We start from the raw sequence: 56,930 nt of genomic DNA, 5'->3' as shown, positions 1-56,930 counted from the left end.
CCTACCCGGGGCCGCGGCGGTGAAGGTGAGCCTGTACGACCTGGCGGGACGCCGGGTGACGACGGTGGTGGACCGGGTGCTGAGCGAAGGCAAGCACGTCGCGGCGCTGGAGGTGGGCGGCATGCCGGCCGGGGTGTACATACTGCGGCTCGAGGTCGGCGGCCGGGTAGCGGCCAAGAGGCTGGCGGTAGTGCACTAGTATTCGACCCAAGGCTATGCCGGGGCGGCCCGAAGGCCGCCCCTTTTTAATTTCGAATAACCGCGCGCGGGTGGCGGCCGGCGTGGGGCGGCCAAGGGCGGAGCTTCCGATTGCGAAGCACGATGCCCGGGGTGGCCGTTTGCCATACGCCGCGTTGCAAAAGCCGACTTTTAGTTTTGACACGTGTATGGCGTTGTGTTAGCATAAACGTTCGGAGCGACTTGCGAAGACTTCGTTGGAGGAAAAAATGTCTGACGATAGCGCCGCACGCGGCAAAAGGCCGACGGCGATATTAGTCGCGGGCCTTGTCGGTTTTTGGCCGGTTTTATTTATCTTGATAATGTGGGCGCTGACGCAGTGGGGCGGTGCCCCGGGCGAATTTTCGCTCGCGCCCCGAGAGACGACGCGCAACGTCGTCGTCCTCATCGTGGCGCTGGCGGCGACGCTGGTGCTGGACGTGGGGACGGTCGTCGTCGGCGTCCGCGCGCTAAAGCGACCGTTCTCCCGGGGCCGAGCCGTGGCCGGCGTCGTCCTGGCCGGCGTCGGCGCTTTGGCGATATTGTTGTTGTTGGGGGCCGGCATCGCGCTGAGCATTATTTTCGGCCGCGGCGGCGACGGTAAGCTGTCGTTGGAGGAGCGCGTAAAGAAATGTCGCTCGAACCAGGAAAAGATCGCGATCATGTTGGGGCCGGAGATGTGGGGTTTCGACCACCCGGACGCGCGGCCCGAGGATTTGAAGGAATTGGATTTATCGCCCGAGGGGGACCTGGTGAAGCCTGAAGACGGGCCGGCGTATACGACGGACCCGGCCGTTTTCGATTGCCCGGCCGACGATGACGAGGGCGACGTCGATTACGCCGTGAGCATAACGCCGGAGGGCGAGATCGAAGTGCGCTGTATCGACCCGGCCGGTATAAAAGAAGGGCACAACCCTTAAAGTAACTTTATGGAAGAGCCGAGGCTAGCGGAGGCCGAGCTGCGGGCTTTCGACGCGGGCGTGTCGCTGGGCGACTACCTCCGCGTCGTGATACGCCGCAAGTGGGCGGTCGTGATAATATTCTTGACGACGGTGGTTTTGGCGACGCTCGTCAGCCTTCGCATGCCCAAGGTGTACCAGACGTCGGTAACGGTAAAGGTGAGCCAACGGGTCGTGGGCCAGACCATACTGCCGACGTTCTATTACGACCCCTTCTTCCTGGAGACCGAGATAGAGATGATTCGCAGCCGCGCGCTCCTGACGACGGTGGCGAATCGCCTCGGGATGACGTACCGGGTTGCCGCCGCGCCGCCCCGCCTTCGCGACGCCGTAGCTCGAGCCGAGTTCGTAGAGGGAACGCCGGCCGGCGACCTCGTTGTTACCTTCACCGGGCCCGGTACGTTTAAAGTAGACTTCGACGGCCGCCCCGCGGGTACGGGACGGCCGGGGGAATTTTTCGAAGCCGAATTCGGTACGTTGCTCCTCGAGACCGACCGGGCCCGCGCCGGGGACAAGATTATAATTAAAACGCAAAAGGTCGACGCCGTCGTCTCGGGTTTGATAGCCTCGGTTCACGTCAAACCGGTGGAGAACGTCAATATGTTGCGCGTGGTCGTCAAAGGCCGCGACCCCAAGAAGGTCTCCCGCCTGGCCAACGTCGTCGCCGACGTATACGTCGAGGCGAGCCTGGAGGAGAAGAAGCTGCAAGCGACCACTACGCGTATATTTATCGAAGAGCAGATCGAGCGGACCGCGAACAACCTCCGCGAGGCCGAAATCGCGCTCGAGACCTTCAAGCGCGAGACCGGGATACTGGATATGAGCGCCGAGACCAGGCAATACGTCACGTTGCTCGGCAACCTCGAGTCGCAGCTTTTGGAGGAGAGCCTGGACCGGCGGATATCCGCGGTAGAGCTGGACATATTAAAACGGCGGCGGGCGGCGCTCTCCGGGGAAGGTGAAGCTTTCCCCACCGAGGAGGTCCTGATATCGCGTTTCGCCGCCGGCAGCGCGTTGCAACAACTCGAAAACCGGATCATCGAGTTGCAGCGCCGCCGCGCGGAGTTGGTCCAGACCCGGACGCCCGAGCACCCGTTGGTCGGGGCCGTGGACGCCGAAATCGCCGCCGCCGAAGGCGAGCTCAGACGCGGGCTGTCCGACGCGCTCGAGCACGGCGAGCTCGCCACCAACGTCGAGCTGGGGGAAGAGAAAGTGGCGATGATCGAGGAAGCCATCGCCGACTACCGGGACCTCACGGCCTCGTTGCCTCGAAAGGAAATGGAGCTCAATCGCCTCGTCCGCGCCTATCAGGTGAACGAACAAGTTTACACCACGCTGCTGGAGAAGCTCCAGGAGGCCAAGATCAACGAGGCCATGCGAACCGCCGACATCAGGGTCGTCGACTACGCCCTCGTGCCCCGGGTCCCCGTAAGCCCGAACTACGCCAAGAACATTTTGGTGGGGATATTGTTGGGGGTCTTCCTCGGCGTCGGCGTGGCGTACATGCTCGAGTTCGCCGACACCTCGCTCAATACCGTGGAGGAGGTGGAGCGCCGGCTCGGCACGCCGGTGATCGGGATAATACCGCGGATCGGGGGCGGCGGCGTAAGCCGGTTGGTGCAGAGGGCCGGCGAGTTCGATTATTATTTCGCGACCCACACCTACCCCAAGTCGCCGGTGGCCGAGGCTTTCCGTACCCTCAGGACGGCGATTCGCGCCTCGGGCGTCGACGTCGAGGTAAAAAAGGTTTTGATAACCGGCACGGGCTTGGGCGACGGGAAGACCATAACTTCCGTTAACCTGGCCATAATATTCGCCCAGGCCGGCGACGCCGTCGTACTGGTGGATTGCGACCTCCGCCGCGCGACGGTTCACCGGGCGTTCGGCGTGGAGAGGGTCCCCGGTTTGGCCGAAGTGATAATGGACCGGGCCGAGCTCGACGAGGCTCTCCAGCCTACCGGCGTGGAGAATTTGACGATATTGCCCAGCGGCGTCGTGCCCCCGAACCCGTCGGAGCTTTTAGGCTCGAAGCGATTCGAGACGGTTTTGGGCGAGTTGGCCGCCAAGTTCGGCCGCGTCGTTATGGACGCGCCCCCGGTCCTGGCCGTGACCGACGCCCTCGTCTTGGGGGGGCTCGCCGACGGCGTATGTTTCGTGGTATGCGCCGGCCGGACCGACCGAAACGCGGCCCGCCGCGCGCTGGAGATGTTGGAACGTTCCGGCTGCAGGGTTCTGGGGGTTGTCTTCAACCAGGTTGAGATGTCGCGCGTTTTCGGCGCGTACGGCTACAAATATTACAGTCAATACTACCAGGCTTACACCGAACAGGACGGGCCCTCGTGATAGGTATTCCGGCGCGGCGCCTCGTCGCGCGCGCGCTGGACGGCAACGCGGTAGACGTCGGCGCTTTGGTCGCCGCCCGGCGAGCGTGCGGCTCGTGGAGCCGGCTGGCCGATATTTTAAACGAAGAGCGGCTGGCCCCGCTTCTGGCGTACCGTCTCCGCGGCCGCGATTTTCCGGCCGACGACGACTTCAAAGAAAACCTGCGTTCGCTGGTGCCCGAAGTCCTCGCCGCCAACCTGATTCGACGGAAATTGTACGAGGAATTCCGGGATAAATTCGCCGCGGCGGGCGTACCCGCGCTTCCCATAAAGGGGGTAGACGTAGCGTTTGCCGTTTATCCCAGCCCCGCGTGCCGACCCATGACCGACGTAGACGTCCTTGTGTCGCCCGATAGTATCGAAGCGGCCGCGAATATCCTCGAGCGCGAGGGGTTCGTGCCTATAGCGCGGCGACCGCCTTGGTGGCCGGGCAGTACCTTTTTACGGAGCGGCGAGGCCGTTGATTTGCATTGGAGTCCGGCCGCGGCCGCCCCGCCGCGTCGGGCGTCGTCGTCGGACTTCGTTCGCAACCCCGAAGCCGTGACGGACGAGTTCCGTTTATTGGTATCGGTGTGTCACCACCAAAACCATTTCTTTTCGTTGCAGTTGCTCGACTATTACGAAGCGCTCTTGCTTGCGGGCCGCGTTTCGTGGCCCCGCTATTGGCTTTTGGCCCGGCGGTGGGGGGCGCTGCGAGCGACGCAGTTCGTTCTCGCGATGGCGCGGTTTTTCTTCGACGGAGCGTCTACCGCCGGGGAATTCGGTATCCTGAAGACGCTGGCCCGAACGGCCCTGTCGGGCGGTTACGCGGGCCGCGGCATACGCGCGGCCGCCGTATACGCGGCTTCCCTCGACAATCCGGCATCGGCCCTCGTCTGGGGTTTGCGGAACTCCAAGTGGACGAAGCGAATCGTGACGCGCGGCCTTTGACCGAAGTGACTTTTGAAGGATAAAGGAAGGTGAACGTTCTTTGAAGCTGCGCGAATTTTTCGACCGCGCGTTGGCCGTCGGCCGGGCCAACGACCCCCGCGGCGAGGACGGCGTCTTGGCGTACCTGGCCAAAGAACGCCGAACGTACGAAGGTTTGACCGACGACGCCAAGCCCGACTTTGACGTCGACCGCCTGACGAACCCATACCACGACACCCGCGTACTCAACGGCGCGGACGACACCGACGTGAAGGCCATAATGGTGGGGATAGACTTCGAGGTCGGCGAGCTGGTCCTGGCGGACCGGCTCCGCGAGCGCGGCGGCCGGGTCGACCTCTGCGTGGCCCACCACCCGGAAGGGTACGCGCTGGCCAACCTCTACCGCGTTATGGAGATGCAGGCCGACGTGCTGGCCCGATTGGGCGTTCCCATCACAGTAGCCGAAGGCATTCTCGACCCCCGCCTCCACGAAGTTAAAAGACGTTTATTGGTGCAGAACCATACCCGGGCGTTGGATGCGGCGAAGCTCCTGGGTTTTCCGTTCGTATGCTTGCACACGGTGGCGGATAACTGCGTCACCAAGTTCCTCCAAGGCCGCTTCGACGCCGAGCGACCGGACACCCTCGCCGACGTAGTAGGTTTGCTAAAGGCGCAACCGGAGTACGCCGAGGCCAAGCTGCACGGCGCCGGCCTGCAAATCCTGGCCCGCTCCATAAAATCGGAGCACAACCCGGCGCGTATTCGCGCGGGCGAGGTCTTCGTCGATATGACCGGCGGTACGGGCGGTTCGAAATGGATGTTCGAGAAGTTGGCTACCAACACCAAAGTCGGCACTTTCGTCGGCATGCACGTCTCCGAAGATAGCTTGGAGATAGCGAGGGAGAATCACATCAACGTCGTAATCGCGGGCCACGCTCCCTCCGACTCGCTGGGATTGAACCTCCTCCTGGGCGGCGTTATGGCGGGAGAGGAGCTGGACGTAACGGCGTGTTCTGGATACATACCCGTGAAGCGCAGCTGACGCCGGGGCATTAACTTAAGGAAGGTGCGGAATGAAGGATTTAATCGGCAACGTTTTTGATCGAGTTAAGGCGGAGGGCGCGAGCTACGGCGACATCCGCGTCTTACGCCGTCGCAGCGAGAGCCTGGAGGCGAAGAACGGTAAACCCGAAACTATCGCGGCCACGGAGACCGAGGGTTTCGGCGTACGCGTTGTCGTCGACGGCGCCTGGGGTTTCGCCGCGTCTTCCAAGTTGGGCAAGGACGAGATGTTCCGCGTGGCCTCGCAGGCCGTGGCCATCGCCCGGGCGAGCGCGCGCTTCAAGGCCGAGGACGTCGTCCTCGCTCCGCAGGAGGCGGTCGTGGCCTCGTGGGCCAACGTCGTGGGCGAGGACCCGTTCGCCGTCCCGCTCGAGGAGCGGATGGACCTGCTGGTCCGCGCGACCGAGGAAATGAAACGCGGCGAGCAAATAAAGGTGTCGGAGGGGTTCCTGCAGTTCTGGCGCACGGAGAAAATTTTCGCCTCCACCGAGGGCGCCTTTATCGAACAGAAGATCGTAGAGTCCGGCGGCGGCATCGTCGCCACCGCGGTATCGGACGAGGATATCCAAACCCGTTCGTACCCCAACTCCTTCCGCGGCAACTTCGGCACCGTCGGCTACGAGGCCATCCGCGACCTCGACCTCGTGGGGCACGCGCCGCGCATCGCCGACGAGGCGGCCCAGCTCCTGGCGGCGCAGGTCTGCCCCACGACCGAGACCACGCTCATCATCGGCCCGTCGCAGCTCGCGCTTCAAGTGCACGAGTCGTGCGGCCACCCCATCGAGCTCGACCGCGTACTGGGCCAGGAGGCCGCGTACGCCGGGACTTCCTTCCTGACGCTCGACAAGCGCGGCCATTTCAAGTACGGCTCGCCCATCGTGAACATCGTCGCCGACGCCACCGTGCCCGGCGGCCTGGGCACCTTCGGTTACGACGACGAGGGCGTCCCGGCGCAGCGCACCGATATCGTGAAGGAGGGCATCTTCGTCGACTACCTCACCAACCGCGAGACGGCGCCGGTGCTGGGGCCGGAGGCGCGGTCCAACGGGACGGCGCGCGCCGAGTCCTGGAACAACATCCCCATCATCCGCATGACCAACATCAACCTCCTACCGGGCGATTCGTCGCTGGAGGAGATGATCGCGACCACCGACGACGGCCTCTACGTCGAAACCAACCGTGCCTGGTCCATCGACGACAAGCGCACCAACTTCCAGTTCACGACGGAGTGGGGCCGCCTCGTCAAGGACGGCAAGCTCGGCGCCGTCGTCAAGAACCCCACCTACACCGGCAAGACGCCCGTCTTCTGGGGCAACTGCGACGCGATAGGTGGCGAAAGCGAGTGGTATATGTGGGGGACGCCCAACTGCGGCAAGGGCCAACCGGGCCAGGCGATGCACGTAGGCCACGGCACCGCCGCGGCCCGCTTCCGCAACGTCAACGTCCAGGGGACGTAACCATGTTATGTAGGGGCCGGCCTTGAGGCCGGCCCGCCGTGGTGGACAAGGGGCTTAAGCGTGGGTGAGACAGTGGGCTTAAGCCCACTGTCTAATGCGACACCGCGGCTTCCGTTAAATTAGCGTCCAGGGGGCTATTGATATTTAGTAAATAAGCAAGGCCGGGCGCGAACCCGGCCTTTTTTACGTTTATCGGGAATTGGGCGTCGGTCGTCGCGAGGCGGCCGTTTCGTTTAGGGCCGGGCCGCCGCGTCGTGATATTACGGATTTGACCACGACGGATAATTTTGCTATAATGTAAAAGTCAACAGGGAGGTTCGCTATGCTTACGAGTAAGGGAATCACCGCAATCGCGGGGGTTTTGGCGTGCGTGGCCGCGTGTTCCTGGGCCGGGCCCGGGTCCGTGATAAGCTCTTTCAAGGTGACCGAAACGGGGGATAGTCCCTTCGGCGCATACCGGGACGCGGACTACGTTTACGTTATCCACATGATGGGGCCGCTTTTTCACTACGCCATGAAATATACGCCGACGGGGAGCTATGTCGGGATTTCGAATTTCCAGAATTGCCGTTTCGTTCCCGAAGACCCCGACCACAGTTACCTCGGGTCCTCGTACATAACCCTCGCCGTAGAAGCCGGAGTGGTCACTTACCCGAAATCCGGCGGGTCGTGGGCGCGTTGGGACCACGTCGAGCTTACCGAGACCGTCGGCTACGCCCATCGCCCGGGTAGCCCGTATTATTTCGTCACCGTTTGGCCCGAAGACAGCGACATTATCGTCTACCGGTTCAACACCGGCGGCAGCCTCATTAGCTCCTTCGTACCCGATTACGGTTTGAAATTGGCCGCTACCGACGGCTTCGCGCGCGCTCCCGGCGAATATTTGATAACCTTCGGCGGGTCGATCTGCGCCGTCTACGAACCGGCCGGGTCCCTGGTCGCGACGTTCAACCAGGAGGCCGGTTATTCGCTTTACGGCGGCGCGGCCGGGCCGGGGTACCCCGCTGCCTACGGCACGACGCTCTGGGCGTTAGCGATGCGCGGTTACCAAAATAACGTCGTCTATCAAATCGACCTGGGTAACGAAGTAATCCCCGCCGTAGCGCCCGCGTCCCTGGGTAGGGTAAAGGCTCTGTTCCGCTAAGGTACCCCGTACGCGATAAGGCCGGCGTTTGACGCCGGCCTTTTTTATTGGTTATTACCGCACCCGTCGCCTCGTTTCGGGCGGCGGGGGTCGATCGCGCCGTTATGTAAAAAAGGGGAGCCGCTACCGGTTCCCCTTTTAAGTGGGTGTAAACTGGAATCTAGAACGCGACGTCGATCGCGGCGCCGGTTATATTCTCCTTGACCGCGTCGGCCTTACCGGTTTTCCGGTAGGCGTATTCGGCGTGGAGCGCGACGTTCACCGCTTTCCAGTCGCCCAGGTAGTAGCGGGCGAGGCCGGCGTACGAGACCACGGTCGAGCTCTCATCGGAGGAGGGAGGCGCAACCCAGTTGTACAGCACGCCGGCGACGAGCTTATTGTTCGCCAACGTCGCCCAATCCAGTTCCGCGAAGCCGCCGGAATATTTGTAGTCTTCGGTCGGCGCGGCGGCGTTGAAGGCCATGTCGTCGAAGCCCTGCAAGTAGAGGGCGCGCAGGTTGAGCGTTTGCCAGTTCAGGCTGACGTCGCCGCCCAGGCGATACACCGGCTTGTTTGCGCCGCCGTCCAGCTCGCCCCACGGCGATACGATGGGCGAGTCGAAAGCCGTCGGCTGCCAGCCGTAGTACCCGAAGAGGCCTACCGCCTGGCCGGAGCTTTGGCCGTCGCCCGGGCCGAATACCTTGAGTACGTTAAGGTATACGTCCTTGTTGACGTTGTTGTCCGCGAAACCGCCGGTGCCGTTGACTACGCCCAGGCCGTACTTGAAGCCGTTGCGGAAGTGGCCCGTGGCCTCCAGGCCTAATTGGTTTTCGCCGTAGGGAAGGGCCGAGGCGCCGCCGAAGTCGTATATCTCGTAGGGTTGGAAAATGAAGTAGGAACGGCGGGGAGATATCGGCCAATACGCCGGTTCGAACCTTCCGGCGCGGACGTTTAGCGCCCGGCGTACGATATTCGAGAAGACGACGTTGGCTGACTCCAACGAGCCCAACTGCGACGGCTCGGGTACGCTGCCGACGGCGCCGTACACGGCGGGGAAGTCCAGCCGGGGCGTATAGACGAAGAAGGCGGATATGTTTTTGTGGAGAAGGCCGCCGGCGAGGAGGTCGAGGCCGGCTACGTTGAAGCCGGAAGTCGTGCCCTTAACTTCCCCTTGGCCCTGGTCCGGTTGGGTGGCGTTGTATACCGTTACGACCGGGGTGGTGCGGAGGGCGATGGGCGGCGCGGCCGTGTCGAAGACCGTTTTCTCGGTACCCTCTTGCCCGAGGAGTTGGTAACCCGAGTCGCGGTAGCGCTGGCCGAAGTCGTTCAGCTTCGGGAACGCCGTATGGCACATGGCGCAGTTGAACGCGGTTTTCCGGGCGAACGCCGGGATGGCCAGCGCCGCCGGGGCCGACAGCAGCAATACCCCGACGAGGACGGCGCTCCTTATATTCATTTTTCCCATATCGTCCTCCTTTACCGGGGAAGTTGGTCGGCGGGAATGCCGGGTTCGTTTGCCACTTCGGCGTTGAGGCTGGCCAGGCCGTGTTCGATGAAGGCCACGAGCGCTTCGACTTCGCGTTCCGAGAGGCCCAACGGGACCATCAACGGGTCGAGGTTCGGGTTTGCGCCGCCGCCCTGGTTGTAGAACCGGATTACGTCCTCGATGGTTTTCTCGCCGCCGGTATGCAGGTAGGGCGGCCGGGCGCCCGCGTCCCGCGCCGTGGGGGTTTTGAACGCGCCCTTGTCTTTCGGGTTCTTCGTCACCTCGTAGCGGCCGTCGTCGCTCGCGAGCGGCCCCGTCTGCGGGACGCCCAGATTATGGAAGCGGCCGTCCGAGAAATTCGGGCCCCAGTGGCAGGAGGTGCAGTGCCCCTTGCCGTTGAAGACCTCGAGGCCTTGGCGCTCCAGGGGCGTAAGCGCCGAGTTTTCTCCCCTGGCGTAGCGGTCGAAAGGCGAATCCGTGGTGACGACGGTGCGCTCGTAGGCCGCGATCGCCTGGCCCACCTGTTCGATGGTGATATACGGCGTCCCGAAGACGTCGCGGAAGGCGCCGACATACGCCGGTATCCCCTCGAGGCAGGCGACGCAAGCGTCGTGGGTAAAGCCCATCTCGACCGGGTTCGCTATCGGGCCGATGGCCTGTTCCTCCAGGCTCGCGGCGCGGCCGTCCCAGAATTGGAGAGGATGGTATGCCGCGTTCGATACCGGCGGCGCGCGCCGGCCGCCCATTTGGCCCGCGATGCCTTCGCTGGTGGGCCCCGCGTCCGACCAGCCGTGGGCCGGGTCGTGGCACGTGGCGCAACTTACGGTGCCGTCCGCCGAGAGCCGCGGGTCGAAGTAAAGCTGTTTGCCGAGGAATATCTTGGCGTTATCTTGCGGGTTAGTCGCGGGAGCCGTTACCGCCGGGAGCGGCCCCAGCGGCAGGGGCCCGACGCCGAGCGCGTCCGCCGCGGTTACGGGCGAGGCCGGATTATTTCCGGGTACGGCGCCCGCCGTACAAAGCACGAGCATCAAGCCCGCCAGTAAAAAGTATTTGTTCATGACACCTCCTCGGAGAGAAAGAAACGTCCCTATGCGGCCAGATTATAAACTCTAAATCGTTTTGTTGTCAAGCATTTATTTATGTGTAATAACCTTATATATATTCGCCTGAGTTAAAGGCATTTCGGAAGAAATCGGCCCGCGGTTTTGTGGCCTCTGACGTGAAATTCAGACCGGTATGACGAAAAAAACGCCGGCCCCAAGAGCCGGCGTTTCGTTTCGCAGCGTTACAATTATGGTTTCAATAGATTTTTTAACACCTCGCCCGCCTTGCCGCGCCGGCTCTCGTCGGCCAGCGCCGTGAGCGGCGTCTCGGTGGGATTGACTTCGACGACGTACGCGCCGGCGCGCTTGGCGAGTTGCGGCAGGTACGCCACCGGGTAGACGACGGCCGACGTACCGACGACCAACATCAAGTCGCACGAGTTGGCCGCGGCGAAGGCCCGGCCTATCGCCTCCTCCGGCAGCGCCTCGCCGAACCAGACGACCCCCGGCCGCAACAGGCCGCCGCATTCGTCGCACTTGGGCGGCAACTCCGGGAAGGGTAGCGTGCGGTCCTCGCGGCTCGAGCCGCAGGAGGTGCAGCGCACCCGCCAGATGTCGCCGTGGACCTCGAGCAACTTGCTCGAGCCGGCGAGACGGTGCAGGCCGTCGACGTTCTGCGTCACCAGGAGGAAGTCGCCGCGGTGCTCGCGCTCCAGCCGTGCGATGAACTCGTGGGCCGGGTTGGGCTTGCAGGCCGCGACCAGCTCCCGGCGCCACTGGTACCACTCCCACACCAGCTTGGGGTCGCGGGCGAACGCGCCCGGCGTCGCGAGCTCTTCGGCGCGGAAGTTGCGCCACAGGCCGTCCTCGCCGCGGAAGGTGGGGACGCCCGACTCCGCCGACACGCCGGCGCCCGTAAGAACGACGACGCTGCCGGCGTCGTCTACGGTCTCTTTTATTTTATCGGTAAACAAGGCCGTGCTCGCTAACGCTCCCACGTCGTACGGTATACCGAGTTTACGCGCAGGTACGCCGACAGCGACGGCGATATATCGGTGAGGAATTCGTTGAGGTTAGTGATGAACGTTTTGGGGACGACGACGACGTCGCCTTTCTCTAGGGGGATGTTGAGCGTGATGGCGCCGTCGTCTATGACCTGTTCCATATCTATCCGCATGACTTTGGGTTCGGCGTAGAACGCGCGCACCACCATCGTGCTCGCCCGGGCGGCGCTGCGCTCGTACCCGCCGGCCTCGGCCACCGTCTCCAACAGCGTCGTGCGGCCTTCGAACCTGTACACCCCCGGCTTCTTGACCTCTCCCAGGACGTAGATGACGCAGGAGTTGTACTCGCCGACCTCGACCGTTACCTGCGGGTCTTTGTAGTACGCCGACAGCTCGTCGCGCAGCGCGCGGTTGAACGTCGGGAGAGGGACTCCCGCGGCTCGAATCTCGCCCACGTACGGGAAGACGATTTTGCCGTCGAGGCGGACGGCGTAGTTGCCGGTGAGGTCGGTTTCGCCGGCGACGCGGATGTTCAGTACGTCCGTTTCGCCGATTACGTACCCTTCCGGCGCGAGCGCTTCTTCGGCCACAGCCGCGGGGGGTTCCTCGGCCGCGACCGCCGCCGCGCATAGCGCCGCGCCCAGCATTACCGAAAATTTTTTCCGCATACCGTTACCGACTCGAGGCGCGTGCTTTCTTCGGGCCTTTGCGCGTCGGTTTCTTCTTCGCGGGCCGGCCTCGCGCGCCGCCGCTTTTGCGCGAAAATTTCTCGAGCTCTTTGAACAAGCCGTCGACCTCGCGCTCGAGGGCCGCGATTTTCTTGACGTGCTTTTTCACGGCCGCGTCCGCGCCGACGTCGGCCTTCGCCAGCGATAGCTTGTAAGTTTTTTCGCCGAGCTCGGCGCATAACCGTTCTATGCGGCGGCGACGTGCGAAGATGCGAAGGCGGAGGGCCGCGGCCAACGACAGGTCCTCGGCTCGAGCCGCGGCGTACGTTACGCCCTCCTTCGCGATGCTGACGCCCTTCTCGATGGTTTTCTTGATATCGTCCATTTGCACCATATCGCCACCTTCCGCCTAATTCTACAATAACCGGGCGGGTCTCGTCAAGCGGGAGAATAGCCTTTTGCTTGACACCCGCGGGGCGGTGCCTTAATATACCTTTCAATGGCGAGGCCGGCTCGGCGGATAAAGTTGAGCGGCGCGGGAGCGGCGCTGGTATTAGTTCTCGCTGCGGGCACGGCGACGAGCTTTTACCGCCTCGGCGTCCACAGCCTTTGGTATGACGAAATTACCGGCGCCCGCGTCGCCGACTTGCGTAGCGCGGCCGATATCTTGGCCGCTCGCAAGATGGACTCCCACCCGCCGGCAACCGCGCTCGCGGAGCACTGGAGCAGGAGAGCGTTCGGCCTGTCGGAGTGGTCGTTAAGGTTGCCGGCGGCGCTGGCGTCGGCGTCGTCGCTGGTATTCATCTTCGCGGCGGCGGCCGCGTGGGGGGACGCGCGCGTCGGGGCGCTGGCCGGCGCGCTGGCGGCGTTTTCACCTTCTTTCGTATATTTCGCCCACGACGCACGGCCGTACGCGCCGGCGATGTTTTTCGCGGCGGCGGCATCCGCCTGCTTCCTCTTCGCCTTTCGGGGCGGCCGGAAGTACGTCTGGTTTCCGTTGTATGCCGTCTTCGCCGCGCTCGCCCTCTATAGTCACTACTTCGCGGCCATCGTGATAGCGACCCTTGTCGCCGTAGCGGCGCTCGGGTGGTTGCCGGCGCTCCGGCCGCGCCGCGTCAGCGCGACGGGCCGTTACGCGGTAATCTTCGCGCTGTTGGTTGTCGCGACGTGCGCCGCCGTCGCCGCGGCCTGGCCCGCCTTTGGGAAGGCGTTGTACGACCGCGACCGCTTCCCGGGCGGCGAGATGGCGGTGACGCCGTCGTTGTTGTGGGGCGCTTTCGCGGTCGCGGGTTGGGGCCGGGCGGCGGCCAACGTCCTTTTCCTGGGCGCCTGGGCCGTGGGGGCGGCATCCATATGGCGCCGCGCGGGCGCCTTCGCCGGGACCGCGGCGCTGGCCTTGGTCGTATTGCCGGTGCTCTTGCCGGTGGTAGTAATAAGATTTACGACCCAATATTGGAACCCGCGGTTCTCGTACTTCGCGTTCCCGGCGGCGATGGCGGTGGCGGCGTTCGGCTTCGTAGCTTGGGCGAAATGGATAGCGGCCGCGTCGCGACGGAGTTTCGGCGCCGCGGCGCTGGCGGTCGTATTGGCGGCGGGGGTTGCCCGGGCCGTCGCCGACGACGTCGTAGCTTTGCGCGTGCTGTACGGGACGCCGGTTCAGGATTTCAGGGGGGCGGTAGCGTTAGTGAACCGGAATCGGAACTGGCAGACCAAGGTGCTGGTGTGGCCTTACCGCAACCTCGACTGTTACAATTTCTATACCAAAACGCAAGGCGGCCCCGGCGCGATGGCGAAGCCGCGCCCGCGCATCTATAAGACGCTCGAGCGGTGGCCGCGCGTCTTCGTCGTGTGTACCGACGGCGAGTTCACGGGCGAGCTCCTGGAGCGTTTCCCGGCTACGGTCTCGTTCCGCCTTAGAGGGGTGGACGTTTTGTACCACGACTCGTCGCACGGCAGCGCCGCGGAATTGTACGAGAAGCTTCCCGGGGATTTGGTCGGCGTACCGCCCGAGGTAATGGCGAACGCCCTCGGCAAGCACGCGTTGCGCGCCGGCCGCGGTAAAGTCGCGTCGGGATATTTCGAGAACGCGCTGGCCGTCGAAAAGCGTAACGAAGCCGCGACTTTCGAGCTCGCTAACTTGTACGCCGGGCGCGGCGAATACGAAAGGGCTTTGCGGCTCGCCGGGGATTACGTCCGCCGGTACCCGCACGAGTCTTGGCCCTACACCAGGGTGGCCGAAATTTATTACCGGCGCGGCGACAGGAATTCGGCGATAGCCCACTACCGCCGCGCGCTTTGGCTCGAGCCGTCGAAGGACCGGTGGCGGGAGCGTTTTACGGACTTGGTAATGCACCGGCCTTTTTTCCGCGGGTTCTTCGGCTACTCCGACCCCCGTTGGATGTGAAGAGGTTCGACTATGGATAAGTTCGTTATCGAGGGCGGCCGTCCTTTGCGGGGCACGGTGACGGCCCAGGGGTCGAAAAACGCCTGCTTGCCGATGATGGCCGCGGCGCTTTTGGCCGACGGCGAGACGACGCTGCGCAACGTCCCGCGCCTGTCCGACATCGAGACCATGGCGGGGGTTTTGCGTGCCTTGGGCGCGACGGTCGAGTGGGACGGACGGCACGTTTTGGCCGTCGACACCCGGGGCGTGAATAAATACGTCGCCCCGTACGACCTGGTCCGGCGCATGCGGGCGTCGATCGCGGTGTTGGGGCCGTTGGTGGGACGTTTCCGCCGGGCGGAGGTATCGCTGCCCGGCGGGTGCGCGTTCGGCCCGCGGCCGGTAGACCTCCATATCAAAGCCATCCGGGAGTTGGGCGCCGCGGTGGAATTGAAGGGCGGTTACATCGTGGCCCGTGCCGCGGTGCTTAAAGGTAAGCGCGTGAACTTGAGCGGCCCGGCGGGCCCGAGCCGGGGCGCGACCGCGAATTTAATGATGGCGGCGGCGTTGGCCGACGGCGTTACCGTTATCGAAGACGCCGCCCGCGAACCGGAGACCGTCGACCTCGTGAACATGTTAAACGCGATGGGCGCGCGGATCGAGGGCGCCGGTTCCGCCGAAATTACGGTGACGGGGGTGGGCGGCCTCGAGCCCTGTGAGTACGACGTGATGGCGGACCAGATCGAGGCCGCGACGTACCTGCTCGCCGGCGCCATAACCGGCGGCGACGTAACGGTGGAGGGGGCCGACGCCGAATACTTGGGCCTGTTTAGCGAGAAAATGCGGGAAGCGGGCGTGGCGTTGGAGGTTTCGGACGGCGGCCTTACCGCTAGAAGTGCGCTCCCGGTAGCTCCGTTGGAGATAAGGACCGGCCCTTACCCGGACTTCCCTACGGACCTGCAGCCGCAAATGACGGCGCTGCTGAGCCTGGCGTCGGGCCGGAGCGTCGTCGTAGAGGGGATTTACCCCGACCGGTTCAACCACGCGCCCGAGCTCATACGCTTGGGTGCCCACCTGGAGGTTACGCCGCCGACGGCCGTCATCAACGGCGTCCACCGGTTATACGGGGCGTTCGTTATGGCGGCGGACCTGCGGGCGGGGGCGGCTTTGGTCTTAGCCGGTCTGGCCGCGGAGGGGGAGACGAACGTACGCCGCGTGTACCACGTCGACCGCGGCTACGAGGGCTTGGAAGATAAGCTCACGTCGCTGGGCGCCTCCATTCGCCGGGTGGAAGAAGAATAGGGCCCCGATGACGGCGGGTTTTCGGATAATGTCGGGTTTTTTGGCTTGACACTTGGCGGTTTAACGACTATAATGTTAAAGGTGGTTTGTAAAGGAATCTTTTAATTCCAAAGCGAAAGACTAACGTTATGGGCTGTTTAACGGGAATACGTATCGCGCCGGCGATTTGTATCGTCGGCGTAGCGGCGGTACCGGCGCTGGCGGGCGTGGATGTTCAGAACGGCGTGCTCGATACCCCCAACGCGTACGTTATGGAGAACACGCAATTCAACATCGGCGTCTCCAGTTATGCCGTTACGGCCGGCGAGATCACGTCCTACAGACGCGACCCTCTGAAGAACGATCAGGGCAAGTGGTATTATCCGGAAATAAATAAGAACCTGAGGGAGCTGGACGCCTTCTTCCAGATCGGGCTATTCGGGCGGCTTGAGCTCGGCGTCAGAGAGTATACCCCCGACAAGTACGTCGGGAACGCCAAGGTGTTGATTAAGAAGGAAAGCTCCCGGTGGCCCGCGGTAGCGGCCGGCATTTTCAACGTCGGAGGCGACCACGACATAGGCCCGTACGGCGAGAACTCGGCCTGGTATTCCGACCGGGACCGCCAGGACAATGCTTATTACATCGTCGCCAGCAAAAACATGCGCAACATCATACGCGTGCCCATAACGATCAACGCCGGCGTCGGCGCCGCGCGCTTCCAGGGGACGGACCCCCGCTGGCCGCATTCGAAACCGTGGCAGGGGATGTTCGGGTCCGTGGAATACCACTTCCTCGACGAGAGGATCTCCATAATCGGAGAAGTCGACGGCCGCGACCTGAATCTGGGCGCCAGGTTCAAGTTGCCGTGGGGCTTCGTAGTCACGCCCTACGTCTCGGAGTTGGAGGAGGCGTGGTGGGGCGCGCCTACTACCTCCACCAAACCTTCCCCCGCGTACCCGCACGGGATTACGTACGACGACGAGTACGACTCGCCCAAAGGCGGCATCGCGGTCCAATTTTACGTAGGGCCGCTCTACCGCAAGGCCGAGACCGAGCGGCTGCGCGCGCTGCGCTCGCGGCTCAAGCGCGCCGAGGAGAGGCTCAAACAAGCGCGTCAACGCCGTGAGATCTTGGAGCAGCGCGTCGAAGAGATCCGCGAAGAATTGATGGGGCCGTAGATTTTCGCCGGCCGGCCGCGCTACGCGTAAACGCGGCGGTTCGATATTATCGGATACATGATTATGCCAAGCAAGGTAGGTATAGCCGCTGTCGCGCTAGTCGTGGTGACTTTCGCTTTCGTAGGCCGCGTGGGGGCTGCGGACGAAATCACCGGCGAATACGCCGAAGAACTCCGCAAGGGTAAGAAGTTCAAGGAGTTCGAGGCGCTGGCTTCCACGGCCTACGAACGCGCGTACCGCCTTTTCAAGGGCGAGAAATACTACGACGCCGCGGTGAAATTCAAGGAAGTCGTCCTCCTCTACCCCTCTTTCTCCAAAGTCGACCGCGCGACCTTCATGATGGGGGAGGCTTATTACCAGGCCGGCATGTATACCGACGCCGCTTCGGCCTTCAACCGCATCCTAAAAAATTTCCCCCAAACGGAATACGTACCGCGCTCGCTATACCGCCTCGAGCTCTCGAGTTTGAAGATGGAGCGCTACAACGCCGCGGTGGGTTACTACGAACAGCTCATCCGGAATTACCCCAACTCGCCCGACGTCGACGGCGCCCGGTATTTCGCGGGCCTAGCGTTCTACAGTATAAACGATTTCGAAAACGCTAAGAGGACGTTTACGGACATCCCCAACGAGAGCGAATACTACGGCTTCGGCCAATATTCGCTCGCGCTCTGTTACCTCCGCGAGGGGATGCGCGACAACGACCTCGAGAAAGGCGTCGAAAGGGCTATAGGCCAGCTCGAGAATATTTTCCGCATTAAACACAAGTCCCCGCTCGGCCGCACGCTGGCGGGTAAAGCCCACGTTACCCTCGGCCAGCTCCATTACCAGGCCGGGCGGTACGACGAGGCCGAGGACGAATTCAACAACGTCTCGAGCCGGGACTCGGCCAATTACGACAACGCCGTATTCGGCCTGGGTTGGGTCGAAGTCAAACGCGCCGAGCAGGAGGAGGACGAGGGCAAGGCCGACGGCCATTTCCGGCGCGCCGGGGGCCTGATGAAACGCATCACCGACCATATGGAGGGGTCGGAAGTCTACGCCGAAGCGTGGCTGACGCTGGCGCATTGTTATCTGGGGCAAGGTAAATACGACCAGGCCATAAATACGTACGAGTACGTCGTCAATAACTTCTCGCTCGCCGCGGAATTCGCCGGCGACCCCCAGGTGGCCAAGATCCTGGAAGGCATCATCGCCGAAGTCGAGAACGTCAAACGCGTAAGTACCGCCCTCCAGGAGCTCAATAAAATCGCCAAGGAGAAAAGCCGCTCCGACGTTCAGGCGCAGGTCCGGCTCGAGCAGCAGGAGGTCAACCGCCTGGTCGAAGACCTCAACGACCTCGAGCTCTGGTTCACCGGCCGCTCCATCACCGGCGGCAACGTTATGCTGGGTGCTGATTACGGCCTCGCGACTATCTCCTTCCGCGGAGCCCAGGAGGTGGAGAAGGAGCTCTTATCGTACGACGAGGTAATGGTCGAGAAACTGGGAGCCATACGCGAAGAGAAGACGCGCTTCGAGAAAGAGGTCCACATCCACGAGCTCCGCAAGGAACAGATCATAATAGGCCAGAAGGACGAACAGCTCGAGACGCCCGAGCAAATATACCGGCGCGAGATCCAGAAGTACAACGTCATATCCGAACAGACTTCCGCCGAACCCGGCGAGACCGGCGTCTACCGGCCCACGTACGTGTCGCCCGCGCCGACCGTAACGCCCGGGGCGGGCGAGGGCGAACCGGGGCTCGCGCCGGAGGAAGCTCCCGCCGAAACGCCGCCCGAGGAAATAACGCCCGAGAAGGCTCCCGCCGAAACGCCGCCCGAGGAAATAACGCCCGAGGAGGCTCCCGCTGAAACGCCGCCTGAAGAGGCGTCCGGCGAAGAGGGCGGAGCGGCCGAGGGCGCTGAAGAAAGCGGCGCCGGCGAAGCCGTCGAGGAGGAGCTGCCGGAGCCGGGGGCCGAGAGCGGCGAGGAATTCGAGGAATAAAAACCCTTGCAAGCCGCCCCGCCGGTTAAAAGATATCGGCGCGCGGCCGGTCTAAACCAGGGTGATATATATGAATGCTAATAAGTACAGCGGCGCGTTGGCGGCGGCCGCGATTTGTATTTTTGCCGCGGTCGGCTGCAAGCCCAAAGAAATAGTCATCACCCGCGAGGACTCCATAGCCAAGGAAGACGTGGCTATCGAGGAACTCCAGGAGAAGATCGCCGAGCGCCAGCAGGAGCTCGACGAGCTGGAGTCCGAGCGGATGGGCAAAACCGGTAAGCTCGCCACCGAGGAGCGCCAGCGGCGCAACGAGGCCGTCCGGAAGTACGAGGAGTTCGTGGGCAAGTATCCCATAAGCCCGTATACGCCGGACGTCCTTATTGCGCTGGGCGAGCTCTACCTCGAGCGCTCCGAGGAGGAACACGTCACGGCGCTCGACGACTACCAGTTGCGCCTCGAGACCGCGGGCGAAGGGGGAGAGATATTCACCGAGCCCGAGCCCGAACCTCACTACGAGAAGACCATCGCCGCCTACCAGCAGATCGCGCTCAAGTACAAGGATTTCCCGTACGCCGACGTGGCCTATTACGGCCTGGGTTACTGCCTCAAAGCCCAATTCGAAGATGAAGAGGCCGCGCGGACCCTCTACAAGCTCACCCAGCTTTACCCCGAATCCAAGTTCGTGCCCGAGGCGTACTTCCGCATCGGCGAATACTTCTTCGACCAGTACGAGTTCGACAAGGCCGTGAAGTATTACGCGCTGGTCCCCGATACCAACCCCGACTTCTACGATAAGGCCCTCTACAAGATGGGGTGGGCGTTCTACAACCAGGGCGACATCGGCATCTCCTCTATCGAGTACCAGAAGGCCATCGACGCCTTCACCGAACTTATCGAGAGTTCCGGGAGGCAGTCGGTGTTGACCGAAGAGGCGATGGAGTTTGCCGCCATCTCGCTGACCGAGTGGTCGAGCGACCCCAACGACGAGACCGCCATCGCGAAGGCCGTAGGCCACTACGGCGAAGAGTTCCGCGGCGGCAAGGAACGCGACTATTCGCCCGAAGTTCTGCAAGAATTGGGCGACGTCTACCTCTACAGGCAGGATAAGCTGAAGGCCGCGGCTACGGCCTACGAGGCGGTACTGGAGTACTACCCCGACTATGACCGCGCGCCCGAGGTGCTGGACTCGCTGGTGGAGTGCTACCTCCGCGAGGAGGATTACGATAATGCCCACACGACCCGTGTCCGCATCGTCGACGGCTACGGCCCGGGCTCGGCGTGGTACGAGAACCAGGAAGACCTCGACGTCCGCCACAAGGCGCTGCAGCGTTGGGAGAACGCGCTTTACGGGGTCGCGGTTTACTTCAACATGCAGGCAGAGAGCAAGATCGGGACCCATCCCGAGGAAGCGAAAGAGCTTTACCGGGAGGCTATCAACCGCTACAACCAGTACCTGGCCTCTTTCCCCACCAACGAGAAGGCGTACCACGTTAATTTCTATCTGGCCGAATCCTATTTCAACGCTGGCGATTTCGCGAACGCGGGCGACCAGTACCAGAAGACGGCGCTGGGCTACACCGACCGCGAACGGTACAAGATAGAAAAGTGGGACGAGAAGTTCACCCAGAAACTATCTCTCTACAGCGCCATAGTCTCGTACGACGAGATCTTCCAGGGAGACGTCGAGAGCTCCAAGGAGGAGAAAACCGCGCCCGAGCCCCCGGCGGCGGCCGGCGCCGAGGCTACCAACGGCCTCGTAACCTACGGCCCCATCGAGATGCCGGTGCAATCGCTGACCTTGAACGAGGCCAACCTCGTCCGCGCCTGCAACGCCTTCGTCGACAAGTACCCCGAAAGCTCCGAGGTGCCGACGGTTCTCTCGAAGGTGGGCGAGGTGTATTTCTACGTCTACGACTACGATCGCGCGCGCGAGGCGTACGGCAAGCTGGTCGACAGGTACCCCACCGCCCTCGACGCCGAAAAGCAAAAGGACCACAACCAGCTTTACGTGAACGCCGCCGAGGGCATCGCGAAGTCGTACTTCAACGAGGCGGAGTTTTACGAGAAGGCCGGCGCGTACGAAACGGCCGAGGACAACTACGCCCTGGCTAAACAGTGGTACGCCCGGACCGAGCGCGAGGCCAAGGACCGGGGCGTCAGCGAAACGAGCGAGCGCGCCAAGAGCCTGTCCGGCTTGACGGGCCTCAAGGCCGCGGAGATGAAGGGCGCCGGCATCGCCATCGAAGCCATCGAGGAGCCCACCATCGAGCCGGATCTTCTCGAGGAAGCCGAATACGAAGACTTCGTCGTCATATATCCGGCCCTACCGCCCATTGAAGCCTCGGCGTTCGCGGCCAAGCAGGCCGAAGCCCAGGCGTACGAGGCCAACGCCGCCGACCACAAGGGGGCCGACGTCGGCCGGCTGAGCCTCGGTAAAGCCGCCGATACCTACTATAAGATCCGCGACTGGGACAACGCGGCCCGCGTGTACACGGAGTATATAAAGGAGTACCCCAAGGCCGACGACCTCAAGATGGCGTACGAGAAAGCCGCGGAGTGTTACGAGCGGAAAGAGGATTGGGGCGCCGCCGCCGCGGCTTACATGCAAATCGCCGAATACCCCGAATACAAGACCACCGCCCTGGGTCGGGATTCGCTGTTCCGCGCCGGCCTGATGTACGAGCAGCAGGGAGATTGGACGCGCGCCGCCAATACCTTCGCCCGGTTCGTGGAGGAATACCCCGAAGAGGCCCAACCGCGCCTCGAGGCGACCTTCCGCCAGGCCCGCGCCGAGGAGAAGCTCGGCCGCGAGGCCGAAGCCCTCGAGCGTCATAAGGAAGTCGTCGCCATATATAAAGTTTCGTCCGAGCAGGGCTTCGATATCGGCGGGACCGAGAAGTACGTCGCAGAGGCGGAGTTTAAAGTCACCGACGCCAAGTTCGACGACTACGCGGAGATCCAGTTCGTAATGCCGCAGAAGGTGATGGAGGCCAACCTCCAGAAGAAGGTCAAGCAGTCTCAGGACCTCATCGCCGGCTACACCGACGTCGCCGGCCTGGGCGTCCCGAAGTGGGCGGTGGCCGCCCACTGCCGCATGGCCGACGTCTACCTCTCCTTCCGCGATACGCTGCGCAACGCCGAGATACCCCAAGAGCTCCAGCCCGAATACTGGGAGGCGCTACCCGACGACGACCCGCGTAAGCCCCTCCTCGAGAACGCCTATTACGATTATACCGCCGGCCTCGAGGAGCAGGCGATACCGTTGGAAGAGAAGGCCGTAATGGAGTACGGCGAGGCGGTCAACGTGGCCGAGGCGGCCCGGGTTGACTCCGAGTGGTCGCGCAAGGCCTACAACCAGCTCCTGCTCATCCGGCCGTACGAAGTCGTCAAGTACGAGGACGTAGGCATGCAGGGCTTCACCAGCGACACGGGTTGGGTCGTGTCCAACGTCTACGAGGACGGTTGGCTCGACGCCAATTACGACGCCGCTATGTGGGCCCCCGCCGGCACGAGCGGCTGGCGCGAGAAGGACGAGGAGAAGGTGGTCGCCCGCGTCCCGGGCGAACCGACGACCATTTGGGGCGGCCCCGCGGACGAAACCGTTTACTTCCGCAAGAGTTTCTCCTTCACCTACGACCCGGCGAATTACGAGGCCGTCATCCAGAGCCGCGGCCCCTACAAACTCTACGTCAACGGGACGCTGATAGGCCAAACCGACGTTTACGCCGAAAACCCGTGGGTCAAGCCGGATACGTACGACGTCTCGAGCGCCCTCCACCTCGGCGACAACGTCGTGTGCGTCGAGGTCACGCGCGAGCGCGACGACTCGTACGGCCTCAACTTCGCCCTCGTGCCGGAGGGCGGCTTCCCCTCGCCCGAGCCGGCGTTCGAGGAGACGGGCCTGCCCGAGGAATTCGGCGGCGCTCAGCCCGAAGAGGGCGAGATGCCGATGGAGGAGTGGGCGGCGCCCGAGGGCGAAGGCGAACTGCCGGTGGTGCCGGGTGAGGAGGCCGAGTTCGGCGAGACCGGCGGCGAGTTCGGCGCGCCGACGACGGAGGAGGAGTTCGGCGAACCGACGCCTACGCCGGTAGAGGAAGCGCCGTCGCTCGAGGAAGCCGGACCTACGCCGGAAGAACCTACTCCCGAGGCCGGCACGCCTACGGAAGGCGAACTCGAAGCCCCCGGCGAAAGTGAAGCAGAAACGCTGCCGGCCCCCGGCGAAGGCGAGGAAGAGGCGCTGCCGGTGCCCGGCGAAGGTGAGGGCGCAGGTTATGAAGTTGAGACCAGCGGCGAGATAGACTTCGAGGCCGTCGGGACGCCGGAGGAATTCGACGCCGAGACGGAGGCCGAAGAGGAGCCGCTGGGCGAGGAGTTCTAGCTTAGAAGCGGCAGGTTGCCCGTAACCGAGTTCCCCTGACGGGGGTCTAAAAAAATGCTGAAAAACTTGCCAACAAAGGGTTTTGCGGTTATAATTATAGCGGCGTTGGCTTTCGGTTGGGCGCCCGCTTTAGCCCAGGAGGAGGCGGGCGGGGAAGGCAAGGCCGAGATCAAGGAAGAGGCAGGCGTCGAGGCCGAGCGCACCGCAGAGGGGGAGTACGTGTTCAAAGAGGTCGTCATCGAGGGGCGGCTCGAGAGGCCGGTCGCGCTTTTCATCAAGCGCCAGCAGCCCGACTTCAAGACGGTTCGCTTCGCCCGCGACTTCTGGGACGACATCCTGCGGCCTATCGACAAGGAAGAGTTCGAGCGCGCGATCAAGGAATCCAAGTTCGACTACGTCAAGAACCCGCTCCTTTGGATGGCGGTCGCTACCGCGGCCACTACCGGTGCCGCGGCCGGATATCAGGCATATAACGAGGAGTGGGCCCAGGTTAAGGTTTACGGCGTAAGCGCGGGCGCCGCCGCCACCGCGGCCTTGATATTGGTTTTAATCGACCGTGGCCGCGCCCGGGCCGCGAAGTGAGAAAACCGCTTCGCTCGCGGGCGCAAGACGAGGTCGAGTCGACGGGTGAAGGTTAACGAAAGGAGTACGTAAGGTATGGAAGCTTTCAATTTCTTAGCGGAGCACTATCGCGCCGGCGGCTGGGGGATGCATCCCATCCTCGTCACGGGCATATTCGCGATTTCGATTATTATCGAGCGCGTATGGTTCGTCTTCATAAAGTCGAACGTCAACGCCGAGCGGTTCACGCGCGAAGTACTCAACATGATTAAACAGGGGAAGGTCGAACAGGCCAAGGCGCTGTCGAACCGTTCCGACGCGGCGCTCTACCGCATCACGCGGGCGGCGTTGTCCGCGGCCGGCGGCAGCATGCGCGACGTGCAGGACGCGGTGGACGAGGCCAGCCTTTCGGAGCTGCCCCGTCTCGACAAGAGGACGCCCTACCTGGCCATGCTGGGCAACGTCGCCGTTCTATTGGGCCTGCTGGGGACCATTACGGGCCTGATCAAGACCTTCGCCGCGCTGGGTGGCGCTTCCGCGGCCGAGAAGGCGACGATGCTTTCCGAGGGTATTTCGGAAGCCATGAACTGCACCGCCTTCGGCCTGATCGTCGCCATCCCGTCGCTGGTCGTATACGGCATGCTCCAGGGCCGGGTGACGCGCATCAACAACGACATCGACGCCAGCATGGTCCCCATCATCAACGCGCTGGCGGAATACGAAGGCAAGCTGTAATTTCGGCCGAGCGTAACGTAAGGAGTTGATGGCCTTTGGCATTCGCTCCCAAGAAGAGGATAAAGCGCCGCGAAGTTTGGGAAGACCCGGAGCTCGTGCCGTTCATCGACATGTTGGTGGTGTGCTGCTGCTTTTTGTTGATGTCGGCGTCGCTTCTCCAAACCGCGGTAATCGAGATCTCGCTACCGACCACAACGGGACCCACGGGAGAGAGCGCGATGACGCCCCAGGCCGGCGAACTCAACCTCTCGCTGATAATAACGGACGAGGGATTGCGCGTCGGCGGCGCGGGCGCAATATTGCCGCTCATCCCCAAGAAGAGAGACAAGTTCGACTGGGATAAGTTGACCGAAACACTCAAGGACGTCAAGAAGGAGTACGGCGACCAACAGTCGATAATCATTATCTCGGAACCGGAGATAGTTTACGACAACATCATCCATGCGATGGACGTATGCGTTGTGGAAGGTTTCCCGGACATCGCGTTATCGGGCCAAATCACGCAGTAAACGTTTACCCGCGCGGAAAGTAGGTGAGACATGGCCAAACAGGCGAGCAAAATACAAGAGAAAGGAACGCTGGGCCGCCTGAACGTGCGGATGAAGGAGCGGGCCGAGGAAGGGCGCAAGAGGGAAGCCCGCCTTATGCTCGTTTCGCTCATTGATACTTTCGTCATCCTGGTCGTTTTCCTTTTCCAGAACTTCTCGGCCGAAGGCGACATTATGTCGATCGCGCCGGACCTGACGCTCCCCGAAGCGCGGGTGGAGAATAAGCCCACGCAATCGGTCATCGTCGCCGTAACGAACAAGTCCATCGTCGTCGAGGGCAGGAAGGTCGCCGGCGCGGACGAAGCGCTGAAGGACCCCGACCTCGTCATCGACGGCCTTTACGAAGAGATGGTGCGCATAGCCGACTTGAAGCGGGCCATCGCCGAGCTGGACGAAAGTAAGGAGTTCCGCGGCGAGGTCATCATCCAAGGCGACAAGCTGATAACCTTCGAATTGCTCAAACGGGTGATGTACACCTGCGGCCGGGCGGAGTACGGCGAAATTTCGCTGGCCGTTCTCAAAAACCGTTAGGTCGAATCCGGACGAAAGGAGGTGATTGCGAAGGTGGTTGCAGTTAAAGCAAAGAAGCAAGTCTTGGGGCTCCGCGTTATCTGCGACGGTAGAGTCCTGAAGGATTTCGACGTCGAGGATAGGCTGACGATTGGTGGGGCCCGCACCGACCACGTAATTACGGCCGGTGGTAAAAAATCCGCGGTTTTATTCCGCATCGGCAAAAGCGGCGACGCGGAATTGTTGTTGGCCGAAAATTACCGCGGCGAAATCGGCGGCGACGGCGAGATGCTCTCGTTCGGGCATCTTAAGACGTTGGGCCTTTTAAAACGCGAGGCCGGACGGTACGTCGTCCCGATACAACGCGGCCGTTCCGGGCACGTCGAGGCCGACGGCCTTACGTTCGAGTTCACGTACCGGCCCCCGCTTTCGGCGAAGGAAGTCGTCGTTCCCAAACGCGGCCCCGGTTACGAGGCTACCGGGACTTGGTTCGACTCTGATAATGTGCGTTACTACCGGGTCTTAGCCGTGGTAGGGGCCATATTGGTGGCCTTCATGGTCGGCTCGCAGTACGCTCAGATCGAGGAAAGGGGCTTCAAGGTCGAGGACCTCGTTAGCCGCGTGACGAAACTCGAGATCCCGGAGGCTACGGGCGTCGGTATAGTTACCGAGGCCGAAGGCGAAGGCGTAGGGACCGGCGGCGGTGGCCGCGGTGGCGGCGGCAGCGTCGGCGAGGGTATCCCTACGACCGGCGTCGTCGCGGCGATTACGACGCTCGGTACCGGCTCGGGTAGGTCCATCGCGGACCTCTTGGGCGCCGGCGGTTCTTCCGGCGACCTGGACAGCATAGCCAACCGCCTGGGCGGCTTACGCGGCTCGGCCGGCGGCGGCGCGTTGGGCGGCGGCCTGGGCGCCGGCGGCGCCGGCGGCACCGGCCTGGGCGGCGGCATGGATGGTATCGCGGGCCTGGGCGGCGGTTACGCCGGCCGCGGCCCCGGCGGCAAGCTGACGAAGAAGATGGTCTCCGTTTCGGGGACGATATCGTCGGTGGGCGGCGAAGCCGCGGGCGAGGCCAACCGGTCGCCCCAGGTCATCGCGAGCGTAATCCGTCGCCACCTGGTGGGCATCCAGAACGCGTACAACTCCGCTCTTAAGAAGAACCCGACGTTGGGCAGCGGCAAGATAACGGTCCGCTTCAACATAACGGCGGACGGTTCGGTGGGTAGCGCCAGCATTATCACCAATACCCTGAATTCCCCGGCGCTTTCGGGTTCCATCCTCTCCCGGATACGTAGTTGGCGGTTCCCGCCCGTTAAAACGGGGAGCGTGACGGTAGTTTATCCGTTCGTCTTCGTGGCCTCGGAAGTGTAAATTACGCGTCGGGCGGCGGCCCCCGCGGGCCGCCGCCCGGCGGCCCGGGAAAAGGTAAAAGAGGTGGCATAAACGGGCCCTGTAACGGGCCGGGCCAATCAAAGATATGGCCGGAAAATTGTTCATACACGTTGACGGGAAGAATTACGGGCCGCTCGCGCCGGAGGAAGTTACCCGGTGGGTACGAGACGGTCGGCTGACCGGCGACGATTACGTTTGGGAGCCGGAGCGGAGCGGGTGGGTTCGGGCCGCCGAGCTTGGCTTCTTGAACGCGGCGTTGGGGAAGAAGGACGTGAGCTACCACGTCCGCATAGGTTCCGATACCATCGGCCCCATGGACCTGGACGAGGTCGTTCGGCTTATAAGCGAGGGCCGGTTTAACGCCATGGATTTCATTTGGCTCGAGGACGAAAGGCGTTGGGCCCGGGCGGGAGAAGTTTCGTTTTTAAGCCCCTACTTCCTCAAACAGATCCGCGAGCAAGTCGAAGAGGCCCGTCTGGAGAAGGAGAGCGAGGAGCTGGAGGATGTCGGCAAGGGGGCCGAAAAGCGCGAGCGCGCCGTTATGCCCGCGTGGCGTAAGGAAGCGCGCCGCGACCTGTCTCGCGTCGACGACCGCAATTACCTGAAGACGCTGGTGACGATGTTCCTCGTCAATATCCTGGTAATTACCACGGCGAGCTTCGTGGAAGTCCCCGAGCCGGAGGAAGTGCGGCCCGCGGAGGTACTGAGTCGCGTTGCCAAACTGGTGGTGGATAAGCCGATAGAGGTCCCGCTCGAGCCGCTCGTCGAATCGGAAGAAATCATATCCGCTCCCGGTACCGGTACCACCGGCGGCGGAGGCGGCGGCGGGGGCGGCGGCCAGGGCGGCGAGGACTACGCCTCGGTCGGCGTCGTCGGCCTTATTACCAGCATGGGCTCCGACGGTTCGGTGGCGGACCTCATGGGCTCCGGCGGCGACCTCGACATTATAGCGGGCAACATTGCGGGCCTTAAGACCGGCGGTTCCGGGACGGTGGGTCGCGGGACGGGCGGAGGTTTCGGCCCCGGAGGGCCGGGGCTGGGCCTGGGCGGCGGCGGTACCGGCCTCGGTTTGCTCGCCGGCACGGCGAAGAGGGTCGGCCGCACCGAGATCAAGAAGGGCCGGGTGCGGGTTGCGCCGCCGGGCATTACCGGCGCCGCAGCCACCAACAGCCTGCGCTCCAGTGCCGTCATAGCTCGCATCGTGAACCAGCGCAAGGCGGGCATCGAGTACATCTACAAGAAGTACCTCAAGACTAACCCGACGATGGAGGGGAAGATCGTCGTCCGGTTTACCATCGCCGCTTCCGGCGCCGTAACGGCGTGTTCGGTCGTCTCGTCTACGATGGGTAATCCCGCCATGGAGCAAGAGGTGTGCGGCCGCATAATGACGTGGCGCTTCCCGCCCATAGACGCGGGGGACGTCACGGTCGTGTACCCGTTCGTATTCTTCTCGGCGGGCGCGTAAACGCGCCTGGGTAGTTGGCGAAAGGCCGCCTGCGGGCGGCCTTTTTATTAAAATATTATTGACACCGTTGCGGCTATATGGTAGTTTCGGCTTAAAATTATAGGTCTTTTACACCCGGCGCTCGGCGCCTTCCGCATCGGGTAAGAATATGACAAACGGCAGCCAGGAATTCACGATTTCGGACATCATTCAGACGTTGAGACGGCAGTACAAGGTCGTTATCGGCGTCCCCTTAGTCGTTACGGTGGCCGCGGTCGTTTTCGCCGTTACGTTAAAGAATACCTATAGAGTCGAGGCGACGCTCGAGGTAGGCCGCGTGATGGAGTACCCGATCGAGGCCCCGCCCACGGTGATCGACCGCATCTGGAGTAAACCTTTCTTGGCCAAAGTGGGTCGCGAACTGGGCATGAAGGAGCCGCCCGCCCAGCTTCAGAATATGGTGGAAATCGAATCCATCTTCGCCGAGAGCAGGGACCGGCCGTTGACGCGAGGGATAAAAATAACCGTTCAATCGGACGACCCCGAGAAGAGCGCCAAGTTCGCCAAGGGCATTTTAAACGAGGCGGTTGCCGAGCACGAAGAGGTATACGAAGAATCGGTTGCGGTCAGCGCCGGTTACCTGAAAGAGCTCGACGAGAGGATGGCCGAGATCCGCGCGCAGATTAACCGCGGCCACGAGGGTATTACGCGGCTGATGGCCACCGGCCGCGTTAACCAGGTGGAGTTATCGTACCTCGCCAGTTACATCGAGGAGAAGGAGAGTTACGTCCTTCACCTGGAAGAGATAGCGTACGATTTGCGGAATAAACTCCGCAAGGAGATATACACTTCCCCGACGCGGATTAAGGTGGAGCCGATACCCCCCGGAACGCCTTCAGGCCCGAACCGCCGCCGTATAATCTTGCTGGCCTTTGCCATATCTTTCGCGTTGGGCGTAATAATCGCGTTTTTCTTCGACCGGCCCTCAGGTAAGGAACGCGACGCGCGTGCCCCGGCCGAGGACGAAAAAAAAAAGTGGCCCCCGGCGGTAGAACCGGAGCCGGCGCCGACTCCCGAGCCGACGCCGAATACCGCGGCGCCTGAGCCGGCCGGCCGGGAGCCGCCGCCGGTACGACGCCCAGAGGTAAATCGCTTGCCCGAACAACGGAACTTAACGCTCCCCGATTACTGGCGGATATTCCGGAGCCAGGCGTGGATAGTAGGCGTCACGTTGGTTTTGGGTTTAATTTTAGGTTTAATTTACGGCCTTGCCAAACCTCGCGAATATCAGACCGACTTCGTCATATCGACCGGTATCGTCGGCGACCATTGGCTCCATAGCCCGATGATAATAGAAGAACAGTGTACGTCGCATTGGTTCTTGAACGAGCTCTCCAACCGGTTAAGTAGAAAATACGACGTCTTCGAACTCCAGGATATGGTCGAGGCCGAGCTCGTTATGACGCCCACCAAGGGCCTTACCCGCGAGCTGAGGATCGCCGTCAAAGCGGAGTCGCCCGAAGATTGCTACGCGTTGGCGACCAACTTGGCCCAGCTCCTGGAGGAGGCCGACCGCGAGGATTACGAGAAGACGCATCGGATGTTCGAGGGTTACCTCGGCGACCTCGAGAAGGTCATGGACCGGCTGGCCGGGGCGCCGATAGGGCTGGAGCCGTCGGCTTTGGCGCCGGGCCTGACGGTTTATCCCCCGGACGAGGAGACCGAGTATTCGGGCGGGGCGCAGGCGTATTCCCTCTTTTCGCGGTCGATACCGTACGAGGAGAACCCGTACGCCATCTCGAGCCTGGCCCTCTTCCAGCAGGTTTACGTCGACACTTATATCAAGACGCGAAGTCCGGTCTTCTCCCAGCCGACCACCGTTATAGTACCCCCGTTAAGGCCGACTAAGCCCGAGGGCCCGGGCCCCGTGAGTATCGTCTTAATAGTGCTTTTCGTCTCGCTGGTCCTCGGCATTACGTTGGCCGCGGTAAGCTACCGACTACGACAAGCCGGGGCCGGGACGTAAGGCTCTCTCCGCTTGCGCGCGGCCCGGGAAGTGAAGTCGAGGTGGGGCGTGTTCAAGCGGCCGCTCGCGATACCATTCGCTCTACTTTTCTCTGTATGCGTTTTAATATTGGACTTCACGGCCGCCGGGCCCGTCTCGGTGCTGGGCCTCTACGGATGGGCCGCGGTGGCGTTCGCCGCGGTGTTGGTGTTCGTAGCGGTCCAGAATTGGTTAAACACTAAAGGCTTCGTTCCCCCCGGTATTTTAAAGCCGCGCGAGGCGGCTTTTTTTATCTCGGGCCTGGTCGCTTCGGCGTCCATCGTCGGCCGGGCCATGGCGTCGCTTCCCGTGGCGAACACGTACGCCGCCCTCCCCAACTGGCCGCCGTTATACCTGGTGATTTTTCTACTGGTCGTCGCCGTCGGCGCTTTCTATTGGCTCAGCGGCCGCGACCTCCTACCGTGGAGCCTCTTCGCCCTTCTGGTCCTCGCCGCGGTAAACGGCCAATTGTTCAAGCTCGCCGCCGGCGGATGGGGCGTATTTTTCGGTTTTTCCGCGGCGGTGTTTTTCTTCCAAAGCGAATCCTCGACCGGCGGCAGGTCTCGCCTCTCGTACGTGGGCGGGGCTTTAATTATTTTTATCGTCGCCGCCCTCGCCAGCCTGTTGTGGTCGCAGGATTGGGGAGGCAGCTTCCGGACCGTATATTTCCTCGCCAACGGTTTCCTGATATTCGTAATACTCGCCCGCGAGCTCGAGGCCCCGGACGTTCTCGTTATACCGGCCGCTCTGGTGTGGGCGATATTACTGACCGAGGTCGTCCTCGAGGTAGCGCTGGCGGCCAAGTTCGCGGTGGTTTGGCGGTGGATACCGCCCAACATCCCGCAGGAGAACCTGTTCTGGACGATGGGGGTTTCGCGCAACGCCATCAGCACGTACTTCGTCGCCGCGCTGCCGCTGTTAATCCTTAGCGCCAAGTCGGCCCGGCCCGCGGCGCCCCGTTGGTTGTTGTGGGCCCAGGTCGCCCTCTCGATCGCCGTGCCGGCGCTGACGCTGTCGAAATCGGGGGTCCTGGGGCTGCTGGTGGTCGTGTGGTTTGCGTTCGCGTTTTGGGGGCCGGAGCGCCGAATGAATTTGAAGCTGTTGGCCTCGGCCGCGGCGGTCGTTCTCGTAATTTTAGTTCTACTGGTCGTGCTGGTACTCCCGGGAGGCGCGGCTCGCTTCTTGAACCCGCGGGCGTACACCACGCACCTCGTGACGTTCAAAGTGGCGTTCGACGCTTTGCGCGACCACCTTCTAACGGGCGTCGGCCTGGGCTCCGATTTAGCGTGGGTCGGGCAAGCGCGCGCGTTGTCGCCAAACGAGCTGGTGGCCGTGCCCGAATACCTCGTGGGCCGGAGCCACAGCGTAATCGCGGAAGTGGCCGGGACGATGGGCCTTTTGGGGTTGGTGGCGTTTTTCATCGTGGTCCAGACGGCGGTGTGGGCGGGCGCCAACCTGGTGAGGTTGGAAGGGGACCGGTTTTTCTTCGGAATGGTGAGCGCGAGCCTGGTGGGGGCCGGCGCGATATTGACGGTGGCCTTCGGCCTGGGCGGACTCTCGCCGGTTCCTATTATCGTTTTCGTGGGCTTGGCGATTTACGAGGGAGGCATACGACGGCGCGGTTTGGGGGCCGCGGCGCCGACGTGGCTCGCCGCCGCCTTTTCGTTATTATTGGTAATCGGCACCGTGTTGGGTTTATCGGCGACGGCGTCGGAACAGGACCTGGCGCGGGGCTCCGAGCGGCGTAGGGCGGGCGATTTCGACGGCGCCGTCGGGTGTTTCAAGCGCGCGGCCGTGTTCGCGCCCTGGGCCGCGACGCCGTACGAACGCCTTGCCGAGTGCCATCTCGCCGACCGCCGGGGAGACCTCGGGCAAGCTCTCGACGCCTACCGGGCCGCGGCGGGCCGTTCCCGCGGTAACGCGGCGTACCCCGAGCGGTGCGGGTTATTATCTTGGGTTCTGGGCGACGACGAGCGCGCGTTGGCCTACCTCGCCCGGGCGGTGGAAGCGGACCCCGCCGGCTTGGTCGGCGGCGCGCACCAGACGCCGTACGCCCTCGTACTGGCTAGCCGCGGCGAAACGGCCGCAGCCCGCCGGGCGCTCACGGAGGCGGTTCTGGTCGACCCCCGGCTGGCGGCCGGTCCGGCGTTCGCGTCGTCGGATGCCGGCGGCGCGCGACGCACCTATTTACGCGTCGTTCCCCGCGACGCCGACCGCGGCCTCCGGGAAAAGATAGCCTTTTCGCTCTGCGGCGTCAGGGGTTACGAGGCGCGGTCGTTCCCCCGGTTCGTCGCCGGCGTGCCCGCGGCGTACCGGCGCGACCTCTGCCTGGAGGACGTCTACGCCGCAGGATTCCGCGAGCGGTTCGCCCTCGACGGTGCCGGCGGCAGGATAGCCGGCGCCGCGGCGTACCGGCTGGGCGAAGGTTACGCCGAGACGCGGCTGCAATCCAACGCCGTTTTCCGCGACCTGGAGGCGTTGGCCGTTATACCCGCGGACGACCCCGGCGTCGGCCTCGCGTTCTTCCCGGCGCAGCGCCCCGACGTCGAAGAGCGGAGGTGGGAGCTGCGGTCCCTCTTGGGGATGGCGCTGTTGGCCGAAGACGCCGGCCAAACGTCGGCGTTGCCCGAGATAGCGGCCGCGTTCGAAGCCCTGACGGAAACGCTGCGCGTACAGCTCCCGCGACCGGGTGTGCCCCGTACGGCGGGGACCGAACGGCTGCGTTATTACGCGCTGGCCGAGGAAAAGGCCGTGTGGGACCTCGAGCTGGCGGACGCCTTGCTTGCAGGCGGCGACGGCCGCGGCGCGTGTCGCTACTACGCGCGGGCTTTGGCGTTGCTCGTCGAGGGGGCGGCGGGCGTTCGCGAGGGGCTCCTCCGGCGAGCCGTGACGGGAACGTTGAAGTGCGACGCGCTGGCAAAGCTGGCCGGGGGCGGCGCGAGGGGGCCGCGGTTGCCGTACGTTCGGCAGCCGTCGCCGGCCGCTTTCGCCGCGTACGCGTACGCCGAAGAATTTTATGGGGACTACAAAAGGGCGCTTACCAGGTATCGCGAGGGGTTGACGCGTTACCCGGGCGACGTCGGCCTGTTGGCGGCGTCGGCCGAGTTCTACCAGCGGCGCGGTTTACAGAACGAAGCTCTTAAGCTTCTGGAAGGGGACGGCGTGCCGAGGGACCTACCGCTATGGCGGCGGCGGGCGGAGATAGCGGAGCGGGGCGGCGACCTCGCCGGGAGTATGACGCGGCTTCGGACGCTCGAGCAGGAATACCCGGGCGACCTCGTAACGTACCTTGCGGAGGCGAGGCTTTACGGCGGGGAGGGCCGTTTCGACGAAATGACGGCTTCCCTCGAGCGCGCCCGGCGGCGAATTCCGACCGGGTCGCTGTGGGCGTCGCGGTACGCGGCGGCGCTTTTGGCGCAAGGCGACCTAGAGGGGGCCGCGGCGTACTACGCGCAAGCCCGCCGGTTAAATCCCTTCGACCTCGAGCCGTACGTCGTGTGGGGGGAGGAGCTTTGCCGGCTAGGCCGCGCCGAAGAAGGTTTGCGGTTGTTGCGGGATGCCGTGCGGGTCGACCCGGATTCGACGTGGGCCCGGCGGGCGTTGGCGGCCGCCTGCGAAGAACTCGGGCGCTTCGACGAGGCGGAGCGGACGTACCGAGAGGGCGTCATCCGCGAAGGCCTGGGCTCGCCCATCACGCTGGCCTACGACGACTACTTTAAGCGGCGGGGCGAAGGCCGCGGACGGCGCCGCGTGTTGGAGGCGGCGTTGAAGAAGGACCCGGCGGACGCCGCGTTGTATGAAAGGTTAGGCGAGCTGGCGCTGGCCGCGGGGGAAACCGAAAAGGGCCTGAACCTCTTGAGTGCGGCCGTGACGCTCGAGCCGGCGTCGCCGGGAGCCAACGCCGCCCTCGGTTTCTATTATCGCACGCACGGCCGGGCGGCGGCGGCCGTGCCCTATCTCGAGCGGGCGCGGGCCGCGGCACCCACCGCCGCCCCTTATCGCATCCTCCTCGCCGACGTCTATATCGAAGCCGGTCGTTACCGCGACGCCCTCGCCGAGCTCGACGCCGTCGACGACCCGGCACATTCGGCTAAAGTTCTCGCGTTGCGCGCGAAGGCGTATTATAATCTGGGCGACCGGAAAGCAGCGTCCGCGGCGGCGCGGCGGGCGATGGAGCTCGAGCCCGCGCTCGCCGAAGCGAAAGAGTTCATCACGGAATAAACGCGGTTCTCTGTTATTCGAAGGAGGCATCCGCTTTGAACATCAAGCCCCGCGAAATTATAAACCAGATCTTACCGTACAAACCCGGGAAGCCGGTGGCCGAGGTGCAGCGCGAGCTCGGCCTGGAGAAAGTCATCAAGCTCGCTTCCAACGAGAACAACCTCGGCCCGTCCCCCAAAGCCATAGCCGCGATGACGGAGGCGCTCGCCGGCGTCCACGAATATCCCGAGGGCTCGGGTTACTATCTCGTGAACGCCATCGCCGAAAAATACGACCTGGCGTTCGACCAGATCGTGCTGGGCAACGGCGGCAACGACCTCATCGAGCTCGTCGTCAAGACCTTCGCCGGCCCGGACCACAACGTCGTCTCCGGGCACCCGTCGTTCATTATGTATAAGATCGGGACTTTAATAATGGGCGCCGAATTCCGCGGGATACCCCTCAAGGATTACAGGTTCGACTTGCCGGCGATGGCCGACGCCGTGGACGAGCAAACCAGGGTGGTGTTAATCGCCAACCCCAATAATCCTACCGGGACCATAGTGACTCGAGCCGAGGTCGACGATTTCCTCGAGCGCGTGCCCGATACCGTGCTCGTCGTTCTGGACGAGGCGTACTTCGACTTCGTAACGGCGAAGGACTACCCCGACGCGCTCGACTACGTGAGGGCCGGGCGGCCGGTGATGGCGTTGCGCAGCTTCTCGAAGAACTACGGCCTCGCCGGCCTGCGGTTGGGCTGGGGCGCCGCGGACGCCGAACTTGTGGGCGCGATGCACCGCATCCGCCAGCCTTTCAACGCCAACCGGCTGGCGCAAGTCGCCGGCGTCGCGGCGCTGGAAGACGACGAACACCTCGCGCGCAGCTGCGAGATGGTCGCCGCCGGCCGCGAGCAAATTTACCGCGGCCTGGAAGAATTGGGCGCGAAATACGTGCCGTCGGAGGCTAACTTCGTCCTGGTCGACTTGGAACGGGAGGCCGCGCCGGTATTCGAGGGATTGTTGAAGCTGGGGGTCGTCGTCCGCCCTATGGCCGGCTGGGGCCTTCCGAACGCGCTGCGGGTCTCGGTCGGGCGGCCCGAGGAGAACGACGCCTTCCTCCGCGCGCTGGCGACCGTATTAGGGAAGTGAGCGGGAAAACGCGCTAAATAAAAACCCGGCCTCCGCGGCCGGGTAAATTTTTTACGGTTAATATTAAAAAATCCCGAGGCCTGCGTAGAACAGGAACATGTCCACGTCCTTGCTTTTGGACGCTTTAAACCCCGGTATGTTTTCCGCCATAAATTCGTCTATACGAGTACGGCCGATGCCGAAGGCGTGGATGTAGCGTACGCCCACCTGGGGCGCGACCGGCGATATGGGGAAGAGTTCCAGGCCGAAGTCGGCGTGGAGGCCGGCGCCCTTTTCAGGTTTCACCGCTTCCTCGAATTCCTCGAATTCCGGGATGGCGGCGGCGATGAGCGACAGTGGGACGCCCTGGGCTTCCATATCGCGGTAGTAATAACCGGCGCCGCCCTCGACGTGTACTTTGACCGCTAAGTTTTTTATGGCGTAGAAACGCAGGCCGCCGCCGAAATAAAACATGCTGGAGTTTATCTTGCCCAATTCGCGCAGCTGTTCCGGGATGGGAAGCGGGCGCGGCCAATATTCATTAATGTATTCGTTTAGCAGGTCCGTAAATTCCTTATCCTGCCCGAGCTGAGTGTAGCCGCCCATCGGCACGACGGCCAGCGGGCCGGGCAGGCCGATCTCCAGCTCCATCATGACGCCCAGGCCGCCGGTATACCGTTCACCCAGCTCGCCCAGGGTGGACGTATAGCCGCCTTTGAAATTGACCAGCGCTAACGCGGGGACCGCCGCTATGCATAACGTAACGAAAGCTTTAAGCTTCATCTTCCACTCCTTTGTGTGGATTAATTATAACCGATGGCCGCGACCGCGTCAAGCGTCAGTAACTCCAACCGATGAAGAATCTTATGGGCACGAACGGGCCCAGCGATTCAAAGTCGGTAAGTACGGTATGGTCCGTCCGCAGCGCCAGGAATCCCCACAGGATAACCCGCAGCCCCAGGCCGAAGCCGCCCCGTACGCGTCCCAATTTTTCGTCCCACGCCTCACCGACGTCGAAGAATAGCGCCCCCCGCACCGGCGGCATGGGCGCCGTTCCGATGGCGGTGTGGAGGCCGAAGGGTTCCAGTATGGGGAAGCGGTATTCGGCGTTGAACATCGCGAAGCGGTGGCCGCGGAAGTCAAACCATTTGTACCCCCGCATGGAGAGGCTGCCGCCGCCGTACACCGGCCTCGCGTCCGGCCCGAACGTCCCCACGAAGATGCCGCGGAACGCGAAGGCCTGCGTGCGCGTCGTGCGTAAGTAATGGCGCAGGTCTCCCAACAGGTATAAGTAGTCGCGGCGGCGCCGCCTGATGTCTTCCGTCAAGCCTACCGTTAGGTGGAGCCGTTGGCCGTCGACGGGACCGTCGCCATACCAGAGCGAGGTATCCCGCGCCCCCGAGAGGTACGGCGAGACCTTGGTGCCCACCTCGGGCGGCGCGGATATCTCCCACGTCCGCTCCAACTCGTAGAGGTACAGGCTGCCGCCGACGCGGTGGAACCGGTCCAGCGGGTATACGAGCGTAGCGCCGCCGCCGGCGCGCGTCTCGGTATAATAGCGGCCCGCCGTACCGTGTAAATAGTCGAATCGGTCTTGGACGTAGCGGAAGGCGCCTACGCCGTAGCCCACGCGACGGCTGAGGTCGTAGTAGTCGACGCCCACGCTGGTGCGCTCCAGAAACTCGTCCGCGGTGTTGGCGTCGTTGCCGAATTGGACCAGGATGTTCTTGTCGTTCAGGACGTCGGTGAACGATATCACGATGCCGGTCTCGGTTCCGAATTCGGGCCCGTACGCTACGGCGCCCGCGAAGTAATCGAGGGCGAACGTGGTTCTATAACCTCGGACGGGGAAGCTATTTACCGGCAGCGCTATGGGGGGTTCGGGCGCGGCGGGTTCCGCTACTTCCCCTTCGCCCGGGCCTTGCGGCTCGAGGGTCCCCAGGTAAATGTTGTAGCTCTGGTCGGCGAGGCCGATGAAAGATACCTCGCCCGGCGCGCCGCCGGGCCGCGGCGCGACTTCCGTCACCCCCGTCAGCGAATTCGACAACGACCTCGTTCCGTTACTCCCCTCCCAAAGGTACACGTCGTACCGGCCGCCGCGGTCGGAGACGAAATAGATGTTGCCGTCGTCGTCGGCGCTCGGGTAGAGGTCTCGCCACGGGCCGGCGGTGAGCCTTTCGACCTCGTTCGTAGTCGGCTCGAGGCGATAAAGGTTGTAATAGTCTTTACGCGAGGCGACGCTTCTCTCGGAGGCGAAAATTATTCCCTTCTCGGTCCAACAGGGGTAGGCGTCGTCGGCCGGGTCGTCGGTCAGCGCGCGCCGCTCGCCCGTGGCGCGCGTTACGACGTACAAGTCCGCCTGTCCCCGGCGCGCCAGGCCGCGGAAGACGATCTCTTCGCCGTCGGGGGAGAAGGCCGGCGAGCCCAGGACGATGAGGTCCTCGAACTCGTAGTTTTCCACGACTTTGCCGCGCGTGACGTCGTATATGTATAGGCGGTCCTGGTCGTGGGCGCGCGCGGCGAACGCTATGAAGCGGCCGCCGTAGGTGCCGAGCCGTTCGCGGTAAACGTGCACGACGGTGTAAGACGGCGATTCCTCGCCGGCGACGAGCTTGCGGACCTCGGCGCTCCGGCCGTCCTCTTCGACCGTCATCACGTACAGGCTTGAGTGACCTTCTTCCCCGGAGAGGAAGGCCAGGCGCCGTTCGTCCAGCCAGGCGATGCCGCTTCTCATCCCCGGGCCTTCGGACAACTCCTCGCCCATGGCGCGTAGCTCGGTGCGTTCGGCGTAGCGCGGCCAGTAACGCTTGCGGAGCCAACGCTGCCAGTCCTCGTCGAACTCGCGGAATGGGACCGGCAGAACGAGGTCCATTACTTCGTCGTAATCGCGGTCGAGCCAACCCTCGTCGGTTATTTTCATGATTTTATCTTCGCCGTACGTTTCGGCGAGGTAGCGCAGCGCGGCCTCGCCTTCCCTGTACGCCAGGTACGTTCCGGCGATGCTACGCCATTCCTCGAGCGGTACGAGCGCATCGCTATAGAGGGCGTCGGCCAGGAACGACTCCGAGAAGCTATCCCAATCCGTCGACATGTATTCCGCTAACCCCTCGACGTACCAGAACGGCGGCTGGCCGTAGTCGTACCTGTTGTGCCTTTTGTAGACGTCGCGGAGTTTCTGGTACATAAAGAAGTGCGCCATCTCGTGGCGTATGACCCGCCGGAGGCGGAGATACGAACCGTCGAACGGTATCACGACGCGGTGCCTCATCAGCTCTATGAAGCCGGCTACCCCTTCGGGCAGGATGTACGGCAGGATGTTGGTCTCTTGAAACTCGCTGTGGGAGCTGTAGATTATTAGCGGGACGCGTTCGCGCGGGGTGTACGCCATGCGTACCGAGAGGTACTCCCACGTCTCCTCCGCCATTCCGACGGCGCGCTCCGCCAACTCGCGCTCGGCGCTGTAGAAGTAGAGGTCGACGTGGTCCCCTTTGATGATTTGCCAATCGTGTCCGTAGTATTGTACTTTATTCTTGCCGAAGTAGGTGTACGCCCCTGCCGTCGCGGTTATTAGCGAAAGCGCCGTCGCTGTTAGGAATAATTTACGCATTATATTGACGAGAGGCAACCGCGGCCAGCCCCGCCCTTTACGGCTTAACCGATTTCCGGGCGAGCGCCGCGGCGCCGATCGCGCCGGCCCACGTACCGAACAACGCTTCGCGCGTCGCCAGCGAGGCGAGCGCGGGCGGCAGCGCCGACTCTTTCATCCTGTCGAGTGCTCGCGGTACCAGCGGCGGCCACGCCCGGGCGACGCCGCCGCCCACGACCAGCGTACCCGGGTTCAGGAGGTTTACGGCGGCGGCTAGCGCTACGCCCAGATAGTCGGCCGCCTCTTCCAAAATCGCCCGGCTTCCGGCGTCCCCCGCGGCGGCCGCCGCCGCGACGCCGTCGACGTCGGCGAAGGCCGGGGCTTCGGGCGGGCGCCGGGTATTGGCGCGTCGCACGATGGCCGAGCCGCCGGCGTACGCCTCCACGCATCCCCGCCGGCCGCATCCGCACGGTTCGCCTCCCGCCGGCACGACCGGTACGTGGCCTATTTCCGCGGCGAAGCCGTCCGCGCCCCGGAATACCTCGCCGCCGGCGACGAGGCCGCCGCCTATACCGGTGCCGACGAATACCGCGAGTAGCGGCTCGCGGGCTTCGGCCTCCGCCAGGTATTCGCCGTACGCCGCGGCGTTGACGTCGTTTTCCAAAATAACCGGTAGTCCCAAGGCGTCTCGAAGCCGGGCCGCCAACGGTTCGTTCGCGAATCGCAAATTAGGCGAGGCGACCAGCGTGCCGGCTTCGGCGTCGACCTGGGCCGCCGCGGCTACTCCTACCGCGACGCACGGATATCGCTCTAAAGCCGCCGCCGCGGCCTCGCACATCCTACGCAAGACGTCGTCGAACCCGGCCTCGGCCCGAGTGGGAAAGCTCTGTTCTTCGACGACATAGTTTCGGGCATCGACTACCGCCAGCGACGTAGTAGTGCCGCCGAGGTCGATGCCCAACGTGTAGCGCGCCGACGTACGCAAAGCCTTTATGTGCGGCGCCGCATTAGGTACGCGATTCGTCGATTAATTTAATGATGCTCGACGTCTTACGTTCGACCCGCTCCGTTTCGCGCTTTCGTTGCTCGAGGGTTCGGAGGTAGTCTTCGGCGATGTTCAGGGCGGTGAGTATGGCGACTTTCTCGGTCGAGATGAGGTTGTTGTTCTCCGAGATCTCCCACATCTTGTCGTCCACGAACTTCGCGATCCGGCGTACTTCGTCGGGATTGCGGTCGCTCGTAATCGAGTATTCGACGCCGAAGATGGTAACCTTTGTCGTTTGTTTGCCTTGCGCCATATCGACCCCCGTCGGTTCCGGCCGGCGGCTAGGGCGCTATTCGCCTTCTTCTCCGGGCATTAGTTCCGCTTGGCCGCTTTCGCCTCGTTCCAACTCTTCTTCGAACTTTTCCAGTTTGCTTAACATCTGTTCGATACGCGTGCGGGCTTCCTGTTGCTGGGTGCGCAGCTGTTCGTTCTCGACGGCGAATTTTTTATACTCGTCTATCTTGCGGGCGAATTCCTCTTTCTCGCGAGCGGCGGCCTCCAACGCTTCCTCTTTGCGTTCGATGTCGCCCCGCAAGCGCGCGTTCCCTTCCTGGTGTTTCCGCACCGTTTGTACCAGGAGCATGACTTTCTCTTCGAGACTTTCGAGGTTGTCCATAAACCTCGCTCCTCGATGGGCTACTAGCTGCGTAGCGTTGCGTCGAACCGTTCGGTTAGTATTTTAATCGCGTCTTCGCGAGCGGCGTTGGCCTCCTCGTCGGTCAACGTCCGGTCGTCGGCCTGATAGCGAATTCGTATCCCCAGGCTTTTTCGCCCCGGCGGCAAGCCCTCGCCGGCGAAGACGTCGAATACCGATACGTCGCGTGCCAGCTCGCTCGAGTCGCGCAGCGCGGCGACGACGTCCGCTGCGGCCGTGCCGTCGTCGACTACTACCGCCAGGTCACGCACTACCGACGGAAAGCGTGAAACCGGGTGGTAGCGGCGGCCCGGCGCCGCGGCGTGGTCGTACAGCGGCGCGACGTCCATCTCGACGACGTGGCCCTCGCCGAACGGCTCCAGCGGCAAGCGAAGGTACTTCCCCTCGCCTTCGCCGAGCCGGAAGCTCTCGCCTTGCCAGGTCAACGGTACGTCGAGGGGGCGCGCCAGGGCTTCCACCACGCCCTTGACGAAGAAGAAATCGGCGCGGGGGGGCGGCCGCGACCAGTGCCGGGGTGCGGCTTCGCCCGCCGCCAACGCCGCGAGGCGGTGTCGCTCGACGACGCGGCCCTCTTCGCCCGGTTCGAATACGGTACCCAGCTCGAAGACGAGTACCGACGGCGCGCCCAGGCGGCCGTTGCGGGTGGCGACTTCCGCCAGCGCGGGCCAGAGCGCGGGACGCAGGTGCGAAAACTGGCTCACCGTCGGGTTGGCGACCCGGACGGCGGCCGCGGCGTCCAGGCCGTACGCCGCGAGCTTTTCGGGGTCGGTAAAGCTCGGCGTGTAGACTTCAGCGAACCCGGCCGCCGTCAGGACTTCGCGCGCGGCGCGTTCCAACTCCTCGCGCGGGACGCGCGCCGGCGCCGGCAACCTTCCCCCGGGTAGCGTGGCCTCGACGTCGTCATAGCCGTAGGCCCGACCCACTTCTTCGACTACGTCTATTTCGGCGTTCACGTCGCGCCGGTACGACGGCGCCGAGATAACGAGGTTCTCCATCCGGTCCAACCCCACGTCGAAGTAAAGGCGCCGGAGGAGCACCGCCATGTCCTCGCCGGTGAGGCTCGTTCCCAGCAGCATGTTGGCCCGGGCGGGCCGGAGGACGATAGCCGGCCGCGACCACTCGGTCTGACCTTCGTCGACCGGCGGCCCGAGTACGGTACCGCCCGCCAACTCCGCCGTGAGCCCCGCGGCGCGGTCCGCCGCCGTCAGCGTCGCGGTGGGGTCGGCGCCGCGTTCGAACCGGTACGACGACTCGGTCGACAAGCCGTAGCGCCGCGCGGTGCGGCGGGTGTTCACCGGGTCGAAGTGCGCGCTCTCTATAACGACCGCCTCGGTGGAAGACGATACCTCGCTGTCCAGGCCGCCCATAACGCCCGCCAGCGCCACCGGCCCCTCGGCGTCGGCGATTACGAGGTCTTCGGGCGACAGCGCGAGTTCCCGGCCGTCGATGAGGACGAGTTTTTCGCCGGCGGCCGCCCGCCGGATGACGAGTTTGCGTCCCCGGAGATGGGCGACGTCGAAGGCGTGCAGCGGCTGCCCCGTCTCCAAGTTCACGAAGTTGGTGATGTCTACGACGTTGTTGAGCGAACGGACGCCGACCGCCTCCAGCCGCTCGGCGAGCCACGGCGGCGACGGGCCCACGCGCAAATCGGTTACGACGCGGGCGGAGTAGCGGGGACACAAGTCCCGGTCGACGAGGTCCACGTCGACGGAGAAGTCCTTAGGGATGTTTACTTCTTTAATGAATACCGGCGGTAGCGTGAGCGGCGCGCCGGTGAGGAAGGATATCTCCCGCGCCAGGCCCACCATCGAGAGGCAGTCGCTGCGCACCGGGACGACGTCCACGTCGAAGACGACGTCGTCGCCGACGCGGCCGAGCGACTCGACTTCCAGGCCGGCCATCGTGAGCTGCCGGGCAAGCTTGTCGGCCGGCACGTTGGCCGGGCAGTAGTCGCGGAGCCATTTCAGGCTGTACTTCATCGTTTTAAAATTGTTTCAGGAACGCGAAATCGTTTTCGTAGAAGAGCCGGATGTCGTCGATGCCGTACTTGAGCATAGCGATGCGTTCCACGCCCATGCCGAACGCGTAACCCGCCCATTGTTCGGGGTCGTAGCCGACGTTGCGGAAGACGTTGGGGTGGACCATACCGGCGCCCGCTATTTCGAGCCAACCCGTGCCGCCGCAGGTCCCGCAACCCTCGCCTTCGCATACCGCGCACGAGACGTCGATTTCCGCGGAAGGCTCGGTGAAGGGAAAGAAGTGCGGCCGGAAACGCATCCCGGTGTCCGGGCCGAAGATGTACGCGGCGAAGGCGGCCAGCGTCCCCTTGAGGTCGCCCAGCGATACGTTTTCGTCCACCAATAGGCCCTCCACCTGGTGGAAGACGGGGTAGTGGGACGCGTCCACCGCGTCGGCGCGGAAGCAGCGGCCCGGGACGATTACGCGCAGCGGCGGCTGCTGCTCGAGCATTACCCGTATCTGCACCGGCGACGTGTGGGTTCGCAGCAGCCAGTCGTCGTTTACGTACAACGTGTCCTGGGCGTCGCGGCTCGGGTGGTCGGGCGGGAAGTTGAGCGCGCCGAAGTTGTGGAACTCGTCCTCCACCTCCGGGCCGTGCGCGATGGAGAACCCCAGGGAGGCGAAGAACGCCGTTATCTCGTAGTAGGTTTTGGTTAACGGATGAAGCGTGCCGATGGGCGGTGTTACGCCGGGCAGCGTGTAGTCGATGCGCGCCTCGCCGGCGTCCGCTTTTCGCGGGCCGAGCCGTTTTTGAAGCGATTCGTACTCGGCCTCGAGGCCCGCCCGGAGCTCGTTGAGCGCTTGGCCCGCCGCGGGTCTGTCGCCCTCAGCCAGCGAGGAAAGGTTTTTACTCAGCCGGCTTAGCGGCGATTTCCGGCCGAGGAATTCTATGCGCCAGTGCTCGAGCGCTTTTCGGTCGGAAACGGCGGCCGCCGCTTTCTCGGCCGCGGTTTTTAACGCCGTTGCTTCGGCTAAGAATTTTTTCGCGTCCTCGGTCATTCCAATGCGCCGGTCCGTTCTTCGGCCATGACGTCGTACAGCGTACGAGCCGCTTCTTTAGAAACGGATTTCGCCGCCGGTACCGTCGCAACTCGTACGACCAGGCGCCGGCGCGGGAACGTAAGCTCGACCGTTTCGCCCTCGTTGACGTCCCGGCCCGCTTTGGCGCTCTTGCCGCCGATTTTAACGTGGCCCGCGTCGCACATTTCTTTCGCCCGTGCGCGCTGCTTCACCAACCGCGCGACCGTAAGGAATTTGTCGAGCCGCATCGCCGACCGTTGCGAATATAACATTATATATTAATGCCTGTCAAAAGAAAACCTACGCCTTATTGCGAAATTACTTTAGGCCGGCGCGCCGCCGCGCGGCAATTCCCCCTTATTTTTATTGCGGCGTCGTTCGTGATAATCTTATAATTGGCGCCGTTGCGTCGTCGCGGCGGCCCCGCGTTGTCGATTTTATCACGTGGATAAATCGTAACTATGGCCCGTTTATACGAATACCAGGGTAAAGAGCTCCTGCGGCGGGCGGGCGTGGATGTCCCGCCGGGACGTGCCGTTCGTTCCGGCGCCGAGGCCGCGGTCATCGCCCGGGAGATCGGCGCGCCGGTCGTTCTGAAGGCCCAGGTCTTCATAACCGGCCGGGCGGCCGTGGGCGGCATCCAGTTCGCCGAAAACGCCATGGCCGCGGAACGCGTCGCCGGCCGCGACTTATTGGGCCGCAAGTTCAAGGGCCAGCGCTGCGACGTCGTCCTGGTCGAGCGGAAGTTGGACGTCGCCCGGGAGATGTACGCCGCGGTCGTCGTCGACAACGACGCCCGCAAACCCCTCCTCATATTTTCGTCCGTCGGCGGCAGCGGCGTCGAGGAGATAGCCGCCGCCCACCCGGAGGCGCTGGTAAGAATGTACGTCGAGCCGGCGCGCGGCCTTTACGGTTACGACGCGCGGGAGTTGGCGCGGCGCGCGGGCCTGCGGGGCCGCGAGCTCGTGGCCGTAGCGGACGTCTTGGTGAAGCTGTGGCGCGTCGCCCGCGACGCCGAGGCCCGGGCGGCGGAGATAAACCCGCTGGTCGTGACCGACGCCGGCGAGGTCGTGGCCGCGGACTGCCGCGTTACGGTGGACGACTACGCCGTATACCGGCACCCGGAGCTCGGCGTGGAGGTCGCCCGCGAGTTCGACCGGCCGCCCACCGAGCTGGACCTCATCGCCTACAACGTCGAGAAGGACGACTACCGCGGCACGTTTTATTTCGTCCAGCTCGCGGAGGGCTTCGAGCGGGAAGAACGCTACGTCGCGTTCCACGGCGCCGGCGGCGGCGGCTCGATGATGTCGATGGACGCCGCGCTGGCCGAGGGTTTTAAGATAGCCGACTTTTGCGACACCTCCGGCAACCCGCCGGCGAGTAAAGTCTACCGCGCGGCACGCATATTGCTGGCCCAGAGGAACCTCGTCGGTTACTTCGGCTCCGGCTCCGGCGTCGCGAGCCAGGAACAATTCCACTCCGCCCGGGGCCTGGTCAAGGCCTTCCGCGAGGTTTGGCTCGACGTCCCCTGCGTCGAGCGGCTGGGCGGCAACCAGGAAGAGCGCGCCATCCGGATACTGACCGAATATACGGAGGACTTGCCCGCGCCGGTGGAGTGCTACGGCAAGGATACGCCGGCGCGGTACTGCGCGGCGCGACTGCGCGAGCTCGTGGACGGCTACGACTACGGCGCTCGCCGCGAGAAGCCGCCCCGGGTGCAACATAAGTCTTCTTATTCTTTTAAGACGGTTACGGGCGGGACCGTCTCCTACGATTACGCGCGATGCGAAGGATGCGATTCCAAAGTATGCGTGGCGGAATGCGTCCCGCGAATCCTTACGCTGGAGGACGGCAGGCCGGTCTTGAATATCGGCGCCGACGAGGCGGCGCGCGGGCGCTGTAGCGAGTGCCTGGCGTGCGAGGTGGAGTGCCGGGCGCGCGGCAACGGCGGCGGCCTGATAACGCTGCCTATCCCCGGGTTGGACGATTATTTGAAGAAGACGCGTTGATATGTCAATCTTAGTAAGTAAAGAGGATAAAGTCCTCGTCGCCGGCATTACCGGCCGCGAGGGGCGGGCGCGCACCCGCCTCATGAAGGGCTACGGGACCAACGTTGTCGCCGGCGTCTCGCCGGGCCACGGCGGCGAGGAGGTGGAGGGCGTCCCGGTCTTCGATACGGTGGCCGCGGCGGCCGAGGCGGTAGGGGAGATCTACGCGGCGGTCGTCTTCGTGCCCGGGCCCGCGGTGAAGGAGGCCGCGTTGGAGGCCTTCGCCGGCGGCGTCAAGCTGGCCGTGCTGGTCCCCGACCGGGTACCGATATGGGACGTGATGGCCATAGACGCGGCGGCGCGCGAAGCCGGCGCGCGCTACGTGGGCCCCAACACGTTGGGCGTGCTCTCGGTGGACAAGGCCGTGCTGGGTATGGTCGGCGGCCGGCCCGAGTCGGCGCGGGAGTGGTTCAAACCCGGGCCGGTCGGCATCTCGTCGCGCTCGGGCGGAATAACGTCGTCGCTGGCGTACTACCTCGGCCGGGCGGGCGTCGGCGCGACCACTCTCGTGCACGTCGGCGGCGACCCCATCGTCGGCACGCCTCACCAGGACGTCGTTCGGTTGTTCCAGGAGGATGCCGACACCAAGGCCGTCGTGATGTTCGGCGAAATAGGCGGCAGCCAGGAAGAGAAGGTCGCCGAGCTTATTTCCGAAGGCGTGGTTACGAAGCCGGTGGTGGCGTTCATAGGCGGCAAGGCCGCGACGGCGGGGACGCGCTTCTCGCACGCCGGCGCCATCGTCGAGGGCGGCCGCGGCACGTACGAGGGCAAGGTGAAGGCGCTGCGCGAGGCGGGGGCCATAGTCGTGGAGGACTACGATAAGGTAGCCGAGTACGCGTTGGGAGTCTTGAAGGACCTGGGCGAGGTATGAGCGACGAAAAGCGAAGAGATGGTTTGACTTGTACGCCGGCGTCGCCGGCGTTAGCCAAACTACGGCCCCGACCGGACATGCGGGCCTCGGTATGCGAGGGCCTCTTCGGCCAGATGTTCTTAAACCTCGCCGGCGCCTGGTCGGCGTTCATCACGGCGCTGGCGTTAAGCCTGGGCGCCGGGAGCCGGGCGTTCGGCTTGATCTTCGCCGCGGGCCCGGTCATTGCGTTTTCGCAGGTATTGGGGCCGGTGCTACTGCCGCTCTTCGGCGGCTCGCGCCGTCGGCTGGTCGTCGCGGCCAGCGCGGCCGCGCGCGGCGTAATCTTCTTCATTCCGGCGGTGGTGCTTTGGCTCGAGCCGGAGGCGGCGCTCGTCGTCTTTATCGTCTGTTTCCTGGCCTCGCAAGTTCTCACCGGCGTCATGACCAGCGTGTGGACGAGCTGGATCGGCGCCGTCGTCCCGGAGCGCATCCGCGGCCGTTTCCTCGGCAAGCGGACGCAGCTGATGATGGCGCTGGGGTTGGTCGTCGCCTTCGCCGCCAGCATTTTTAAAGACCTTTCCGTGCCGGGGGGCGAAACGGGCCTGACGGGGTTCTTTCGCCGCCTGTTCGGCGTTGCCGGCGGCCTGTGGGGCCCGGGGGGAGAACGGTACGCCTACTTTATAATATTCGCCTTTGCCGGCGTCGCGGGCCTCGCCTCTACGCTGCTGCTGTTGCGGCAGCGCGACCGCCCGGCGCCGGTCGTACGCTTTTCGTTCCGCTCGTTGGCCGAGCCCCTCCGCGACCGCCGCTTCCGCCGCCTGGTATATTTCTTCGGATGGTGGTGGTTCGCCGTATCTTTCGGGGCGCCGTTCTGGCAGCCGTTCTACCTCGAAGTGTTGCGCATGTCGCTAACCGCCGTTCAGATATACAACTCGCTTTTGATAATCGCGATGGCGGCGACGGCGGCGCTGTGGGGTCGTCTGATAGACCGCTTTGGCAACAAGCCCGTTTTCCGGGGCCTTATCCTGATGGCGACGGTTAACTCGTTCGTGTACGTTTTCATGCGGCCGGACCTTTACTGGTGGGTTTGGCTGGAGGCCGTCACGTCGGGCGCGATGTGGGGCGGGGCTATGGTCGCGACGACGAACCTCATCATCCGCCTGAGCCCGGAGGCCAAGCGGGATAACTACGTCGCGGTCTACGCCGTCGTCGCCGGCGCGGGGGGCCTGGTCGCGACCATCGGCTCGGGCCAGTTCGTCGCGATGCTGCCGCGTTACGTCTCGCTCGGCGGGTGGCGAATACTCGACATGAAGGTCGCCTTCCTGATAACGACGGTGTTACGCGCGGTCTCGCACTTCCCGATGTATTGGGTGAAGGAACCGCGGGCGGTGCCCTTCCACCACATGATGCGCGCCGTGGCCGCGGACGCGCGGCTGTGGCTTCTGCGGTTTCGGCCCGGCCCCGGGAAATAACGGAACAGCTCGTCGGATGAAGAAGATAAAAATACTTTTCGTTTGCACCGGGAACTCGTGCCGCTCGCAGATGGCGGAGGGGTGGGCGAACCGCCTGGGCGCGGGCCGCCTCGAGGCCCACTCCGCCGGCGTGAACCCCTTCGACGTCGTGCGGCTGACGGTGGAGGTCATGGCGGAGGCCGGCGTGGACATATCGCACCAGCGCTCCAAGGGCGTCGACGAATTCCTCGGCGAAGAGTTTGACTACGTTATTACGCTATGCGATAATGCGCGGGAGTTGTGCCCGTACTTCCCGGGCGAGGGCAAACGTCTCCACTGGCCTATAGACGACCCGTACCGCCTGGCCTTGGATGATTACCGCCGCGCGCGCGACGAAATCCGCGCCCGGGTGGAAGCCTTTTTAAACGAACTCGACGGCCCGTAGGTAACCGCCGGGCAAGAGGTGAACGACGGCCGAGAAGCCCAAGATAACGCGGCAGCGCGAGATGGAGGCCGAGATTAATTTCCTCGTCCCGCGCCTCGTGATGTCGGGGGCGACGTTCGTCGTCGTCCACGGCGCCGTCGCCCGCGGCGAAGCCCGGGCCGACTCGAAGATATGTCTCATCGTCGTCGCCCCGAGCGAGTTGCCGTTCAAGGAGCGCCAGATATATTTCGAAGAAAAACTCAAGAGCCGTGAAAGGGTGAATATGATCGTGTACACGCCCGCGGAGTTCAACCGCGCTAAAAGAGAGAGCCCCCTCGTGCAGCACGCGATGCGCGAAGGCCGCGTCGTCTACTCGCCCGAGCGGGGGTAGCAGGTCATAGCGTTGTTAACGGGAGATTTTTATGGTTGATAAATGGCACACGGCAATCACCGACGTCGGCCCGAATAAAATCCGCCTCCGCGGATACCCCATCGAGGAGCTGATGGGCCGCAAGAGCTTCGCCGAGGTCGTATGGCTCGCGCTGCGGGGCGAGCTGCCCGGCGAGGCTGAGGGGAAGCTGCTCGACGCCATACTGGTGTCGTCGGTGGACCACGGCGTAACGCCGCCGTCCACGCTGGCGGCGCGCACGGCGGCCTCTACCGGCGCGCCGGTCAACGCCGCGTTGGCCTCCGGGGTCCTGGCCGTCAACCGCTTCCACGGCGGCGCGGTCGAGGGATGTATGAACGCGCTGGCCGAGGCGCTAGCCGAGATGAAGGAGGCGGGCGTCTTACGGGAGGAGGCCGCGGCGGCGATAGTGGAACGCTACCGCGAGGCGGGCCGGCGGGTGGAGGGTTTCGGCCACCGCCTCCACGACGACGACCCGCGGGCGGCGCGGCTCTTCGCGCTGGCGGAGGAGCTGGGCCTGGCGCGCGAGGGTATTCCGATGGTCCGCGCGCTCGAGGCGCCGCTGGCGAGCGTTACCGGCAAGGCGCTGCCGCTGAACGTCGACGGCGCCATCGCGGCGTGCCTCTTCGACCTGGGTTTCGAGCCGTACGCCGCCAACGCCTTCTTCATCCTGGCGCGCATGCCCGGGTGGCTGGCGCACGTTCTCGAGGAGCGGGCGCGCGAGCGGCCTATGCGGCGCCTCGAGCCGTCGGCGTGGGCGTACGACGGCCCGGACGAAAGGCATTTAACTTAGCTCGAGGTGCATTATGGAAGAAAAAATAAGCGAGCTCCTGCCGGAGTTGGCGGAGATAGAAGACGACGCGCTGCGCGGTAAGGTCGTCGCGGCCTACGAGGCCGCGCTCGAGCGCGGCGGCTGGCAACCCGAGGATATGGCGCGGATGCCGTTCACGCTGCTGCTCGAGCCGTGCCCGGCGACGTACCTCGAGCACACCCGCGCCGTAACGCGATGCGCGGCCGCCGTCGCGGCCGTGGTGGCCGAGACGTACGGTTCCCGGCTGGATATAAACCGCGACCACTTGCTCGCCGGGGCGCTGCTGCACGACGTCGGCAAGCTGCTGGAGTATCGCGAGGAGGGCGGCGCGTTCGTCAAGTCGGAGCTGGGCCGGATGCTCCGGCACCCGTTCTCGGGGGCGGCGCTGGCCTACGAGTTCGGCCTGCCGCCGGCGGTGGTACACGTCGTCGCGACGCACGCCCGCGAGGGCGAGGGCGCCCGGGCGACGCCGGAGGCCATAATAATACACCACGCGGACTTTATAAATTTCGAGCCGTTTAAATTGAAGTGAGCTCCGGTCAGGTGGTAACACCTGACCGCATGGGAAAGCCGTTTAAGTTGTAAAGGCCGATATGCCTCAAAGCTTCGCCGAAAAGATATTTTCTCGTAAGGCCGGCCGGCCCGTGGCCGCCGGCGAAATCGTCACGCTCGAGCCGGACCGCCTCCTTTCCCACGACAATACCGCGGCCATCGCGAAGACCTTCGCCTCGTTCGGCCTGAAGCGCGTCGCCGACCCGGGTAAGGCCGTCGTCGTCCTGGACCACTGCGTCCCCGCGGCGTCGGAGAAGTACGCCCGGAACCACCTCGAGATCCGGGAATTCGTCGCGGCGAACGACATCGAACACTTCTTCGACATAAGCGAGGGGATATGCCACCAGGTCTTCGCGGAGCAGGGCTTCGCGCTGCCGGGCGAACTGATTCTGGGGGCGGACAGCCATACGACGTCGTACGGCGCATTGGGCGCGTTCGCCGCGGGCATCGGGCGGACCGAGATGGCGGCGCTCTACGCCACCGGCAAGCTGTGGCTCCGGTGCCCCGAATCGCTGCGGGTGGAAGTAGCGGGGGAGTTCGGCGCCGACGTTTACCCCAAGGATTTAATCCTTTATATAATCGGCGACCAGGGCGCGGACGGCGCGCTTTACCGGTCGGTGGAGTTCGCCGGGGCGACGGCGGCGGCGACGTCGGTGTCCGGGCGGATGACGCTGTGCAACATGGCCGCGGAGATGGGGGCCAAGAACGCGTACGTCGCGCCGGACGAGAAGACGCGCGCCTTCCTCGACGGACGGGCGCGCCGTGAATACGACGAAGTCTTGCCGGACGACGGCGCCGCGTACGAACGCGTACTGAGCTACGACGTCGCCGGCCTCGGGCCCCGGGTGGCGTGTCCGCATACGGTCGATAACGTCGTGCCGGTTGCGGAGGTCGCCGGGACGCGCGTGGACCAGGTCGTGGTCGGGACGTGCACCAACGGCCGCGTCGACGACCTGGTGGCGGCGGCGGATATCTTGCGGAACCGGCGCGTGGCGCGCGGCGTGCGGATCCTCGTCTTCCCGGCCAGCCGGGCGACGTACCTGGAGGCGTTGGGCATCGGCGCGCTGGCGACGCTGGCGGCGGCGGGCTGCGTAATTATGAACCCGGGTTGCGGGCCGTGCCTTGGCGCCCACGAGGGGATATTGGCCGCGGGCGAAGTCTGCCTCTCGACCGCCAATCGCAACTTCCGCGGCCGCATGGGCTCGAGCGAGGCCGAGGTATATCTGTGCTCGCCGGCGACCGCCGCGGCCTCGGCTTTGTATGGGAAGATTACGGACCCGCGGACGGTAAGGGCGTGATGGCATGGAGTCGTTGGTGTTTTTAATCGTAATTATCTTGGTAGTCCTGGCCTTTTTGCTCTTCGTCGGCCTCGGCGCCGTGATGCTGACGACGTGGTTGTCGCTGCGGGGGAAGCGGGATGATAAAAGGTAAGGTCTGGAAGTACGGCGACGACGTCAACACCGACGTCATCTTCCCCGGGCGGTACACCTATACCGTTACGGATCCGGGCGAAATAGCTTCGCACGCCCTCGAGGACCTCGACGCCGGTTTCGCGAAGAACGTGAAGCCGGGGGATATCGTCGTCGCCGGGAAGAACTTCGGCTGCGGCTCGAGCCGCGAGCAGGCGGCGTTGTGCCTGAAGTACGCCGGCGTGGCCGCGGTGGTAGCGGCGTCGTTCGCGCGGATATTTTTCCGCAACGCCATCAACGCCGGCCTACCGACGGTCGCGGCCCCCGAAGCGATACCATATATAAATGGCGGCGACGAGATAACTATTGATTTCGAGACGGGCGAGCTGACCGCCGCGGACGGCTCGAAGTACGAATTCGCGCCGCTGCCGCCCGAGGTGCTCGGCATACTCGAGGCGGGCGGCCTGGTGCCCTACGTTAAAAAGGAGTTGGCGCATAAATGAGGGACTTCGCAGTCATAACCGTAACGTGCGTTTTAATCGCGGCGGCCTGCGGCAAGGGCGACGGCCGCCAGGCCGGCGGGGACGAGGCCGCCGTCGCGGAGACGGCCCGGCCCGCGCAGCTCATCTTCCCGGAGGCGGCGCGCGCGGAGACGCTGCTCAAGTCGGCCGGTATTCCCATCGAAAACCGCGGCGACCTCACGCGCGAATTCCCGGAGGGGTGCGTGTGGCACGCCGTCTACAGCAGCGCGGGGCCCGAAGTGATCCTCGAGGCGTTCGCTTTCACGGACGACGGCCTCGCCCGGGAGTACGGCGCCGAGCGCAACGCCGAGCTGCTGGCGATGGACGTCCTACGCGAATTCGCCGTCGCGACCAACGGCGCGCTCGTCCTCGTGGCGTACTACGACCCCACGGAGGACGCCGACGCCAAGAGGGACGCGCTGGCGAAGTTCGTTGACGCCTTTGCCGGCGAGGAGTAGCGGTTTTCAGGGACGATTTAAAAAGCCCGCCGTCGCGGCGGGCTTTTCGTTACCCTCGGCCGGGGTTAAACGCCAGCGGCGGACGTTGCCTCGCCCCGTATCGTCGCCGTCACGTCCTCGAAGGGTATATCCTTGCCCGAGGCCGCGACCGCCTCCTTCGCCACCTGGACCAGGCCGAAGCAGCAGGGCACTTCCATGTGCAGGATCGTGACTTTGCGGACGTCGTTTTCTCGCAGTATGGCCGTCAGCTTGTCGCGGTAGAGCGCGACGTCGTCGAACTTGGGGCAACCGATGACGACGGCCTTCCCCCGGAGGAAGTCGGGGTGGAAGGCGGCGTAGGCCAAGGGGGCGCAATCGGCGGAGACCAGCAGCTCGGCGTCCCGGAAATACGGCGCGTTGGGGTCGACGAGGTAGAGCTTGACGGGCCACTGGCCGAGTTCCGATTTCAACTTCTCCTCTACGGTCGCCTCGACCTCGGTGCCCTCTTCGTCTTCGCGCGGCTTCAAGACCATCGTACGCGCGCCCGGGCAGCTGAAGGTGTGGTCGGCGGTGTGGCTCCCGGTGGCCGCGTCCGCGGCCTCGTGTTCGTGCCGGTCCGTGCCTCCTTCGCGGCCGAGCCCTTGTAGGTGTTCTTCCACCGCGGCGGCGTCGAACTCCTCGGCGGGCCGTTCCTCCAGGGTAATGGCGCCTTGCGGACACTCGCCCAGGCAGGCGCCCAGGCCGTCGCAATAAATTTCGCTCGCCAGCCGGGCCTTGCCGTCGACGATCCGGATGGCGCCCTCGGCGCAGGACGGAACGCACAGGCCGCAGCCGTCGCAAAGTCCTTCGTCTATTTCGACGATTTTTCTGGTTGCTTTGGTCATTACGGACCTCCTGTTTCGGATTCGATTATTCCCTTAACGTCGTATCCAGTATAATAGGCCGGGGATAAAAAAGCCTTGACCTGGGTCAAGGCTCGTAGTTTTTCCGGGCCGGCCGCTAGCCGTTCGGACTGCCGGCGACGAGCTCGAGCGAGGCTTTATCTAAAATGATTATACGCCTGCCCTTGGACGCTACCAGGCCCGCTTCGGCGAACCGCCTTAGCGCCCGGCTCAGCGTCTCCGGGACCGTTCCCAATTCCGCCGCGAGCGACGTCTTAGTCACGTCCAGCTCGACGGACTCCCGGCCGTCGGCGCCGGCCCGCGCCCGTTCCAGAAGGTACGACGCCAGCCGCGCCGGCACGTCTTTAAGGGTGAGCTTCTCGAGTACCGCGCTTATCTGGTTCAGACGGACCGAGAGGGCGGCGATGATGTTGAGCGCTAAGTCCGGCTCGTTTTCGATCAACGCCACGAACTCGCGGCGCGGGATTTCTACCGCGGCCGCGTCGTCGAGGGCCTGGGCCGTCGCCGGGTAGGGGACGCCCGCCAGCGCGGCGGCCTCGCCTACCAGGTCCCCCGCGCGCATAATTTTTATGATAAGCTCACGGCCGTCGACCGATTCCTTGAAAACCTTGACCCGGCCCGAGGCGACGACGTAGAAGGCCGCTGCGTCGTCCCCCTCGCGGAAGACGACTTCTCCCTTCTCCAGCTCGCGGAAGACGGAGAATCCGACGACGCGGCCCACGTCCGCCGGGGCGAGGTTTTTGAAGAGCGGCGAAGCGGCCAGAGCCGCTTTTTTAACGTCGTCCGTCATAGGGGCACCCCTGCCGGCTCGGAAAGTAATTGAGAACCGGCCTATTTTAATTTAATATATACGCCAAAGCAAGTTCCCCCGAGAGGTTTTATGGCCAAATACAGAATTGCGTGGCTGCCGGGCGACGGCATAGGCCGCGACGTTATGGAGGCGGCGCGGCTCGTGCTGGAGCGCCTCGCGCTCGACGCCGAGTACGTCGGCGGCGACATCGGCTGGGAGTTCTGGCGCACGGAGGGCAACCCGCTGCCCGAACGCACCAAGGACCTTATGCGCGGAACCGATTGCGCGCTATTCGGCGCCATCACCTCCAAGCCCAAGGACGAGGCCGCGCGCGAGCTCGCGCCCGAGCTGCAGGATAAGGGCTACGTCTACTATTCGCCCATCGTCCGCCTGCGCCAGGAGTTCGACCTTTACGTCAACATGCGGCCGTGCAAGGCGTACGCCGGCAACCCGCTCAACTACCGCGACGACGTCGACCTCGTCATCTTCCGCGAGAATACCGAGGGCCTGTACGCCGGCGTGGAGTGGTCTCCGGTCCCGCCGGCGGTCTACGATTGCCTTATGGCCAACCACAAGAAGATGGCGGCGTTCGCGGGCGTGCCGCTGGACGAGCTCGCCATCTCGACGCGGATAATGACGAAGAAGGCGTGCGCGCGCATCGTGCGCGCCGGGTTCGAGTTCGCGGAGAAGAAAGGCCGCCGCTCGGTAACGATTGTGGAGAAGCCCAACGTCCTGCGGGAGACCGGCGGCCTGATGGTCCGGACCGCGCGCGAGGTGGCGAAGGACTACCCGAACGTCGAACTGTGGGAGGCCAACGTCGACGCTATGGCGATGTGGCTCGTCAAGAACCCGCAGGACTACGACGTGTTGGTGGCCGAGAACATGTTCGGCGACATCATCTCGGACGAGGCCGCGCAGCTCGTCGGCGGCCTGGGCTTCGCCTGCGCCGGCAACATAGGCGACGACTACGCCGTCTTCGAGCCCACGCACGGCTCGGCGCCCAAGTACGCGGGCCAGTCCAAGGTCAACCCGACGGCGACGCTGCTCGCGACGCGGATGATGCTGGAGTACCTGGGCGAGGAGGACAAGGCCGCGGCCTTGGAGAACGCCGTCGCCGCGGTCATCGCGGAGGGCCGCGTCCGCACGTACGATATGGGCGGCTCAAGCTCCACGCTGGAGATGGCGGAAGCTGTGGCGGCGCGGGTTTGATAAATCCGAGGAGTCGGAAATGGCGGAAGTATTAATAAAACTGCATCTCGAGCCCCTCGGCGACGGGGGTTACGTCGCCACCAGCGACGACGTCCCGGGGCTGGTGGTCGAAGGGCGGACCATCGCCGAAACGGTGGAGTTCGCCCAGGACGCGGTGCGTAAGCTGTACGAGTCGTACCTGGAGCACGGCGACCCGGTGCCGCCCAAGTTGAAAGAGGCGGCCGAAGGCGAGTTTGAGCTGCTGGTGCCGGTGGCGGTTTAGTGGGGCGACTGGCGGGTTGTAAGTACGCCGACGTAGCGGCGAAATTACGGCGAGCCGGCTTCAAGTTCGACCGAAGCGCCAAAGGTAGTCGCAAAATTTGGCGGAACCCGGCTAGCCGTCGGCGTACGATGGTACTCCACCGCGGGGGCGACATAACGGAGGGGACGTTGCGAGCGATTATTAAACAGGCCGGTTTGACGGTACGGGAATTTTTAGAGTTATAGAATCGGCTAACGCCGGAGGTTAACTCTTCCTTATTAAAACCGTTCCGAAGAGAACTTACGGGACTTACGTTACGCAGGGATATGACTGATAAAAGCCAGCCGGCGCTCGAGCCGCCGGCCATAAACGTCGACGAAGTAAAATGCAACGCCTGCGGCGTCTGCGTCGAGGCGTGCCCCCAGGACGTCTACGAGCTGGAGGAGTTCGCCGTAGCGTCGTACCCGGAGCGTTGCATCAGC

General features: G+C 63.9%; 51 protein-coding genes (1 of these 51 only partly in view). 36 read left to right on the top strand and 15 right to left on the bottom strand.

All coding sequences use genetic code 11. From position 1 onward, the window contains the following. The 7 genes from VMX79_05205 to VMX79_05175 form a co-directional block, all read left to right on the top strand. Positions 1-199 (top strand): T9SS type A sorting domain-containing protein (locus tag VMX79_05205; protein HUV86491.1); only part of this gene is annotated, 199 nt, incomplete at its 5' end. A gap of 247 nt (positions 200-446) precedes the next feature. Beyond that, entirely contained in the window at positions 447-1,136 is a 690-nt protein-coding gene (locus tag VMX79_05200) for a hypothetical protein (GenBank protein HUV86490.1), read from the top strand. Between the two features lie 9 nt (positions 1,137-1,145). After that, a complete protein-coding gene (locus VMX79_05195; GenBank protein ID HUV86489.1) occupies positions 1,146-3,518 on the top strand; it encodes a polysaccharide biosynthesis tyrosine autokinase in 2,373 nt (790 codons plus the stop codon). Further along, entirely contained in the window at positions 3,515-4,486 is a 972-nt protein-coding gene (locus VMX79_05190; protein ID HUV86488.1) for a nucleotidyltransferase family protein, read from the top strand. Before VMX79_05195 ends, VMX79_05190 begins: the two co-directional genes overlap by 4 nt. 40 nt (positions 4,487-4,526) lie before the next feature. After that, positions 4,527-5,507 (top strand): NGG1p interacting factor NIF3, encoded by a 981-nt coding sequence (locus tag VMX79_05185; protein HUV86487.1) that lies wholly within the window; start codon positions 4,527-4,529, stop codon positions 5,505-5,507. Positions 5,508-5,538: 31 nt separating this feature from the next. Then, positions 5,539-6,984, top strand: a complete 1,446-nt coding sequence (locus tag VMX79_05180) for a TldD/PmbA family protein (GenBank protein HUV86486.1) — start codon at positions 5,539-5,541, stop codon at positions 6,982-6,984. 322 nt (positions 6,985-7,306) lie between these two features. Continuing rightward, positions 7,307-8,128, top strand: coding sequence for a hypothetical protein (locus tag VMX79_05175; GenBank protein HUV86485.1), 822 nt, complete (start codon positions 7,307-7,309; stop codon positions 8,126-8,128). A 160-nt stretch (positions 8,129-8,288) separates the two neighbouring features. On the opposite strand, the gene VMX79_05170 is transcribed toward VMX79_05175, so the two are convergent. The 5 genes from VMX79_05170 to VMX79_05150 form a co-directional block, all read right to left on the bottom strand. Continuing rightward, on the bottom strand, positions 8,289-9,572 hold the full coding sequence (locus VMX79_05170; protein HUV86484.1) for a hypothetical protein: 1,284 nt from the start codon (positions 9,570-9,572) through the stop codon (positions 8,289-8,291). A gap of 11 nt (positions 9,573-9,583) precedes the next feature. Beyond that, positions 9,584-10,651, bottom strand: a complete 1,068-nt coding sequence (locus VMX79_05165) for a cytochrome c peroxidase (protein HUV86483.1) — start codon at positions 10,649-10,651, stop codon at positions 9,584-9,586. A gap of 233 nt (positions 10,652-10,884) precedes the next feature. After that, complete coding sequence (locus tag VMX79_05160; GenBank protein HUV86482.1) at positions 10,885-11,610, bottom strand: NAD-dependent deacylase; 726 nt, start codon at positions 11,608-11,610, stop codon at positions 10,885-10,887. An 11-nt stretch (positions 11,611-11,621) separates the two neighbouring features. Beyond that, positions 11,622-12,308 (bottom strand): polysaccharide biosynthesis/export family protein, encoded by a 687-nt coding sequence (locus VMX79_05155; protein ID HUV86481.1) that lies wholly within the window; start codon positions 12,306-12,308, stop codon positions 11,622-11,624. 4 nt (positions 12,309-12,312) lie between these two features. Then, the gene (locus VMX79_05150; GenBank protein HUV86480.1) at positions 12,313-12,702 is read right to left on the bottom strand and encodes a hypothetical protein; all 390 of its coding nucleotides are present in this window, start codon (positions 12,700-12,702) and stop codon (positions 12,313-12,315) included. A gap of 132 nt (positions 12,703-12,834) precedes the next feature. Between VMX79_05150 and VMX79_05145 the strand changes: the two genes are divergently transcribed. The 14 genes from VMX79_05145 (at position 12,835) to hisC (ending at position 36,093) form a co-directional block, all read left to right on the top strand. Then, positions 12,835-14,712 (top strand): glycosyltransferase family 39 protein, encoded by a 1,878-nt coding sequence (locus tag VMX79_05145; GenBank protein HUV86479.1) that lies wholly within the window; start codon positions 12,835-12,837, stop codon positions 14,710-14,712. 12 nt (positions 14,713-14,724) lie between these two features. Next, a complete protein-coding gene (gene murA / locus VMX79_05140) occupies positions 14,725-15,993 on the top strand; it encodes a UDP-N-acetylglucosamine 1-carboxyvinyltransferase (protein HUV86478.1) in 1,269 nt (422 codons plus the stop codon). Between the two features lie 128 nt (positions 15,994-16,121). Further along, positions 16,122-17,150, top strand: coding sequence for a hypothetical protein (locus VMX79_05135; protein ID HUV86477.1), 1,029 nt, complete (start codon positions 16,122-16,124; stop codon positions 17,148-17,150). A gap of 63 nt (positions 17,151-17,213) precedes the next feature. After that, positions 17,214-19,133: a tetratricopeptide repeat protein gene (locus VMX79_05130; GenBank protein HUV86476.1), complete on the top strand. Its 1,920-nt coding sequence runs from the start codon at positions 17,214-17,216 to the stop codon at positions 19,131-19,133. A 70-nt stretch (positions 19,134-19,203) separates the two neighbouring features. Continuing rightward, positions 19,204-23,511, top strand: coding sequence for a tetratricopeptide repeat protein (locus VMX79_05125; GenBank protein HUV86475.1), 4,308 nt, complete (start codon positions 19,204-19,206; stop codon positions 23,509-23,511). A 54-nt stretch (positions 23,512-23,565) separates the two neighbouring features. Further along, positions 23,566-24,093, top strand: coding sequence for a hypothetical protein (locus VMX79_05120; GenBank protein ID HUV86474.1), 528 nt, complete (start codon positions 23,566-23,568; stop codon positions 24,091-24,093). 75 nt (positions 24,094-24,168) lie between these two features. Next, complete coding sequence (locus VMX79_05115; protein HUV86473.1) at positions 24,169-24,807, top strand: MotA/TolQ/ExbB proton channel family protein; 639 nt, start codon at positions 24,169-24,171, stop codon at positions 24,805-24,807. A 35-nt stretch (positions 24,808-24,842) separates the two neighbouring features. Beyond that, a complete protein-coding gene (locus VMX79_05110; GenBank protein HUV86472.1) occupies positions 24,843-25,316 on the top strand; it encodes a biopolymer transporter ExbD in 474 nt (157 codons plus the stop codon). A 30-nt stretch (positions 25,317-25,346) separates the two neighbouring features. Next, positions 25,347-25,886, top strand: coding sequence for a biopolymer transporter ExbD (locus tag VMX79_05105; protein ID HUV86471.1), 540 nt, complete (start codon positions 25,347-25,349; stop codon positions 25,884-25,886). A 33-nt stretch (positions 25,887-25,919) separates the two neighbouring features. After that, complete coding sequence (locus tag VMX79_05100) at positions 25,920-27,236, top strand: AgmX/PglI C-terminal domain-containing protein (protein HUV86470.1); 1,317 nt, start codon at positions 25,920-25,922, stop codon at positions 27,234-27,236. Positions 27,237-27,342: 106 nt separating this feature from the next. Continuing rightward, complete coding sequence (locus VMX79_05095) at positions 27,343-28,722, top strand: TonB family protein (protein HUV86469.1); 1,380 nt, start codon at positions 27,343-27,345, stop codon at positions 28,720-28,722. 148 nt (positions 28,723-28,870) lie between these two features. Further along, entirely contained in the window at positions 28,871-30,727 is a 1,857-nt protein-coding gene (locus tag VMX79_05090; GenBank protein ID HUV86468.1) for a hypothetical protein, read from the top strand. 30 nt (positions 30,728-30,757) lie between these two features. Further along, the gene (locus VMX79_05085) at positions 30,758-34,966 is read left to right on the top strand and encodes a tetratricopeptide repeat protein (GenBank protein ID HUV86467.1); all 4,209 of its coding nucleotides are present in this window, start codon (positions 30,758-30,760) and stop codon (positions 34,964-34,966) included. A gap of 35 nt (positions 34,967-35,001) precedes the next feature. Further along, entirely contained in the window at positions 35,002-36,093 is a 1,092-nt protein-coding gene (gene hisC, locus VMX79_05080; GenBank protein ID HUV86466.1) for a histidinol-phosphate transaminase, read from the top strand. A gap of 63 nt (positions 36,094-36,156) precedes the next feature. Here hisC and VMX79_05075 read toward each other — a convergent pair whose 3' ends face one another. Genes VMX79_05075 through VMX79_05040 form a run of 8 tightly spaced genes read right to left on the bottom strand, consistent with a single transcriptional unit; the run spans position 36,157 to position 44,669 of the window. Continuing rightward, on the bottom strand, positions 36,157-36,855 hold the full coding sequence (locus VMX79_05075; protein HUV86465.1) for a hypothetical protein: 699 nt from the start codon (positions 36,853-36,855) through the stop codon (positions 36,157-36,159). A 55-nt stretch (positions 36,856-36,910) separates the two neighbouring features. Continuing rightward, complete coding sequence (locus VMX79_05070; GenBank protein HUV86464.1) at positions 36,911-39,679, bottom strand: hypothetical protein; 2,769 nt, start codon at positions 39,677-39,679, stop codon at positions 36,911-36,913. A 37-nt stretch (positions 39,680-39,716) separates the two neighbouring features. After that, the gene (locus tag VMX79_05065; protein HUV86463.1) at positions 39,717-40,643 is read right to left on the bottom strand and encodes an ROK family protein; all 927 of its coding nucleotides are present in this window, start codon (positions 40,641-40,643) and stop codon (positions 39,717-39,719) included. A gap of 22 nt (positions 40,644-40,665) precedes the next feature. Continuing rightward, positions 40,666-40,956 carry a cell division protein ZapA gene (gene zapA, locus VMX79_05060; protein HUV86462.1) on the bottom strand — a complete coding sequence of 97 codons (291 nt, stop codon included), beginning with the start codon at positions 40,954-40,956 and terminating at the stop codon, positions 40,666-40,668. 36 nt (positions 40,957-40,992) lie between these two features. Then, the gene (locus tag VMX79_05055; protein ID HUV86461.1) at positions 40,993-41,319 is read right to left on the bottom strand and encodes a hypothetical protein; all 327 of its coding nucleotides are present in this window, start codon (positions 41,317-41,319) and stop codon (positions 40,993-40,995) included. A 23-nt stretch (positions 41,320-41,342) separates the two neighbouring features. After that, positions 41,343-43,337, bottom strand: a complete 1,995-nt coding sequence (gene pheT / locus VMX79_05050) for a phenylalanine--tRNA ligase subunit beta (GenBank protein ID HUV86460.1) — start codon at positions 43,335-43,337, stop codon at positions 41,343-41,345. Positions 43,338-43,341: 4 nt separating this feature from the next. Then, complete coding sequence (gene pheS, locus VMX79_05045; GenBank protein HUV86459.1) at positions 43,342-44,376, bottom strand: phenylalanine--tRNA ligase subunit alpha; 1,035 nt, start codon at positions 44,374-44,376, stop codon at positions 43,342-43,344. Then, entirely contained in the window at positions 44,373-44,669 is a 297-nt protein-coding gene (locus tag VMX79_05040; GenBank protein HUV86458.1) for an RNA-binding S4 domain-containing protein, read from the bottom strand. The genes pheS and VMX79_05040 overlap by 4 nt, the downstream gene beginning before the upstream one ends. A gap of 189 nt (positions 44,670-44,858) precedes the next feature. On the opposite strand from VMX79_05040, the gene VMX79_05035 reads away from it, so the two are divergent. The 11 genes from VMX79_05035 to VMX79_04985 all read left to right on the top strand — a co-directional run bounded on the left by VMX79_05035 (position 44,859) and on the right by VMX79_04985 (position 53,327). Then, positions 44,859-46,406 (top strand): ATP-grasp domain-containing protein, encoded by a 1,548-nt coding sequence (locus tag VMX79_05035; GenBank protein HUV86457.1) that lies wholly within the window; start codon positions 44,859-44,861, stop codon positions 46,404-46,406. Position 46,407: 1 nt separating this feature from the next. Then, positions 46,408-47,316: a CoA-binding protein gene (locus VMX79_05030; protein ID HUV86456.1), complete on the top strand. Its 909-nt coding sequence runs from the start codon at positions 46,408-46,410 to the stop codon at positions 47,314-47,316. After that, positions 47,313-48,767 carry an MFS transporter gene (locus VMX79_05025; GenBank protein ID HUV86455.1) on the top strand — a complete coding sequence of 485 codons (1,455 nt, stop codon included), beginning with the start codon at positions 47,313-47,315 and terminating at the stop codon, positions 48,765-48,767. The genes VMX79_05030 and VMX79_05025 overlap by 4 nt, the downstream gene beginning before the upstream one ends. Before the next feature lie 16 nt (positions 48,768-48,783). Next, entirely contained in the window at positions 48,784-49,191 is a 408-nt protein-coding gene (locus VMX79_05020) for an arsenate reductase ArsC (protein HUV86454.1), read from the top strand. A 61-nt stretch (positions 49,192-49,252) separates the two neighbouring features. Next, positions 49,253-49,561: a nucleotidyltransferase domain-containing protein gene (locus VMX79_05015; GenBank protein ID HUV86453.1), complete on the top strand. Its 309-nt coding sequence runs from the start codon at positions 49,253-49,255 to the stop codon at positions 49,559-49,561. Between the two features lie 31 nt (positions 49,562-49,592). Further along, complete coding sequence (locus VMX79_05010) at positions 49,593-50,369, top strand: citryl-CoA lyase (protein ID HUV86452.1); 777 nt, start codon at positions 49,593-49,595, stop codon at positions 50,367-50,369. Positions 50,370-50,382: 13 nt separating this feature from the next. Beyond that, on the top strand, positions 50,383-50,919 hold the full coding sequence (locus VMX79_05005) for an HD domain-containing protein (GenBank protein HUV86451.1): 537 nt from the start codon (positions 50,383-50,385) through the stop codon (positions 50,917-50,919). Positions 50,920-50,980: 61 nt separating this feature from the next. Next, positions 50,981-52,237 (top strand): 3-isopropylmalate dehydratase large subunit, encoded by a 1,257-nt coding sequence (locus VMX79_05000; GenBank protein ID HUV86450.1) that lies wholly within the window; start codon positions 50,981-50,983, stop codon positions 52,235-52,237. 4 nt (positions 52,238-52,241) lie between these two features. After that, positions 52,242-52,370 (top strand): hypothetical protein, encoded by a 129-nt coding sequence (locus VMX79_04995; protein ID HUV86449.1) that lies wholly within the window; start codon positions 52,242-52,244, stop codon positions 52,368-52,370. Beyond that, positions 52,357-52,851 (top strand): 3-isopropylmalate dehydratase, encoded by a 495-nt coding sequence (locus VMX79_04990; GenBank protein ID HUV86448.1) that lies wholly within the window; start codon positions 52,357-52,359, stop codon positions 52,849-52,851. The genes VMX79_04995 and VMX79_04990 overlap by 14 nt, the downstream gene beginning before the upstream one ends. Beyond that, on the top strand, positions 52,848-53,327 hold the full coding sequence (locus VMX79_04985) for a hypothetical protein (protein ID HUV86447.1): 480 nt from the start codon (positions 52,848-52,850) through the stop codon (positions 53,325-53,327). The genes VMX79_04990 and VMX79_04985 overlap by 4 nt, the downstream gene beginning before the upstream one ends. 65 nt (positions 53,328-53,392) lie before the next feature. Here VMX79_04985 and VMX79_04980 read toward each other — a convergent pair whose 3' ends face one another. Beyond that, positions 53,393-54,190, bottom strand: coding sequence for a 4Fe-4S binding protein (locus tag VMX79_04980; GenBank protein ID HUV86446.1), 798 nt, complete (start codon positions 54,188-54,190; stop codon positions 53,393-53,395). A gap of 115 nt (positions 54,191-54,305) precedes the next feature. Continuing rightward, on the bottom strand, positions 54,306-54,998 hold the full coding sequence (locus tag VMX79_04975; GenBank protein ID HUV86445.1) for a Crp/Fnr family transcriptional regulator: 693 nt from the start codon (positions 54,996-54,998) through the stop codon (positions 54,306-54,308). A gap of 90 nt (positions 54,999-55,088) precedes the next feature. Between VMX79_04975 and VMX79_04970 the strand changes: the two genes are divergently transcribed. The 4 genes from VMX79_04970 to VMX79_04955 form a co-directional block, all read left to right on the top strand. After that, complete coding sequence (locus tag VMX79_04970) at positions 55,089-56,207, top strand: isocitrate/isopropylmalate dehydrogenase family protein (GenBank protein ID HUV86444.1); 1,119 nt, start codon at positions 55,089-55,091, stop codon at positions 56,205-56,207. A 19-nt stretch (positions 56,208-56,226) separates the two neighbouring features. After that, complete coding sequence (locus tag VMX79_04965) at positions 56,227-56,469, top strand: type II toxin-antitoxin system HicB family antitoxin (GenBank protein ID HUV86443.1); 243 nt, start codon at positions 56,227-56,229, stop codon at positions 56,467-56,469. Then, positions 56,469-56,693 (top strand): type II toxin-antitoxin system HicA family toxin, encoded by a 225-nt coding sequence (locus tag VMX79_04960; protein ID HUV86442.1) that lies wholly within the window; start codon positions 56,469-56,471, stop codon positions 56,691-56,693. Before VMX79_04965 ends, VMX79_04960 begins: the two co-directional genes overlap by 1 nt. An 81-nt stretch (positions 56,694-56,774) precedes the next feature. Then, positions 56,775-56,930, top strand: partial view of a nitroreductase family protein gene (locus tag VMX79_04955; GenBank protein ID HUV86441.1) — the beginning only. It continues 744 nt past the right edge of the window; 156 of the gene's 900 nt are visible here — the first part of the coding sequence; the start codon lies at positions 56,775-56,777; its stop codon lies off the right edge, out of view.

This window comes from bacterium (assembly GCA_035529855.1).
Taxonomy (GTDB): domain Bacteria; phylum RBG-13-66-14; class B26-G2; order WVWN01; family WVWN01; genus WVWN01.
Note: the sequence above shows the minus strand (reverse complement) of the source record. Positions and strands in the feature narration are given on the sequence as shown.

Bases quoted from the DNA above. Each gene is read 5' to 3' on its own strand.
- VMX79_05200 (HUV86490.1), top strand. From the start codon at position 447: ATGTCTGACGATAGCGCCGCACGCGGCAAAAGGCCGACGGCGATATTA.
- VMX79_05195 (HUV86489.1), top strand. From the start codon at position 1,146: ATGGAAGAGCCGAGGCTAGCGGAGGCCGAGCTGCGGGCTTTCGACGCG.
- VMX79_05180 (HUV86486.1), top strand. From the start codon at position 5,539: ATGAAGGATTTAATCGGCAACGTTTTTGATCGAGTTAAGGCGGAGGGC.
- VMX79_05175 (HUV86485.1), top strand. From the start codon at position 7,307: ATGCTTACGAGTAAGGGAATCACCGCAATCGCGGGGGTTTTGGCGTGC.
- VMX79_05170 (HUV86484.1), bottom strand. From the start codon at position 9,572: ATGGGAAAAATGAATATAAGGAGCGCCGTCCTCGTCGGGGTATTGCTG.
- VMX79_05165 (HUV86483.1), bottom strand. From the start codon at position 10,651: ATGAACAAATACTTTTTACTGGCGGGCTTGATGCTCGTGCTTTGTACG.
- VMX79_05155 (HUV86481.1), bottom strand. From the start codon at position 12,308: ATGCGGAAAAAATTTTCGGTAATGCTGGGCGCGGCGCTATGCGCGGCG.
- VMX79_05150 (HUV86480.1), bottom strand. From the start codon at position 12,702: ATGGTGCAAATGGACGATATCAAGAAAACCATCGAGAAGGGCGTCAGC.
- murA (HUV86478.1), top strand. From the start codon at position 14,725: ATGGATAAGTTCGTTATCGAGGGCGGCCGTCCTTTGCGGGGCACGGTG.
- VMX79_05135 (HUV86477.1), top strand. From the start codon at position 16,122: ATGGGCTGTTTAACGGGAATACGTATCGCGCCGGCGATTTGTATCGTC.
- VMX79_05130 (HUV86476.1), top strand. From the start codon at position 17,214: ATGCCAAGCAAGGTAGGTATAGCCGCTGTCGCGCTAGTCGTGGTGACT.
- VMX79_05125 (HUV86475.1), top strand. From the start codon at position 19,204: ATGAATGCTAATAAGTACAGCGGCGCGTTGGCGGCGGCCGCGATTTGT.
- VMX79_05120 (HUV86474.1), top strand. From the start codon at position 23,566: ATGCTGAAAAACTTGCCAACAAAGGGTTTTGCGGTTATAATTATAGCG.
- VMX79_05115 (HUV86473.1), top strand. From the start codon at position 24,169: ATGGAAGCTTTCAATTTCTTAGCGGAGCACTATCGCGCCGGCGGCTGG.
- VMX79_05105 (HUV86471.1), top strand. From the start codon at position 25,347: ATGGCCAAACAGGCGAGCAAAATACAAGAGAAAGGAACGCTGGGCCGC.
- VMX79_05095 (HUV86469.1), top strand. From the start codon at position 27,343: ATGGCCGGAAAATTGTTCATACACGTTGACGGGAAGAATTACGGGCCG.
- VMX79_05090 (HUV86468.1), top strand. From the start codon at position 28,871: ATGACAAACGGCAGCCAGGAATTCACGATTTCGGACATCATTCAGACG.
- VMX79_05075 (HUV86465.1), bottom strand. From the start codon at position 36,855: ATGAAGCTTAAAGCTTTCGTTACGTTATGCATAGCGGCGGTCCCCGCG.
- VMX79_05070 (HUV86464.1), bottom strand. From the start codon at position 39,679: ATGCGTAAATTATTCCTAACAGCGACGGCGCTTTCGCTAATAACCGCG.
- zapA (HUV86462.1), bottom strand. From the start codon at position 40,956: ATGGCGCAAGGCAAACAAACGACAAAGGTTACCATCTTCGGCGTCGAA.
- VMX79_05055 (HUV86461.1), bottom strand. From the start codon at position 41,319: ATGGACAACCTCGAAAGTCTCGAAGAGAAAGTCATGCTCCTGGTACAA.
- pheT (HUV86460.1), bottom strand. From the start codon at position 43,337: ATGAAGTACAGCCTGAAATGGCTCCGCGACTACTGCCCGGCCAACGTG.
- pheS (HUV86459.1), bottom strand. From the start codon at position 44,376: ATGACCGAGGACGCGAAAAAATTCTTAGCCGAAGCAACGGCGTTAAAA.
- VMX79_05040 (HUV86458.1), bottom strand. From the start codon at position 44,669: ATGTTATATTCGCAACGGTCGGCGATGCGGCTCGACAAATTCCTTACG.
- VMX79_05035 (HUV86457.1), top strand. From the start codon at position 44,859: ATGGCCCGTTTATACGAATACCAGGGTAAAGAGCTCCTGCGGCGGGCG.
- VMX79_05030 (HUV86456.1), top strand. From the start codon at position 46,408: ATGTCAATCTTAGTAAGTAAAGAGGATAAAGTCCTCGTCGCCGGCATT.
- VMX79_05025 (HUV86455.1), top strand. From the start codon at position 47,313: ATGAGCGACGAAAAGCGAAGAGATGGTTTGACTTGTACGCCGGCGTCG.
- VMX79_05020 (HUV86454.1), top strand. From the start codon at position 48,784: ATGAAGAAGATAAAAATACTTTTCGTTTGCACCGGGAACTCGTGCCGC.
- VMX79_05015 (HUV86453.1), top strand. From the start codon at position 49,253: ATGGAGGCCGAGATTAATTTCCTCGTCCCGCGCCTCGTGATGTCGGGG.
- VMX79_05010 (HUV86452.1), top strand. From the start codon at position 49,593: ATGGTTGATAAATGGCACACGGCAATCACCGACGTCGGCCCGAATAAA.
- VMX79_05005 (HUV86451.1), top strand. From the start codon at position 50,383: ATGGAAGAAAAAATAAGCGAGCTCCTGCCGGAGTTGGCGGAGATAGAA.
- VMX79_05000 (HUV86450.1), top strand. From the start codon at position 50,981: ATGCCTCAAAGCTTCGCCGAAAAGATATTTTCTCGTAAGGCCGGCCGG.
- VMX79_04995 (HUV86449.1), top strand. From the start codon at position 52,242: ATGGAGTCGTTGGTGTTTTTAATCGTAATTATCTTGGTAGTCCTGGCC.
- VMX79_04990 (HUV86448.1), top strand. From the start codon at position 52,357: ATGATAAAAGGTAAGGTCTGGAAGTACGGCGACGACGTCAACACCGAC.
- VMX79_04985 (HUV86447.1), top strand. From the start codon at position 52,848: ATGAGGGACTTCGCAGTCATAACCGTAACGTGCGTTTTAATCGCGGCG.
- VMX79_04980 (HUV86446.1), bottom strand. From the start codon at position 54,190: ATGACCAAAGCAACCAGAAAAATCGTCGAAATAGACGAAGGACTTTGC.
- VMX79_04975 (HUV86445.1), bottom strand. From the start codon at position 54,998: ATGACGGACGACGTTAAAAAAGCGGCTCTGGCCGCTTCGCCGCTCTTC.
- VMX79_04970 (HUV86444.1), top strand. From the start codon at position 55,089: ATGGCCAAATACAGAATTGCGTGGCTGCCGGGCGACGGCATAGGCCGC.
- VMX79_04965 (HUV86443.1), top strand. From the start codon at position 56,227: ATGGCGGAAGTATTAATAAAACTGCATCTCGAGCCCCTCGGCGACGGG.